Below are 54,889 nucleotides of genomic sequence, written 5' to 3'. Positions count from 1 at the left end.
CACGGCGGCGGCCCCCAGATCAACGCCCAGCTCGACAAGCAGGGCCTGGTCAGCGAGTTCAAGGCCGGCCTGCGCGTGACGACCCCCGAGGCCATGGACGTCGTACGGATGGTCCTGGCGGGGCAGGTCCAGCGCGAGCTGGTCGGGCTGCTCAACGAGCACGGGCCGCTCGCCGTCGGCATGACCGGCGAGGACGCCCACACCATCACCGCGACCCGGCACACCCCGGAGATCGGTGGCGAGCTCGTCGACATCGGCCGGGTCGGCGAGATCACCGCCATCGACACGGGCGCGATCGAGGCGCTGCTGGCGGACGGCCGGATCCCGGTCATCTCCTCCATCGCGCGCAGCGCCGACGACCACCACGTGTACAACGTGAACGCCGACACGGCGGCCGCGGCGCTCGCCGCCGCGCTGGGCGCCGAGACGCTGATGGTGCTCACCGACGTCGAGGGCCTCTACGCGGACTGGCCCAACAGCGACGAGGTCATCAGCCGGCTCACGGTCAGCGAGTTGGAGAAGCTGCTGCCCGAGCTGTCCAGCGGCATGGTGCCCAAGATGGAGGGCTGCCTGCACGCCGTCCGCGGCGGCGTGAGCACGGCCCGGGTCATCGACGGGCGGGTGCCCCACTCGATCCTGCTCGAGATCTTCACCGACGAGGGAATCGGCACGATGGTCGTGCCCGACGCACAGGGAGGGCTGCGCACATGACGGGCCATCAGGAGACCGGCAACGAGCGCTACGGCGCCCGCTGGCAGGACACGCTGACCAACAACTACGGCACCCCCGCGCTGGCCCTCGTACGCGGCGACGGCGCCCAGGTCTGGGACGCGGACGGCAGGCAGTACACCGACTTCGTCGGCGGAATCGCGGTCAACGCCCTCGGCCACGCCCACCCGGCGATCGTCGAAGCCGTGACCCGGCAGATCTCGACCCTCGGCCACGTCTCCAACCTCTACGCCTCCGAGCCGGTCCTCGCGCTCGGCGAGCGGCTGCTCCAGCTGTTCGGGCGTCCGGGCCGGATTTTCTTCTGCAACTCCGGAGCCGAGGCCGTCGAGGCCGCGTTCAAGATCGGCCGGCTGACCGGGCGGACCCACATGGTCGCCACCGACGGCGGCTTCCACGGCCGGACCATGGGCGCCCTCGCGCTCACCGGCCAGCCGAAGAAGCAGGAGCCCTTCCTGCCGCTGCCCGGTGACGTCACCCACGTCCCGTACGGCGACGTGGAGGCCCTGCGGGCCGCCGTCACCGAGGAGACGGCGTTCGTCGTCATCGAGCCGATCCAGGGCGAGAACGGCGTCGTCGTGCCCCCGGCCGGCTACCTGACGGCCGCCCGGGAGATCACCCGGGCCACCGGCACGCTGCTCGTCCTCGACGAGGTGCAGACCGGCATCGGGCGCTGCGGGCACTGGTTCGAGCACCAGGCCCACGAGGGCGTCGAGCCCGATCTCGTCACGCTCGCGAAGGGGCTCGGCGGCGGTCTGCCGATCGGCGCCGTCGCCGCGTTCGGGCCCGCAGCGGACCTGCTCCAGCCCGGCCAGCACGGCACCACCTTCGGCGGGAACCCCGTCGCGTGCGCCGCCGGCCTCGCCGTCATCGACACCATCGCCGCCGACGGCCTGCTCGACCGGGTCAAGGCGCGCGGGGAGCGGCTGCGCTCCGGAATCGAGGCTGCCGGGCACCCGCTGGTCTCCCATGTCCGTGGTGAGGGCCTTCTCCTGGGTATCGTGCTGACCGGACCGCTCGCACCGCAGGTGCAGCAGGCGGCCCAAGATGCCGGCTTCCTGGTCAACGCGCCCGCCCCCGACGTCGTACGGCTCATGCCGCCGTACGTACTCTCCGAGGCCGAGGCGGACGCGTTCGTCCGGGCCCTGCCCGGCATCCTCGACGCAGCCAACGGGGACGGACACACCGGGGAATGAGACGACGATGAGCCAGGCGCAGGAACACGAGCAGAACGGCCCGTCCGTCCCGCAGACCCGCACCGCCCGCCACCGCCGGATCGTGGACATCCTCAACCGGCAGCCGGTCCGCTCCCAGAGCCAACTGGCCAAGCTGCTCGCCGACGACGGGCTGAGCGTCACCCAGGCGACGCTCTCCCGCGACCTCGACGAGCTGGGCGCGGTGAAGATCCGCAACACCGGCGGCGAGCTGATCTACGCGGTACCCAGCGAGGGCGGCTTCCGCACCCCGCAGGCCCCGCTCGGCGAGTCGGCGAAGGAGGAGCGCATGCGGCGCCTCTCCGGGGAGCTGCTGATCTCGGCGGAGGCCTCCGCGAACCTCGTGGTCCTGCGCACCCCGCCGGGTGCGGCCCAGTTCCTCGCCTCCGCGATCGACCAGGCCGAACTCCGCGAGATCCTGGGCACGATCGCCGGCGACGACACGTTGATGCTGATCAGCCGCGACCCCGCCGGCGGCCAGGCCCTCGCGGACCACCTGCTGAGGCTGGCCCAGAAGGAGGGCTGAGCCGGGACGCCCGGGGCGCCGGAAATCCGGTGCCGGACCCGGCTGCGCCGACATAGCCTCGGGGCGTGCTTCGACTCGTCCTCGCCCTGTCGGTGTCCCTCGTGACCGCCGCCGTGTACGGGCCCCTCGGCCTGCGGTGGCGGCGCCGGGCGCGGATCCGGGGCGAGATCCTCCGGCTCGTCGCCGCCCTCGAACTCGAGCCGTACCACGCCGCCCTGCTCCGGAACGAGGCGACCGGGGCGGCGGCCGCCGAACTCGTCCTCGACGGATGTCTCCGCATCGACGGGGAAGGCGCCGCGTTCTTGACCGAGGAGGGCCGCGACCCCGCCCGGACGCCCGCCCACCCGCTGCCCGCCGCCCTGCTGGAGGCCGTACGCCGGCACGATCCCGAGCCCGTTTCGATCGGCTGGATCGACCGGTACGACGAGGGGTACGTGGTGCGGCGCGGCGCGTACGGGAACGAACGGGCCGCCCGGCTGCCCGATCTCCCGCGCATGCCGGACGGCGAGGGGAACCGGCTGCTGGCCTGCTGCGGCTGCGTCGGCATCGTCCTGGTGATGTTCTTCTGGGTCCTGGCGGGCGTGCTGCTGCTGGCCGAGCGGCCGCACGGGCTGCGGGAATGGGCCTGCGCCGCGGTGGCCGCGCTCGGCCTGGTGGCGCTGGCGTTCGCCGAAAGAGCCGGCAGGGAGGTCCGGACCCGGACGGAGTGCGGCGACCCGCTGGGGGACCTGGCCCGCGCCGAGCCGCATCCGGCCTTCGCGGCGCTGGACGAACAGCAGCGCTTCCACCTCCTGCGGAGCATCGCTGACCGCGACAGGTGGCGCGGCGCCGACGCGGTCGTCGTCGAGGACGAGGACGTCGAGGACGCCGAGGACGACGAGTGGCTGGACGACAAGGTCTGGTGGGAGGACGCGTACGAGTACCGGGCCGCCGACGAGGACGAGGACGAGCCCGACGGCGGTGCAGCACCCCCTAGGGGGCGTCTTGCCGATCAGGCCGGGCTCGCGGCGTCCGGCAACGCGCGCTCGCCGCGTTCTCGTCACTCGCCGACGCTCCGCGTCGACTCCCTCCTCGGCCTTGCGATCGCACGCACCGGACGCCGCTCCCTGATCCGGCCTGATCGGCAAGACACCCCCTAGTAGCGGGTGACGGCCAGCCGCCCTTCCTGCGTGCCGATGGCGATGTGCGGGCGGCGGCGGGGATCGGCCCAGCGCAGGATCGCGCGCATCGCCCGCTCCGGCACGGAGACGCAACCGGCCGTCGCCCCCTTGCCGTTGACGTGCAGGAAGATGCCCGCGCCCCGGCCGTGCACCGGCCGGTCGTAGTTGAAGGCGATGACCAGCGCGTGCGCGTACTGCTTCTCGTACGTGACCAGGTGCTCCGCCTCGCCCGGCGCGCAGTCCGCGGGCAGCGGCTCCACCCAGCGGTTGTAGCTGCCCGAGGCGTTGTCCTGGCACCACCAGGAGTCCGCGGTCACCTTCCGGTAGCGGAACTCCGTCCCGGCGGGCGCGTGCCGGATCCCGAACGCGTACGGGAGCTCGTACAGGCCCGTCGGCGTGGTGTTCGTGCCCTGGGCGCGGGTCTCACCCTCCGTCAGGCCGTTCGCGCCGAAGCGGGCCTCGGCGCTGCCCGCCTCGTACCAGCGCCCCGCCCGCCGGTCCCACCAGGTCAGACGGCCGGTCGTGGATCCGGGCGCGGGCGCGACGGCGGTGATCAGCTGGCTGCCGCCGCCCGTACGGGCGAGACGGGCCGGCAGTGGCGCGGGCCCGTAGGGGCCCTGCGTGAGCAGGCTGGTGACGATCAGTGAGCCGGTGACGAGAGCGGTACGCAGCACACGTCAGACGGTACGGGGCGGAAGGGGCACAGGCAGTGCAGGCAGGCCGTCGAGACTCACTGCGACCTTCTTTTCGCAGTACTCGCCGAACTCCTCGTCCGTCTTGCGGCCGAAGTACTCCGCGTGGAGCGTGCGCTCGCCCTGGTACTCCATGAAGGGGACGGCGTACCCGCACACATCGGCGATCCGGCGGGCGTGCACGACGATGACCGCCCGTGCGGAGGGCCCGTCGGCCTCCCCGAACAGGCCGATCAGCTCGCCCCAGCGGGGGTCGTCGCGGAAGACCGCCTCGCCCTCGCCGTGGATGCGCACGATGTTGGGCGGGCCGCTGAACGCGCACCACATCAGCGTGATCCGGCCGTTCTCGCGGACGTGGGCGATGGTCTCGGCGCCGCTGCCGCCGAAGTCGAGGTAGGCGAGGGTCTGCTCGTCGATGACGACGAGCGTTCCCGCACGACCCTTGGGGGACAGGTTGACGTGGCCGTCACCGGCGAGCGGTGCGGTGGCCGTGAAGAAGACCGGCTGGTCCTCGATGAACTTGCGCAGCCGGCCGTCGATGCGTTCGTGGAGTTTTCCCATGATCCGATTATCGGTCGGGATGGCCGGTTCAGGTCGGGGAATTTCAGTCCCACAGCGTTCGGCGGGCGCGCCACAGCCGCCGGCCCTCGTCGTGCGACGACCGCGTGAGCAGCGCGTCCAGTGCTGCGCAGTCGTTCTCCTGCAGACCCAGGCGGGTGCGCCACCACCGCAGCCGGTGGACGGGGAGCACAGGCGCCGACGCCGCCAGCAGCGCGCCGAGCTCCGCGCGCTCCGCCTGTCTCTCCTGCAGGGCGTGGAGCCAGTTCCACCCTTCCACCGCGTCCGCCGCGAGCCGGCGCAGGCCGGGGTCGGGGTCCGCCGACAGGGCCACCGCGGCGCGCAGTGCGGCGATTCCCCCCTGCGCGTGCAACAGGCGGAACGCGGCGCGCCGGATGTGCAGACGCCGGTCGGGGGCGGTCCGGGCGGTCAGTGCTTCGGCGTCCAGCTGCCGGGCCGCGGGACGCAGGCAGAGCGCGGCCTCGCGGGCCACCGACGCCGACCCGTCGTCCAGCAGAGGGAGCAGTGCCGCGGCGTCGGGGGTGGCGTCCATCCGGCGCAGCCCGGCCAGGGCTGCGGCCCGTACCGTACCGACGGGATGGTCCAGCAGCTCGCTCAGCAGCGGGGCGTCGGCGCGCGGCGCGCACTCGGAGAAGCCGGTGACCGCATGACGGCTCACCTGCTCCGGCTCCACGAGGAGCTCGAGGTGGTGCGCGTAAGGGTCGCCGCCGTCCTGGCGCAGCAGCCAGCGCGCGCAGGCCCGTACGAGAGCGGAGCGGTCGGCGAGGTGCCGGGAGGCCTCCGCCGCCCGGCCGGCCCGGCGTAGGGCGGTGACCCCGGCGGCCCGGACCATCGGGACGCGCCCGCCGAGCAGGGTGTCGACCGCCTCGTCGACCGCCTCGTCGACCGCCTCGCCGTCCGGCCCGTCGGCGGCCATCGCCGCCAGGGCGGCGTCGGTCCACGTCCGGCACGTCGGCGCGTCGTGCTCCGAGGCGGCCCGCCGGGCGAGCTCGCGTACGCCGAGCCGCCCGTCGGCGACGGTGAGGCGGGCGGCGAACCGCCGGGTCGGCAGGTCCGCCGTCCTGCCCAGGTGGTCCAGGATGCGGGCGCGCTGCTCTGCGGTAAGCGAGCTCCAGCTCCACGTGGTGGAGGGCCGCCCGGGGCGCCACCACGCGGCGAGGAGGGAGTACCGGCCGCTCAGGGCCGCCTCCAGCTGCTCCACCGCCCAGGCGCCGTGCTCGCGCCGACCCAGTCGCAGGGCGAGCGGCACGAGGGTGATGAGCATGTTCTCGGGGTCTACGGCCACGATCCTGCCGAGCACCCGCCGGGCGCGCTCCCGTACGGCCGGGGCCCAGTCGGCGCACCGGATCAGGACGAGCAGGAGCGGCGGGTTCCGCCACGCTGCGAGCGCGGACGCGCGGATCCGCCCGTCGGGGTCGCACAGCCGTGCCTCCAGCCCGTTGCTGCGCAGGGGCTCGTACGGGCGGGAGGCCAGCCGCCGCGCCTCCTCGTCGAAGGCGATCCAGGCGTCCGGCCGGTGCCAGAGGAGCCTGTCGGTGGACACGTAGGTGACCGGGCGCCGCAGCAGCACCCGCGCCGCGTCGGAACCGTCGGCGTCCGGCCGCCGCAGCAGCGCGAGCGCCGCGTCGTGCCCCTGTGCGACGTCCTGCCGTATGAGCCGCATGTGCCCTCCCCCGAATCGACGTGCCCGCTGATCGTAGGGGGCCGTCCACGGATCCCGCGCCTGATATCCGGGCTGGTCAGGGGTGCGACGACGGACTCGATTGACGAAACATACGGAGTACTGCATAGTTATGCCTACGAGGATGCACCGTGTAAGGAGAAACCCGTGACCGAGCGCGTCGTACTCGCCTACTCAGGCGGTCTGGACACCTCCGTCGCCATCGGCTGGATCGCCGAGGAGACGGGCGCAGAGGTCATCGCCGTCGCCGTGGACGTCGGCCAGGGCGGCGAGGACCTGGACGTCATCCGCAAGCGCGCGCTCGCCTGCGGTGCCGTCGAGGCCGAGGTCGCGGACGCCAAGGACGAATTCGCCGAGGAGTACTGCCTCCCGGCGATCAAGGCCAACGCCCTCTACATGGACCGCTACCCGCTGGTCTCGGCGCTCTCCCGGCCGGCCATCGTCAAGCACCTGGTCGCCGCCGCCCGCAAGCACGGCGCCTCGACCGTCGCCCACGGCTGCACCGGCAAGGGCAACGACCAGGTCCGCTTCGAAGCCGGCATCGCCGCCCTGGGCCCGGACCTGACGTGCATGGCCCCGGTCCGTGACTACGCCATGACGCGGGACAGGGCCATCGCCTTCTGCGAGGCGAAGGACCTCCCGATCGCGACCACCCGGAAGTCCCCGTACTCCATCGACCAGAACGTCTTCGGGCGCGCCGTCGAGACCGGCTTCCTCGAGGACATCTGGAACGCACCGATCGAGGACGTCTACGCGTACACGGCCGACCCGGCCGAGCCGCGCGAAGCCGACGAGGTCGTCATCTCCTTCGAGGCGGGCGTCCCGGTCGCCGTCGACGGCAGGCCCGTCACCGTGCTCCAGGCGATCCGGCAGCTCAACGAGCGGGCCGGCGCCCAGGGCATCGGCCGGATCGACATCGTCGAGGACCGCCTCGTGGGCATCAAGTCCCGTGAGGTGTACGAGGCTCCCGGCGCGATCGCGCTGATCACGGCGCACCAGGAGCTGGAGAACGTCACCGTCGAGCGCGAACTGGCCCGCTACAAGCGGCAGGTCGAGCAGCGCTGGGGCGAGCTGGTCTACGACGGCCTGTGGTTCTCTCCGCTCAAGCGGGCCCTGGACGGCTTCATCGACGAGGCCAACCAGCACGTCACCGGTGACATCCGGATGACCCTGCACGGCGGCCGAGCCGTCGTCACCGGCCGCAAGTCGGACGAGTCGCTGTACGACTTCAACCTCGCGACCTACGACTCGGGCGACACCTTCGACCAGTCCAAGGCGCAGGGGTTCATCGAGATCTTCGGCCTCTCGTCGAAGATCGCGGCGCGCCGCGACCTCGCCTGACGGCACAGCAGCACGAGCAGTACCCGGCTGCCTCCCCGTTTCCTCCGCGGCGGGGAGGCAGTTTCACATCCGAAGCCATGTGCGCATCCAAAGCCATGCAAATGCAGTCTTGAGGAGCAGTAGCTGTGAGCAGCAACAACGGTGGTGACGTCCGGCTCTGGGGCGGCCGGTTCGCCGACGGCCCGGCCGAGGCCCTCGCCAAGCTGTCCGCGTCGGTCCACTTCGACTGGCGCCTCGCGCCGTACGACATCGCCGGATCCCGCGCCCACGCCCGGGTCCTAGCCAAGGCGGGCCTGCTCACGGCGGACGAGCTCGACCGCATGATCGCGGGCCTCGACGATCTCGAAGCCGACGTCGCCGACGGCTCCTTCACCGGCACCATCGCCGACGAGGACGTGCACACCGCCCTGGAGCGGGGCCTGCTGGAGCGGCTCGGCGCCGACCTCGGCGGCAAGCTCCGCGCCGGCCGGTCCCGCAACGACCAGGTGGCCACCCTCTTCCGGATGTACCTGCGCGACCACGCCCGGATCGTCGGCGGCCTGATCGCGGACCTCCAGGACGCGCTGGTCGGCCTCGCCGAGACGCACCACGACGTGGCCATGCCCGGCCGGACCCACCTCCAGCACGCGCAGCCGGTGCTCTTCGCGCACCACGTACTGGCCCACGTGCAGTCGCTGTCCCGGGACGCGGAGCGGCTGCGGCAGTGGGACACCCGGACCGCGGTCTCCCCGTACGGCTCGGGCGCCCTGGCCGGCTCCTCGCTGGGGCTGGACCCGGAGGCGGTCGCCGCCGACCTGGGCTTCGAGCGCGGCTCGGTCGGCAACTCGATCGACGGCACGGCCTCCCGCGACTTCGTCGCCGAGTTCGCCTTCATCACCGCGATGATCGGGATCAACCTGTCCCGGATCGCGGAGGAGATCATCATCTGGAACACGAAGGAGTTCTCCTTCGTGACCCTGCACGACGCCTTCTCGACCGGGTCGTCGATCATGCCGCAGAAGAAGAACCCCGACATCGCGGAGCTGGCGCGCGGCAAGTCGGGCCGGCTCATCGGCAACCTGACGGGCCTGCTGGCCACCCTCAAGGCGCTGCCGCTCGCGTACAACCGCGACCTCCAGGAGGACAAGGAGCCGGTCTTCGACTCCTGCGACACCCTCGAGGTCCTGCTCCCGGCCTTCACCGGGATGATGGCCACCCTCACGGTCAACCGGGAGCGGATGGAGGAGCTCGCCCCGGCCGGGTTCTCGCTCGCCACGGACATCGCGGAGTGGCTGGTCAAGCAGGGCGTGCCGTTCCGGGTGGCGCACGAGGTGGCCGGCGAGTGCGTGAAGGAGTGCGAGGCGCTCGGGATCGAGCTGGACGAGCTCACCGACGAGCAGTTCGCGAAGATCTCCGAGCACCTGACCCCGGAGGTCCGTACGGTCCTCAACGTGCCCGGCGCCCTCGCCTCCCGCAACGGCCGCGGCGGCACCGCCCCCTCGGCGGTCGCCAAGCAGCTCGCGGAGCTGAAGGCCGACCTGGTCATCCAGCACGCCTGGGCGACCCACAAGCAGTAGCCGAACGGCACTGCCCCCTTGCCCCCGCGGCCATGCGGCCCGCACGCCCGAAGGCCCCCGGCCCGAAGGCCTGTACGTCCGCACGCCGCGGGATGCCCGGAGGGGCGGTCGGAGCCCTGTGCCCCGACCGCCCCTCCGTCGTGTCCGACGCCGCACGCCCGCGCCTTCAGCGCACCGGGTGCTCCGGCTCGTAGTTGGTCAGGACACAGCCCTCGACCTGGGACTTCTCCAACCGGTACCCGGAAGGGGCGGAGAAGCCGGGCACGCAGTTCAAGTACAGGAACTGCAGCTGGTACAGGCCGAACCGGGACGACGGGTTGTTGGTCTCGACCGCGATGTTCTCCCCGACGAGCAGCATGCTCACGGTCGCCTTCAGCTCGCCGTCGTCCTTCAGATCGGCCTGCTGGGCGGCCTTCGCCTTGGTCTGGAGCTTCTTCATGTCCCCGACGGTGTCGAGCCAGCTCAGGTTGACGGCGCGCTGCGCCCCCGCGGGCTGACCGCACAGCGCGCGGCCGGTGATCCCCCAGTCCAGCGCGTTCCCCTTCACCGCGGGCTGGTAGTCGATGGACTGGACGGCGACCGCGTCGGGGTCCGTGGAGAAGTGCTTCTCGCAGTCCAGGCTGTTGCCCACGAGCTTGCGCAGTTCGGCGATGCTGCCGGCGCGGGCGAGCCCGAGGCTGCCGGTCTTCGGCTGGCCGAGCTTCTCGCCGCCACCGCCCGCCGGGTCCTGGGGGGTCTCGAAGTTCGGGCTGCCCGTGCCGTCCTCGGTGGCGAAGAAGTCGGTGAGGCCACAGCCCTCCACCAGGGGCTTCTCATGCTTGTACCCCTCGGGCGCGCGGCCGCCGGGGTTGCAGACCAGGACGCGCATGTTCCCCTTGAGCAGGGCCATGGCGCTCTTCGGCTTGGTGGGGAAGGCGACGAAGCCCTTGCCGATCAGGACGTTGCTGAAGAGCCCGTAGGCCCCGTCACCCCCGGCGATCTTGTCCATGACGTACTGCTGGTAGCCCGCCTGGAACGCCTTCATGTCCTTGGGGACGGCGATGGCGATGTTGCCCTGCTCGCGCCCGTCGCGGCAGACGCCGACCTCGGTGACCGACCACTGCCCGACCTTGGGGAAGTCGCCGCTCGGCAGCCTCGGGTCGTCGGGCTCCGTGCCCAGGTCCTCGCAGCCGGTGAACTGGCGCATGTACTGCTGCGCCCCGGCGAGCGAGCCCGCGGCGGCGGCGCCGGCAGCCGCGGAGGAGGCGGGCGCGCCGGGTGGGGACGCCTGGCCGTCCGCCTTGCAGGCGGGGAGGGCGGCGAGACAGGTGAGGGCGGCGGTCGTGGCGAGGATCCGCTTGATGCGCATGGGTCGCTTTCGTCGGAAGGCAAGATCGCGGGGGGTGGCATGCGCATGCTAGATCGGGCGAGTGAGCGTGATCAAAACCGCGGCCCGGCCCCGGTCCGCCCCCGGCCCTTCACGCCGCCCATTCGGCGAGCCGCTCGAAGTCCCCCCGGACCAGGCCGATCCGCTCGTCGATGCGCATCAGCAGCGCCCGCGCCGGGTGGCGCTGCTCCACGAACTCCCGGTCCATGGCCGTGATGTCGTCGTCGATCCACGCGAACTCCCGCCCGCCCGCGTACTCCAGGACGTACTGCGTCTTCCAGAAGGTGCCGTGCGGAGCCCGGCCGTGCATCTGCGGCCAGTCGATGGAGGGGAGTCGGGGCAGGCCCAGGGGCGGGCCTATCCAGTCGTTCGCCTCGTCCTTCCAGGTGGTGGCCCAGACCAGCTCGTACGAACGCGCCAGCGCGAGCAGCTCCGCGCCGTGGGCGTGGTTCAGCCAGACCCGCAGGGGCCGGCGGCTCTCCGCCTCGGTCCAGCCGGTCGGGCGCATCCGGTGGGTGGAATACCCCTCCGGGCGGCGCTGGGCCTGGGCCGCGTAGGGGTTCAGGGGGCCGTCCACGTCGATCAGCAGCAAGGGCTTGGGTGTCATGCCGGCAGCCTTCCGGTCGGGGTGGCCCGGGGCACCCCATTTATGAATGAGACGTGAACGTCTCATTCGGGGTATGCTTGTCTCATGGCCATGGACCGTGACCAGGTGCTCCGCGACGCCGCAGCCCTGCTCTCCCGCAAATCGACCGCCACGATGGACGAGGTCGCCCGCGCCGCAGGCATCGGGCGCGCGACCCTCCACCGGCACTTCGCCGGGCGCGACGCCCTCGTACGGGCCCTCGAGGAACTCGGCATCCGCCAGTTCGAGACGGCCTTCGACAACGCCCGCCTGAACGAGGGCACGGCGGTCGAGGCGCTGCGCCGGCTGGTCGCCGAGGCCGAGCGCGACGCCCAGCTGCTGGCCTTCCTCGTCACCGAGAACCAGCTCTTCGAGGGCGACCAGGTCAACGAGGGATGGGCCCGGCTCGACGCCCGCGTCAGCGCGCTCTTCCGGCGCGGCCAGGAGGAGGGCGACATCCGGATCGACCTGAGCCCCGCCTGGCTCACCGAGGCCCTCTACGGCCTCATCGGCACCTGCGCCTGGGCCGTCATGGACGGCCGGGTCGCCGCGAAGGACTTCCAGTACATGATCATCGAGCTGCTGCTCGGTGGCGCACGACGGAGTGTGGAGAAATGAGCCGCATGGAACAGCTGACCCAGGAGAAGGGGACGGAGGCGATCACGGGCCGGGGGAGCAGGGGGCGCTGGCTGGCGCTCTCCGTGCTCGTCCTGGCCGTTCTGCTGGTCGCGGTGGACGCCACCGTACTCGGTCTCGCCACGCCCTCCCTCAGCGAGGACCTCAAGCCGTCCGGCACCCAGCTGCTGTGGATCGGCGACATCTACTCGTTCGTCATCGCCGGCCTGCTCGTCTCCATGGGCTCCCTCGGCGACCGCATAGGCCGCAAGAAGCTGCTCCTGGTCGGCGCGACCGCCTTCGGCGCCGTGTCCGTCCTCAACGCCTACGCCACCAGCCCCGAGATGATGATCGTCGCCCGGGCCCTGCTCGGCGTGGCCGGCGCGACGCTGATGCCGTCCACCCTCGCGCTGATCCGGAACATCTTCCACGACCCCAAGGAGCGCAGCCTCGCCATCGGCATCTGGGGCGCCACCGCCTCGGCCGGCGCGGCCATCGGGCCCGTCGTCGGCGGAGCCCTGCTCCAGCACTTCTGGTGGGGCTCGGTCTTCCTCATCAACCTGCCCGTGATGATCGCCCTGGTCCTCGTCGGCATCAAGCTGCTGCCCGAGTCCAAGAACCCGGTCGCCGGACCCTGGGACCTGGTCAGCGTCGCCCTCTCGCTGGTCGGCGTCATCGGTGTCGTCTACGCCGTCAAGGAAGTCGCCACCCACGGAGTCACCTGGGCCGTCGGGGCCGCCGCCGCCATCGGCGCCGCATGCCTGTACGCCTTCGTCCGCCGCCAGTTCAGCCTGCCGTCGCCGCTCCTCGACATGCGGCTCTTCAGGCACCGCGGCTTCTCCGGTGCGGTCCTGGCCGACCTGCTGACCGTCTTCGGCCTCTCCGGCCTCGTCTTCTTCCTCTCCCAGTTCCTCCAGCTCGTCCAGGGCCGCGACCCCCTGGAGGCGGGCCTGGCCGAACTGCCCGCCGCCATCGGCGCGGTGGTCACCGGCCTGATCGCCGGCCGGTATGCCCGCCGCTACTCGGTACGGTCGATCGTGACCGGCGGCCTCGCCGCCATCGGACTCGCGCTCGGCGCGCTGACGCTGGTCCACAAGGAGAGCGGCTACCCGCTGCTCGGCGCGGCCCTGCTGGTCGTCGGCCTCGGCGCCGGCTTCTCCTTCACCGTCACCGCCGACGTGATCCTCTCCAGCGTCCCCAAGGAGCAGGCGGGTTCGGCCTCCGCCGTCTCCGAGACCGCGTACGAACTCGGCGCGGCCCTCGGCATCGCCCTGCTCGGCTCCATCGTCACGGGCGTCTACCAGGGCTTCACCGCCCCGGCCTCGGTCTCCGGACCGGTCGCCGACGCCGCGCACGAATCGCTGGGCGGCGCGGTCGAGGCGGCCAAGGCCGTGGACCCCGCGACCGCGCAGACCATGGTCACCGCGGCCCAAGAGGCCTTCGTGGACGGCCTGCGGCTCGCCTCCGGCGTGGGCGCGGCCGTGCTGCTGGCCACCGCGGTGGCGGCCTGGTTCCTGCTCAAGGGGCAGAAACTCCAGGACGGCATCGCGCACTGACCGCCCCAAGGGCTGGTGTCCTGCACAGAGTTGACACTCCGTTGACGCGCAGGACACCATCCCCGCGATGGAGATCAACGAGCTGACCCCGGCGGAACGCCGCGTATGGGACGCCTTTCCGCACGGCGAGGGCGTCGATTTCCGGGAAGAGCCCGGCGACAGTTCCGTCGACGGGGCCGGCTGGGGACCGGAGCGCACCGTCCGCGCCGAAGTGCTCCGCGCCCTCCTGCTCGGCGCGGGCCGGGCGGAGGAAGGGCACGTCGCCGGGATCAAGCTCAAAGGGGCCAGGATCGTCGGCAAACTCGACCTCAGGTACGCCGTCGTCGACCACGCCATCCGGCTGCGGGACTGCTGGTTCGAGCGCAAACCCCTCCTGTACGGCGCCCAGCTGAAGGCGCTCGTCCTCGGCTACTCGACGCTGCCCGGCATGACCGCCGCCAACTTGCGCGTGGATTTGGTCCTGCGGCTCTCCTGCTGCCGGATCACCGGCCCCGTACGCCTCCAGGGCGCACGGATCTCCGGCGGGCTCTTCCTCCAGGGAGCCGTGATCGGGCCGGTCCCCGACGAGGAGGCGGGCGAAGCCGCGCTCCAGCTCAACCACGCCGAGATCGGCACCGACATCATCGCCAACGACCTGACAGTGCACGGCCAACTGCGGCTCAACGGCGCCACCGTGGGCGGACAGGTCCAGCTCGACGGCGCCCGCCTGCTCGCCCCCGGCGGCATCGCCCTGCACGCCGAGACGCTGAGCGTGGGCACCGACCTGCGCGCGCACCGGCTGCACGCCCGCGGCATGGTCAACCTCACCGGCTCCCGCATACCCGGCCAGGCCAACCTCACCCGTGCCGACCTCGGCAACCCCGGCAGGACCGCCCTGCGCGCCTCCAGCTGCGCCATAGGCGAGATGTGGCTGCGCAGGTGCCCCCCGGTCCAGGGCGAGGTGAACCTGCGGCGCTCCACCTTCGAACTCCTGCACATCGATCCGGACGTCTGGCCCGAGCGGATCGCGATCGACGGCCTGACCTACCGCACCCTCGCCCCCCACCTGTCGGCTGAGGAGCGGCTGCCCGCGCTGGAGCGGGAGGAGTCCGGGTACCTCCCTTACGCGTACGAGCAGCTCGCCGCCGCCTACCGCACGGCCGGCGACGAGGCCGCCGCCCGGACCGTACAGCTCGCCAAGCTGCGCCGGCACCGCCGCACCCTGCCCCGGCACGCCAGGCTCTGGGGGCTGCTCCAGGACGCCACCGTCGGCTACGGCTTCCGGCCGCTGCGCGCCGCGGGCTGGCTGCTGGCGCTGCTGCTTGTGGGCTCGATCGCATACAGCCTGCACGCGCCCCGGCCGCTGAAGGCGGGGGAGGCGCCGGACTTCAACGCCGTGTTCTACACGATCGACCTGATGCTGCCGATCATCGGCTTCGGCCAGGAGTCCGCGTACGCGCCGGCCGGCTGGTATCAGTGGCTGTCGTACGTGCTGATCGTGACCGGCTGGGTCCTCGCCACGACGACCGCGGCGGGCGTCAGCCGGTCACTGCAGCGGCAGTAGCCGGACGGCCGTCAGGCCGCCTTCGCCTTGGTGGCGTACATGTCCACGTACTCCTGGCCCGAGAGCCGCATGACCTCCGCCATCACCGAGTCGGTGACGGCGCGCAGCACGTAGCGGTCGCGGTCCATGCCCTCGTAGCGGGAGAACTCCATCGGCTCGCCGAAGCGGACGGTGACCCGGCCCGGGCGCGGCATGCCCGCGCCGCCCGGCTGGAGCTTGTCGGTGCCGATCATCGCGAAGGGGATCACGGGGGCGCCGGTCATCAGGGTCAGGCGGGCGATGCCGGTGCGGCCGCGGTAGAGGCGGCCGTCGGGGGAGCGGGTGCCCTCCGGGTAGATCCCGAAGATCTTGCCCTCCTCGAGGATCCGGCGGCCGGTCATCAGGGCGGCGACGCCGCCGTTCGCACCGTCACGGTCGACCGGGATCATGCCGGCGCCGGTGAAGAACCAGGCCATGGCGCGGCCCTTGATGCCCTTGCCCGTCACGTACTCGTCCTTGCCGATGAAGTGGACCGTACGGTCGCACAACAGCGGAAGGATCATGGAGTCGATGAAGGTGAGGTGGTTGCCCGCCAGGATCACCGGCCCGGTGCCCGGGATGTTCTCGATGCCCTCCACACGGGTGCGGAACATCATGCGCATGACCGGTCCGACAGTGGCTTTGATGAGCGATGTACGGAACAACGTGAGCCCTCCGGCATCGAAAAGCGGTTTCGCACCACACGGCGGTAGTGCAGGTGAGGACGATACTCGTGGGTCAGCTCCGAGTGCACATCGGGTTCACGAGGTGGATACGCAGTGTTGACGCACGTTTCCGCCATGTTCCCCGCGGGCCCACCCCCGCGCCACCGGCAGCTGCCTACGATCGCCACGCCGAATCGGGCCGCAGGAACCCGCAGACCCCGGGTGCCGCCGGCCTTCCATACGACGGGAGTGGCACACATGACGCAGGGTGGGGCAGCACGGCGCACGGTCCTGGGGGCGGCCGTCCTGGCGGCGGGCGGCGGCATGGCCGGACTCTCGGCGGGATCCGCCGCGGCGGCGCAGACGGCACGGACGGCACGGAGCGCTCAGGCGGCGGACACGGCCGAGACGGCCCTCGCGGCCGACGCGCGGCACGGCGGCGGCTACCGGGACCTCCCCGTCCCGCTGGTCATCGGCCACCGCGGCGCCTGCGGCTACCGGCCCGAGCACACCCTCGGGTCGTACCAGCTCGCCCTCGACCTGGGCGCGGACGTCGTCGAGCAGGACCTGGTGCCCACCAAGGACGGCCACCTGGTGTGCCGCCACGAGAACGAGATCGACGGCACCACCGATGTCGCCGACCACCCCGAGTTCGCATCCCGCCGTACGACCAAGTCGATCGACGGGGTCGCGGTCACGGGCTGGTTCACCGAGGACTTCACCCTCGCCGAGCTGAAGACCCTGCGGGCGAAGGAACGTATCCCCGCCGTCCGCCAGCGCAACACGCTCTACGACGGCCGGTGGGACGTGCCCACGTTCGAAGAGGTGCTGCGCTGGGCGGACCGCGAGGGCAAGCGGCGCGGCAAGCGCGTGTGGCTGCACGTCGAAACCAAGCACCCCACGTACTTCCGGTCCCTGGGCCTGGGCCTCGAGGAGCCGCTCGCCACGCTGCTGCGCCGATACGGCCGCGACGGCCGGAACGCTCCCCTCTTCCTCCAGTCCTTCGAGCCCTCCAGCATCCAGCGGCTCTCCAAGCTGGTTTCCGCGCCGCGCGTGGTCCTGCTGTCCGCTGCGGGAACCCGGCCGTGGGACTTCGAGCAGGCCAAGGACCCGCGGACGGTGACGGACCTGGTCAAGCCCGAGGGCCTGCAGTGGATCGCCGGATTCGCCCAGGGCATCGGCCCCACCATGGACCTGATCGTCCCGCGCGACGCCGCGGGGAAGCTGGGCACCCCGACCACGCTGGTCAAGGACGCCCACGCCCGCGGGCTGGTGCTGCACCCCTACACCGCGCGCAACGAGAACAGCTTCCTGCCGGCCGAGTACCGCAAGGGCACCGACCCGGCCGCCTACGGGGATGCCTTCGGCGCCTTCAAGACGTACTTCGAGCAGGGCATCGACGGGATCTTCACGGACAACGCGGACACCGGACTGCTCGCGGCGGAGGCCTTCCGCCCGGGCCGCGGCCGCTAGGGGGTGTCGTCAAAGTCCCGTCTGGCCGGCGGGGCCCGGCACGCGCGCTCGCCGCGTTGTCGTCGGTCGACGACGCGAGCGTCGCCTCCCTCCTCCGCCTTGCGATCACACGCACCAGACCCCGCCGGCCCCGCCCTCACGGGCGGACGACGCTACTTAGACGACACCCCCTAGAGGCGCCTTCCGGCGGCTTTCGGACAACGCCGGGCCGCCGCGCGTCAACAGATAAGCGGAACATCACGTACGGGTGGGCTGTGCCGGGCGGGGAAACCGCCGGGCACGGCCCGTGCGTCCCGGCCGGCATGGACCTGCTGAAGGACTCCGACCTCCTGAAGGAACTGGGCCCGCTGCTCTCCGCCGAGGCGGCCGCGGAAGCCCCGGGCACCGGCGTGGAAGCGGCCGATCTGGAACAAGCCGTCTGGGTCAGGCTGCTGGAACACGACCCCGCCCCCGCCGAGCCGGCCCGCTGGCTGCGCCGGGCGGTGCGCGCCGAAGCCCGTCTCGCCCGGCGCCGCGCCCGCCGCGAGATCCCGTACGGCGGCCGGCCGGGGAGCGCGGGCGCCGAACCCGAAGACGCCCTGCTGCACGGGGAGGAGAACCGCGCCCTCCGATCGGCGGTCGCCCGATTGCCCGGACGGTGTCCGGAGCTCATGAGGGCACTTCTTTCGCCCAGAGACCTCACCTACCGTGAAATCGCAGGAGAGTTGGGTATCTCACAAGGAAGTTTGGGACCCGTCCGTTCCCGATGCCTGGGATGTCTGCGCAGAATGCTCGCGTCAGAGGTTGCGGCCCCTCGCCTTCGGGGAAGGGAGCGGTAGACCAACGGGCTACCAGGTGAGCGGGAGGCATGCGCACATGGGCATGAGCGTGACCATTTCGGCGGCAGCTGCCGAGGACACTGAGCAGATCCTCAAACTGCAGTACCTGGCGTTCCAGCGCGAGGCCGAGCTGTACGGCAACTACCGCATCCAGCCGCTCACCCAGACCCTGGACTCCCTCAAGGCGGAGCTGGAGTCGGACACGGTACTGGTGGCCCGGCTCGGCGAAGAAGTGGTCGGCACGGTGCGCGGCAAGGTCGACGAGGACGGCACCGGCAAGATCGCCAAGCTGTGCGTCCACCCGCGCCTGCAGGGCCACGGCCTCGGCGCCCGGCTGCTGCGCGCCGTCGAGGAGGCCCTCGCGGGCCACGGCGACACCACCCGCTTCCGCCTGCACACCGGCCACAAGAGCGAGTCCAACCTGCGCCTCTACCGCAAGGCCGGTTACGTACAGGTCGGCGGCCGTACGGCTTCCGACGGCGTACGCCTGGTGATCCTGGAGAAGGAGGCCACCGACGCGGCCGACTTCGCGGTCAGCGCCTGACGCTCGGCCCCGAGCTCAGTGCTCAGCGCTTGGCGCGCAGCCAGAGCATCCCGGTGATCGGCAGGATCACCGGGATGAACAGGTAGCCCATCCCGAACTGCGACCACACCGTCGAGTCGGGGAAGGACTCGGGCCGCACCAGGGTCCAGGTGCCCACCACGAGGACCCCGGCCAGCTCGGCGGCGCAGCACGCGCGCGCCGCCCTGCGGGCCGTCTCCCCGCCGCGCACCAGCGAGTACGTGATGAAGCAGTAGACGAGTGCGGCCAGGCCGGTCAGCGTGTAGGGCAGCGGGGCCCGGTCGAACTCGGTGGAGATCTGGTAGACGGAGCGCGAGACCGCGCCGACCGTGATCACCCCGTAGAGCCAGACCAGCAGCAGCCCGGGCCCGGAGACCAGCCGCTCGCGCTCGGCGGGGGTGGCGGCCGTGTCGTCCATCTGCGTGTCAGGCACCGGGGGTTCCCCAAATGTCATAGAGGCGTACTTCGAGCACGGCGAGGACGAGCGCGCCCGCGGCCACCGTCACCGAACCCCACTTGGTCCGCTCGCTCAGCGAGAGCAGCCCGGCGGCCGGGACCGCGGCGAAGGCGCCCACCAGGTAGGCCACGAAGATCACCGTGCCCTCGTCGGGCTCGCCGCCCTGCACCAGCTTGACCACGCCGACCACCAGCTGGGCCAGGGCCAGCAGGGTCACCACGCCCATGCCGATGAAGTGCCAGTCCTTGGTCGGCTGGTCCCGCAAGGCGGCGTATCCGCACCAGGCGGCGAGGGCGAGTGCGGCCGCGCCGAGGGCGACGGTCAGGGCGTCGAGCATGCAGCGAGGGTATTACGGGCCGCCGGCCCGGCCGCGCGCACCCCTGCGGGCGGGGGCCTGCGCGGAACCCGTGGGTCGTGGCCTTGGCCACAGCGGAAGCTCCCGGCCGGCCAGTGGGCGCCACTGCGGGTGGGCTCCCGGGGCCGTGTCCGCCCAGGTCAGCCCAGCGACAGGGCCTTCGTCGCGGATGACCGGCCCTGACCGGTGCCGTCCGGAATGCGACCGGATTGCGTCCGCTATGCGGACACCGTTGATCGGTGAAGGGAGAGGTCTGCTTTACTGGGGCCCATGACCACGACGAGCAGCCGCACCCTTGCGACCGAGGCGACGATGACGCCCGGTGCTCGTTGTATGTGTCGAATGTGCGCCTTCTGAGGGCCCCTCTCCTTGCAGTCTCGCGCCCCGAAGCGAGACCGGCCGAGCCCTTCCGTACTGCCTCGCTGCAGCACCGGATCGCTCCTGCCCCGCGCACGCGTCGTCAGCGTCGTTTTCCGATGATCTGACCCGTATCGCGTCCCCAGTTCTTGCCCCGTGCCCGGCACCCGCTTGCGCCGCGCACTCGACAGCGACGGAATTCCTGTGATCACCACATCGGGCCTCACGAAGGTCTACCAGTCCCGTGGCCGCGAGGTCACCGCCCTGGACGGCGTCGATCTGCACGTCCGCGAGGGCGAGGTCTACGGAGTCATCGGCCAGAGCGGCGCCGGCAAGTCCTCCCTGATCCGCTGCGTGAACCTGCTCGAGCGCCCCACCACCGGAACCGTGACCGTCGACGGCGTCGACCTCACGGCCCTGGCCGGCCGCGGCCGCCGCGCCGGCAAGGAGCTCCGCGAGGCCCGCAGCCGCATCGGCATGGTCTTCCAGCACTTCAACCTGCTGTCCTCGCGCACCGTGCAGGGCAACATCGAACTGCCCCTGGAGATCCTCGGCGTCTCCGGCCGCGAGCGCTCCCGCAAGGCCCTCGAACTCCTCGACCTCGTCGGCCTCGCCGACAAGGCCAAGGCCTACCCCGGCCAGCTCTCCGGGGGCCAGAAGCAGCGCGTCGGCATCGCCCGCGCCCTGGCCGGCGACCCCAAGGTGCTGCTCTCCGACGAGGCCACCAGCGCCCTGGACCCCGAGACCACGCGCTCGATCCTCCAGCTGCTGCGCGACCTCAACCAGCAGCTCGGCCTGACCGTCCTGCTCATCACGCACGAGATGGACGTCGTCAAGACCGTCTGCGACTCGGCCGCCCTGATGAAGCGGGGCCGGATCATCGAGTCCGGCACCGTCGCCGAACTGCTCGCCACCCCCGGCTCCGAGCTCGCCGGCGAACTCTTCCCCGTCAGCGGCGCCGCCACCGGCCCCGACCGCACGGTCGTCGACGTCACCTTCCACGGCGACGCCGCCACCCAGCCGGTCATCTCCCAGCTGGCGCGGACGTACAACATCGACATCTCGATCCTCGGCGCCGCGATGGACACCGTCGCGGGCCGCCAGATCGGCCGCATGCGCATCGAGCTGCCCGGCCGCTACGAGGACAACGTCGTGCCCGTCGGCTTCCTGCGCGAGCAGGGCCTGCAGGTCGAGGTCGTCACCGACGACGTCGAAAACACAGAAGACGCCGACGCCGAGCTCGCCCAGCTCGTCAAGGATGGTGCCCAGTGACCTGGTCCGAGATGCAGCCCCTGCTCACCCAGGGCACGTACGACACCCTCTACATGGTGCTCTGGTCCACCCTGGTGACCGTCCTCGGCGGACTGCCCGTCGGCATCCTGCTCGTCCTCACCGACAAGGGCGGCCTCCTGCAGAACCGGCCGCTCAACAAGGTCCTCGGCGTGATCGTGAACATAAGCCGCTCGCTGCCGTTCATCATCCTGCTGATCGCCCTGATCCCGGTCACCACCGCAGTCGTCGGCACCTTCATCGGCCCCACCGCCATGATCGTCCCGCTCGCCATCGGCGCCATCCCCTTCTTCGCCCGCCTCGTCGAGACGGCCGTCCGCGAGGTGGACCACGGCCTGATCGAGGCCGTCGAATCCATGGGCGGCGGCGTCCCCACCCTCGTCGGCAAGGTGCTCCTCCCGCAGGCCCTGCCCTCGCTGGTGGCCGCCGTCACCACCACCCTGATCACCCTGATCGGCTACTCCGCCATGGCCGGCGCGGTCGGCGGCGAAGGACTCGGCTCCAAGGCCATCACCTACGGCTTCCAGCGCTTCGAGACCGGCTTCATGCTCGCCACCGTCGTGGTCCTGGTCGCCATCGTCACGGTGATCCAGCTGATCGGCGACGGCGCGGTCCGCCTCCTCGCCCGCCGCGGCCGAACGGCCTGAACGGCGCGGGCCACCACAGACTTCTCCACCCCAGAAAGCCCGCACTTGTCGTGCTCGGGCCGCCACCACCCGCAAGAACCGCGCACGACCTGCGCACTTGCACCGCAATGAAAGGCACTCTTCGTGCGTAAGAACATCAAGGTCACCGCCCTCACCGCCGCCTCCGCCGCGCTCGCCCTCGGCCTCACCGCCTGCGGCAGCTCCTCGGACCCGTCCTCCACCAAGGCCGACGGCGGCAAGGTCGACGAGAGCAAGCCGCTCGTCATCGCGGCCTCCCCGAGCCCGCACGCCGACATCCTGAACTTCGTCAAGGACAAGCTCGCGGCGAAGGAGGGCCTCAAGCTGGAGGTGAAGGAGTTCACGGACTACGTGCTCCCCAACACCGCCACCGAGCAGGGCCAGGTCGACGGCAACTACTTCCAGCACAAGCCGTACCTCGACGACTTCAACAAGAAGAACGGCACCCACATCGTGCCCGTCGTGAACGTGCACCTGGAGCCCCTCGGCCTCTACTCCAAGAAGGTCAAGGCCCTCGCCGACATCAAGGCCGGCCAGACCATCGCCGTCCCCAACGACACCACCAACGAGGGCCGCGCGCTCCAGCTGCTCGCCGCGAACAACCTGATCACCCTCAAGGAAGGCGTCGGCACCAGCGCCAAGCTGTCCGACATCACCGACAAGAAGGGCCTGGAGTTCAAGGAGCTGGAGGCCGCCACGGTCCCGCGCGCCCTGAACGACGTGGACGCCGCGGTCGTCAACGGCAACTACGCCCTCGAGGCCAAGCTCTCGCCCGCCAAGGACGCGCTGGTCCTGGAGAAGGCCGAGGGCAACCCGTACGCCAACTTCCTCGCGGTGAAGGCCGGCAACGAGAAGGACCCGCGGATCGAGAAGCTCGCGAAGCTCCTCAACTCCGACGAGGTCAAGAAGTTCATCGAGGACAAGTACCAGGGCTCGGTCGTCCCCGCCTTCGGCGCCCCGAAGGCCTGATCGTCCCCGCCGTCCGGCCCCGTACGCCCCCGGTGGGTGTGCGGGGCCGAGCGCTGCCCGTTTCCGGGCAACCCGGCCGCCACATCCCGCTGTCGATGCTGCATGCTGTGCCTACGACCCGCACAAACGGTCCAGCAACGGCATGGAGCTGCGCATGACTACCACCTTCCCGGACGTCACCATCAGCACGGACCGGCTGGTGCTGCGCCCCTTCGACGGGGAGGACGTCACGGCGCTCGCCGAGATGATGAACGACGAGCACGTCACCGCCTGGACGTCCGTACCGCACCCCTACACCCACGCCGATGCAGACGCCTGGGCCACCCGGGAGTCCCACGCGGAGCGCACCGAGGGCAGGGGCATCGTCTTCGCCGTCGCCGAGTTCCTCACCCAGCGCCTCGTCGGCATCGTGCACCTGCAGAACACCAACTGGCGCACCCGCAGCGCCGAGGTCGGCTACGTCACCGCCCCCTGGGCCCGCGGCGAGGGCTACGCCAGCGAGTCCGTACTCGCCGTCGCCCAGTGGCTCTTCCGCGACCAGGGCTTCGAGCGCCTCGAACTGCGCACCGCCGCCGACAACACCGCCTCGCAGCAGGTCGCCCAGAAGATCGGCTGCATCAGCGAAGGCGTCCTGCGCAACGCATGGATAGTGCGCACCCAGAACCCCGACGGCTCCTGGGCCGACACCCGCACCGACCTCATCGTCTGGAGCCTGCTCCCCGAGGACATCGAGGACATCGCGGACCCGGACGGTTACCAGGGCTACAACAGCCACGACGACTACGGATACGGCCGCGGCGCACAGGCGGGCGCGAGCGGCTACTCCGTCGGCGCCGACTGGAGCTGACCCGATGACCGGGTAGTCTCACCGTGCCCGCCCCTGCCGGCGAAACCTCCCCCGCCCCCACCCCAGGAGACTGACGACGATGGCCGACCGGGTCACGGTGATCGGCTGGGACGGCTCGCCCCTGACCGCGGCCGCCCGGTCCGCGCTCTCCGCAGCCACCCTCGTGGCCGGCGCCGCGCACCACCTCGCACTCCCCGAGGTCCCGCCCACCGCCGAACGCATCCGCCTGGGCAGCCTCGGCCTCGCCGCCCGCCGCATCGCCGGCCACCGCGGCACCGCCGTCGTCTTCGCCGACGGGGACCCCGGCTTCTTCGGTGCCGTACGCACCCTGCGCGCCCCGGAGCACGGCCTCGAGGTCGAGGTCGTCCCCGCCGTGTCCTCCGTCGCCGCCGCCTTCGCCCGCGCCGGCATGCCGTGGGACGACGCCCAGGTCGTCGTCGCCCACCCGCGGACCCTGCGCCGCGCCGTCAACGTCTGCCGCGCCCACGCCAAGGTCGCCGTCCTCACCTCGCCCGGCGCAGGTCCCGCCGAACTCGCCCTCCTGCTCGGCGGGGTCCACCGCACCTTCGTCATCTGCGAGGAGCTCGGCACCTCCAAGGAACAGGTGACCGTCCTGACCTCCGACCGGGCCGCCGACCACAGCTGGCGCGACCCCAACGTCGTCATCGTCATCGGCGGACAGGCCTCCTCCCCTTCCTCCTCCGCCACCGCCGAACCGGCATGGCTGCTCGGCCAGAGCGCCGCGCAGACCGGCGCCCGGGGCTGGGCCCGCCCCCTGGCCGGCGCCGGGGAAGGCGAGTCGGCCCAGCTGCGCGCCGCCCAGCTCGCCCGCCTCGGCCCGCGCACCGGGGACCTCGTCTGGGACATCGGCACCGGCTCCGGCGCCTTCGCCGTGGAGGCCGCCGCGTTCGGCGCCGCAGTCATCGCGGTGGACGCCGACCCGCGCGCCTGCGAACGCGCAACTGCCGCCGCCCGCAAGCGGGGAGTGCAGCTCCACGTCGTCGCCGGCCGCGCGCCGCACGTACTGGAAGACCTCCCCGAACCCGACGTCGTCCGCATCGGCGGCGGGGGAGCCGAGGCCGCCCGGGCCGTCGCCGACCGCCGCCCCGAACGGATCGTCAGCCACGCCTCCACCCGCGACGAGGCGGAGGCGATCGGCCGCGCGCTCACCGAGGGCGGCTACGCCGTCGAGTGCGCCCTCCTCCAGTCCGTGGGCCTGGACACGCGTACGTGGGGTGAACAGGACCGTTCCGTCGTGTTCCTCCTGGCAGCCGAACGCCCCGCGAACCGTTAGGAGGTGTCCGGGGGACCCCGGCCGGGCCCGGCCCCGATCCCCCGGACACCCCCTGGCCCACTGCCCGCGGTAGGCTGGCCGATCGTCGTACCGCCCTGCTGTGTCCGGGGGTGACGGCACCGCCCGATGCGCGACGTGGCGCAGTCCACAGCGGACCATGGCAGTTATGGCTGCCGTGGTGGCTAACGGGCGCGACAATGCTTACTGGTTGTCGCGCAGGGCGTGCGAGACGGAACGCATCGCACGGCAACCCCGCACGGCAACGCCGCCCGGCGGCCTCGTGGGCGACCGGGCGATCGAAGAGGCACAATCGATGGGCGAGGGGTACGCATGACTGACACCGGCCAGGTACCGGGCGAGGGTCTCCCGGACAACGCGGGCATGGTGGATCAGCAGGGCATTCCCGCTCCGGTCCAGAACCCGGGCCCCGTCCCCGCTCCCGTCCAGGGCGGCTACGCCTTCCAGGACCTCGTGGACAACCCGGCCGAGCCGGAGGACGAGGAACTGCTGCTGATGCCGAGCGGCCAGGGTGCGTGGAGCGACCCGCAGGTCGTCCCCCCGGCGCCGGCCTTCCCCGTCGAAACCTCGTACGGCGACGCGCCCTACGCCGAGTACCCCGAAGCGCCGGCCGCGTACGCGGAGCCCGCCTTCCCCGCACAGCCCGCGTTCCCGGACCCCGCCTACGGCGACCCCTCGTACGGCGAGGTCTCGTACAGCGCGGGTGCGCACGAGGCCGGCGGCCGTGACTCCGGCGCGCTCGACCTCGGCGGCCTCGTGGTCCCGCCGCAGGCAGCCGCCCCGGTGGCCCCTGCCGCGCCCGTGGCCCAGGCCATGCCCGCCCGTCGGCCGCTGCACATGGGTCCGCCCGTGCCCGAGGCCACCGGCGGAGTCGTACGCTCGCTCGCCGACCGGGGGCCCGCGGCGGCTCCCGTGGCTGCCGCGGCGCCCGTCGCGCCCGTCGCGCCCGTCGCCGCTGCCGTGAGTGCCCCCGCGGCGCCGATTCCGGTGCAGGTGGCCGGTCCGCCGACCATCGGCCCCGAGTACCTGGACGTCCCGCGTCCCGAGGCCGCCGCCGTACCGGCCGCGCCGCAGCCGGGCGAGACCCCGCCGCAGGCCGGTGAGCCGTGGACGGCGGAGCCGGCGCCCGTGGCGGCTCCGGAGCCTGTTCTGGCCGCCGAGCCCGTTCTGGCTGCCGAGCCCGCGGTGGCGCCGGCGCCCGTGGTGGCCGCCGAGCCGGTCGTGGCCCCTGAGCCCGTCGTGGCGCCCGAGCCGGTCGTGGCGCCGGAGCCCCTCGTGGCACCCGTGGCCGCCGAAGTACCCGAGGCCCCGGAAGCCCCTCAGCCGGAGCCGGTCGCCGTTCCGGAGCCCGCACCGGTCGTCGAGGCCGCGCCGGAGCCCGTCGCCGAGACGCCGGTGCCCGCCGGCGCGGAGCCCGTCGAGGCCCCGGTGGCGCCCGCCGCCGCGCCGGAGCCGGCGCCGGTCGCGGCCGAGGCCGCGCCCGTGGACGTACCCGTGGCGGACGCAGCCGCGGTCGAGCCGCCGGCCGCCGCGCCGGAGCCCGAGGCCCTGCCTGCAGAAACGGTTCAGGCACCCGAGGCCGTCGAGCCCGCCGCCGAGGAGCCCGCCGCCGAGGAGCCCGTCGCCGTGGAGCCGGCCGCTCCCGAGGCGCTTGCGGCCCCCGTCGCGCCGGAAGCCGTACCGGAGCTCGCTCCCGAGGCCGTCGCGCCGGTGGAGCCCGAAGCCGCACCCGAGCCGGCCCCCCAGCCGGTCGCCGAGCCGGAGGCCGAGGCAGCCGCCGAGCCCGTGGCCGAGGCCGAGCCCGAGCCCGTCGTGGAGCCGTCCGCCGGCGAAGCGGCCCCCGCGTACACCGACGCCGAGCGCGAGGCCGTCCTGCGCGTCATGCGCGAACGCCGCGACATCCGCAACGGCTTCCGCACCGACCCGATCCCGCACGAGGTGCTGCTGCGCGTCCTGGAGGCCGCGCACCACGCGCCCAGTGTGGGCCACTCCCAGCCCTGGGACTTCGTCGTCATCCGCTCGGCCGAGACCCGCCGCTCGATGCACGAGCTCGCCCAGCGCCAGCGCGAGGCCTACGCGAAGTCGCTGCCCAAGGGCCGGGCGAAGCAGTTCAAGCAACTCAAGATCGAGGCCATCCTCGACACCCCCGTGAACATCGTCGTCACCGCCGACCCCACCCGCGGCGGCCGCCACACCCTCGGCCGGCACACCCAGCCGCAGATGGCCCCCTACTCCTCGGCCCTCGCCGTCGAGAACCTCTGGCTCGCCGCGCGCGCCGAGGGCCTCGGCGTCGGCTGGGTCAGCTTCTTCGACGAGCGCGAAATGGTCCGCGAACTCGGCCTGCCGGAGCACCTCGAGGTCGTCGCGTACCTGTGCGTCGGCTACGTCGACGAGTTCCCGGAGGAGCCCGAGCTGGCGCAGGCCGGCTGGTCGCAGCGCCGGCCGCTGGCCTGGGTCGTGCACGAGGAGACGTACGGCCGCCGCGCGCTGCCCGGCGCGGAGCCGCACGACCTGCTCTCGGAGACGGTCGCCAGCATCCGCCCGCTCGACGCGAAGGCGCTGGGCGAGGCCTGGGAGCGGCAGAAGCGCATGACCAAGCCCGCCGGGGCCCTGGGCATGCTCGAGATCATCTCCGCCCAGCTGTCCGGCCTTTCCCGGGTCTGCCCGCCGCCGATCCCGGAGCCGGCCGCGGTCGCGATCTTCGCGGGCGACCACGGGGTCCACGCCCAGGGCGTCACCCCGTGGCCCCAGGAGGTCACCACGCAGATGGTCGCCAACTTCCTGGGCGGCGGCGCGGTCTGCAACGCGTTCGCGAACCAGGTGGGCGCCGAGGTCTGCGTCATCGACGTCGGTGTCGCGGGCGACCTCCCCGCCACCCCGGGCCTGCTCCCGCGCAAGGTCCGCCCGGGTACGGCCGACCTCTCCACGGGCCCCGCGATGACCCGCGAGGAGGCCGTCGCGGCCATCGAGGTGGGCATCGAGACGGCCCGCGACCTCGTCGCCGCAGGCAACAAGGCCCTGCTGACGGGCGAGATGGGCATCGCGAACACGACGGTGTCGGCGGCCCTGATCTCGGTCTTCACCGGCGTCGACCCGGCGGAGGTCACCGGCCGCGGCACGGGCATCAACGACGAGACGCACGCCCGCAAGGTCGAGGTCGTCCGCCGCGCACTGGAACTCCACCAGCCGGACCCGGCGGACCCGATCGGCGTCCTGGCGGCCATCGGCGGCCTGGAGCACGCGGCGATCGTCGGCCTGCTCCTCGGCGGGGCGTCCCTGCGCACTCCCGTCATCCTGGACGGCGTGAGCGCGGGCGCGGCAGCCCTGGTGGCCCGGGCCATCGCCCCCGAGTCCCTCTCGGCCTGCATCGCGGGCCACCGCAGCGCGGAGCCGGGGCACGTGGCGGCCCTGAACAAGCTCGGCCTGCGCCCCCTGGTGGACCTGGACCTCCGCCTCGGCGAGGGCACGGGCGCCCTGCTGGCCCTCCCGCTGGTCCAGAGCGCGGCCCGCGCGATGCACGAGGTGGCCACCTTCGACTCGGCGGGCGTCACCGAGAAGTAACCGGGAGAGTCCCGCCGTCCCGCACCGGCTCGTACGGGGTTTGTCCCCCGCGGTGCGGTGCGGGGGCAAGCCCGGCCCTTCGACGGGTGGCAGCCCTCCCGCGGCCGCGCACGCCGGATGTCCGGGGCCTGCGGACCGTCGCAGGGGACAGCCGAACCCCGGGCAGCGTCCGGTCGCCCCGGGACCTGCGCCGACTGCTGCGACACGCCGGCCCCCTGCCGGCCCCGGACCCCGCCGGCCGGGGATCCGTCCACGGGGACGGGGACTACGGCCTGGCGCAGGAGGACCCCCGGGACGCACGCGTCGCCGTCGGCCCGCCGACCGCGCGGTAGCCGGCAGGCCCCGGACGACCCGGCCTCGAGCCGCCCCGACGCGGACGGACCAGGTCGACTCCCCGCAGGCGGGGCGGGCCGCCGGGGGCCGCTGCGGACCCGGGGCGTGCTGCCGCGCAGGTGGGGACGTATCTTGGACCCTCAGTACCGCACCACAGCTCAGCAATCCGCCGCTCCACTGCCGTAGCGGCTCGCCTCCCCGTCGCCCTCAGGAGCAGCCCCCGCCATGGCCGACAGCCCCGCCTACCCCGTAGGACTCCGCCTCGCCGGCCGCCGTGTCGTCGTCATCGGCGGCGGACAGGTCGCGCAGCGCCGGCTGCCCGCGCTCGTCGCGGCCGGCGCCGACGTCCTGCTGATCTCCCCCTCCGCCACCCCCTCCGTGGACGCCATGGCGGAGACCGGCGAGATCCGTTGGGAGCGCCGCCGCTACCAGGACGGCGACCTCGACGGCGCCTGGTACGCGCTGATCGCGACCCGGGACCGCACCGCCAACGACGCGGCCTCCGACGAGGCCGAACGCCGCCGGGTCTGGTGCGTGCGCGCCGACGACGCCGAGGCGGCCACCGCGTGGACCCCGGCCACCGGCCGCGTCGAGGGGGTGACCGTCGCCGTCCTGAGCGGCAACGACCCCCGCCGCTCCGCCGCCGTCCGCGACGCCGTCGTCGAGGGGCTGCGCGACGGCTCCCTCGCCACGGCCCGCACCCGCACCCCCGGCGTCTCCCTCGTCGGCGGCGGCCCCGGCGACCCCGACCTGATCACCGTGCGCGGGCGCCGCCTGCTCGCCGAGGCCGACGTGGTCATCGCCGACCGGCTCGGCCCCCGCGACCTGCTCGACGAACTCCCGCCGCACGTCGAGGTCATCGACGCCGCGAAGATCCCGTACGGCCGCTACATGGCCCAGGAGGCCATCAACAACGCCCTGATCGAGCACGCCCGGGCCGGCAAGGCCGTGGTCCGGCTCAAGGGCGGCGACCCGTACGTCTTCGGCCGCGGCATGGAGGAGCTCCAGGCCCTCGCCGAGGCCGGCATCGCCTGCACCGTCGTCCCCGGCATCTCCAGCTCCATCTCGGTGCCGGGCGCCGTCGGCATCCCGGTCACCCACCGCGGCGTGGCGCACGAGTTCACCGTGGTCAGCGGCCACGTCGGCCCCGACGACCCGCGTTCCCTGGTGGACTGGGCCTCCCTCGCCAAGCTCACCGGCACCCTGGTGATCCTCATGGGCGTCGACAAGATCGGCCTCATCGCCGAGGCCCTGGTCCGGCACGGCCGCTCCGCCGACACCCCGGTCGCGGTCGTCCAGGAGGGCACCACCGCCACCCAGCGCCGCGTCGACGCCACCCTCGCCACCGTCGGCGAGACCGTACGGGCGGAGGGGATCCGTCCGCCCGCGGTCATCGTGATCGGCGAGGTCGTCAACGTCGGTACGCCCACCGCCTAGCGGTTGTCGGCCGAGTCCCGTCCGACGGGCGGGGCCCGGCACACGGCCCCGCCCTCACGGGCGGCCGACGTACTTCGACGAACCCCCCGGCGCCCGGCAGGGCGTTGGCACCACACCCCGGACAAGGCAGTATCACCCTGTGGCTGATCTCATCACCGTCGAAGACCCCGACGACCCGCGCCTGCGCGACTACACGGGCCTGACCGACGTCGAACTGCGGCGCCGGCGCGAGCCCGAAGAAGGCCTGTTCATCGCCGAGGGCGAGAAGGTCATCAGACGCGCCAAGGACGCCGGGTACGAGATGCGCTCGATGCTGCTCTCCGCGAAGTGGGTCGACGTCATGCGCGACGTCATCGACGAGCTCCCGGCGCCGGTCTACGCCGTCACCCCGGAGCTCGCCGAACGCGTCACCGGCTACCACGTGCACCGCGGCGCCCTCGCCTCGATGCAGCGCAAGCCGCTCCCGACCGCCGACGAGCTGCTCGCGGGGGAGGGGGCGAGCAGCCGGATCGCCGTCTTCGAGGGCTTCGTCGACCACGCCAACCTGGGAGCCGCGTTCCGCAGCGCCGCCGCCCTCGGCATCAGCGCGATACTGCTCTCCCCGGACTGCGCGGACCCGCTCTACCGGCGCGCCATCAAGGTCTCGATGGGGTCCGTGTTCTCGGTGCCGTACGGGCGCCTCGACAAGTGGCCCGCCGACCTCGAGAAGGTCCGCGAGGCGGGCTACCGGATCCTGGCCATGACGCCCAGCCCGAAGGCCACGCCGCTGGACCAGGTCCCGCCGGAGCGCTTCGAGCGCTCCGCGATCATGCTCGGGTCCGAGGGGCACGGCCTGTCCACGTACGCGCTGCGCGCCGCCGACGAGTGGGTCCGGATCCCGATGGCGGAGGGGATCGACTCGCTGAACGTGGCCGCGGCCTCGGCGGTCGCCTTCTACGCGACCCGCCCGCCCCAGTCGCCCGCGCCCACCCCGCCGGAGCTCTAGAGCTCTAGAACCTCAGAACTCCAGCACGTCAGAACTTCTGGGCCGCGGCGATGCCCAGCGCGACGATCAGCGTCACGACGACGAACACGATCAGCCGCTGGCGCATCAGTCTGGGGTCCGGCCGCGACGGCCGCCGCCCCGTGCCGGTCGTGCGCGGGGCCGGTCGGCCGCCCGTACGCCCCGCCGTCGGCCGGGAGGACGGGCCGCCCGGGTTCCGTGAGGACGAGGGCCGCGAGGACGAAGGCCGTGCGCCGGAGGGCCGGGAGTGCGGGCCGCTGTCCGGGCCCCGGCCCTGTCCCTGGCCCTGGTTCGGCGCCTGGGGCACGGGCGTGCCGCCCGTACGGCGCTCCGTGCGCTGGTCGGCGTACGCATCGGCCCGCTCCGCCGTCCGTCCGGTGGGCCGCTCGGTCCGTGCGCGCTGCACCGGCGGGCGCACGTCGGACAGCCCCTGCGCCTCGCGGGCCGCGATCTCCTTCAGCCGCATCGACAGCTGCAGCGTGCTGGGCCGCTCCTCGGGATCCTTGGCCAGGCAGGCCTGTACGAGGGGCGCGAGCGCGTCCGGGACCCCGACCAGATGCGGCTCCTCGTGTACCACGCGGTACAGCATGACCTCGGAACTGCCGTGCCCGAAGGGCGAGTCGGCGGTCGACGCGTAGGCGAGGGTGGCGCCCAGCGCGAAGACGTCGGTGGCCGGGGTGACGGCCGCCCCGCGTACTTGTTCGGGCGCGAGGAAGCCGGGAGAGCCGACGGCCGTGCCCACATGGGTGAGGGTGCTCGCACCGGTGGCCCAGGCGATCCCGAAGTCGATGATCCGGGGGCCCTTGGGGGACAGAAGAATGTTCGAAGGCTTGAGATCGCGGTGGACGACCCCCGCCTCGTGCACGGCGACCAGTCCCTCGGAGAGCGCGGCGCCGATCGCGGCGATCTGCGCTGCCGTGAGCGGACCCTCCTCGGCCACCTTGTCGTGCAGCGACGGGCCGGGCACGTACTGGGTGGCGAACCACGGCCGCTCCGCCTCCAGGTCCGCGGCCACCAGGCGCGCGGTGCACCCGCCGCGGATCCGCCGGGCGGCGGACACCTCGCGCGCGAAGCGCGAGCGGAACTCCTGGTCCTCGGCCAGGTCCGGCCGGATCACCTTGAGCGCGACACGCTGGCCGCGCCGGTCGGATCCCAGGTAGACCACGCCCATACCGCCGGCACCGAGCCGTCGGTGCAGTCTGAATGAGCCGACGACACGCGGGTCCTCGCGCCGGAGCCGCATCATCGCCATGTCCACCCCGCTGACCGGTCGTCCTGTTGACGTGCCACAGCTTACGGACCATCCGCCACGAGCGCTCAGAGGCCGCGCCCTCGCCCGGGGATTCGATTGTCAGTGCGGCACAGCCCACTTGAGGGTTCCTCACCCGCACGGACCCCTGTCCGCAAGGCACTTGCCGGTTCGGCCAAACGGCCCTGGCGTCAAGGGGATTGAGGCACCCGCACGGGTGGTGCGCCGGGCGCACGGGGGGCGGGGGGCGCGTACGCGGGGGCGGCGGACAAGGGGATCTTGTGCGTACCCCGTCGGCGGACACGCATGCGCGGGGAGTGACGGAAGTGAGCGAAGTCACTACCCTCCGGTCATCCCCTCCGGGAAGACCCCCAGTACGGGGGAGCGGTCTCCACCCAGGGGAGTACACGCGGGGTGGCCCCGTCATCCTCCTGGAGGCCTGTCAAAGGGTACGAGGGCAGGAGGCCAGGGGCCGTGCGCCCGCCTAGTGTTGAAGACAAGCGGCGGGTGGCGCACTCGTCCCCCGAGGTCACGAACCCGCCGCTGCAACCGACAGGGAGAGGACCATGGCGGACATCGCACGGCACGGACGCAAGGCATTCGCGTTCAACGGCCATGAGTCCGGCACGCGCCATCCACTGGTGGCCGCGGCCATGGTGCTCCCCCTGGCCGCCCTCCTGCTCTTCCTCTTCGGAGGATTCGACCAGCTGGCGGTACAGGCGTCGTCCGTGGGCGTGATGCTGGGGCGCTGAGCGGCGCCCCGGGTCCGGGAGAGCGGCCCGGACCGGGACATCGGCCTGTTGCACCCCGTGGGGACGGGGGCGCGACGGACGGCAGGAGAAGGGTGCGGCCCGTCCGACTGGGGAGTCGGACGGGCCGCACCCTTTTTCATGCCGTCCCGCAGTTCCGTAACCTGCTCCCGAGACGCCAGCGACGGGAGCCGTGGAGCCGCGATGAACCAGGAGCCACTGCCCGCCGCCCTCGCGGCGTACGCCGGCGCGGGGGAGCAGGACGCCCCGTACGAACTCCTCGCCGAGCGGGAGGACGGGACCGTCGTGCGCTGCGGCGAGATCGTGGCCAAGGCGCACGCCGGGGACAGCGACCGCGCAGGCCTCGCCGTGCGGATGCGGATCGCCGCGGACGAGGCGCTGGCCGGGGTGCTGCTCGCCCCGCTGCGCCCCGAGGTCGGCTACCTCGGGGGCCGGCCCGTGTCCCTGTGGCCGTACGGGGCACCGGTCGACCCGGAGCGCCCCGAGGACGCCCCCTGGGAGGCGGCCGCCCGGCTGCTGGCGGCCCTGCACCAGGTGCCCGTGCACCGGCTGCCGGGGCCGGTCCCGCCGATGCGCGGCCCGGCCAAACTCGCCCGGGCCCTGCGCCGCCTGGCGCGGGCGACGGCTCCCGGCCGGGCCGGCGGTGCGGCCGGCGTCGGTCCCGCAGGGACTGCCGGGCCCCTGGGCGCCCCCGCTGCCGCCGGTGGGGCGGGTTCCGCGGGCCCGGCCGGATCCCGTGCCGGCTCCGCCCTCGTGCCCAGCCCCGCCGAGGGCCGCCCCGCCGGAGACCTCGTACGGGCCGCCGCGCGGACCCTGCCCGCCTGGGTGCGGGGAGAGGCCCCGGCGCCCCGGGGCGGGGCGCTGTGCCACGGGGACCTGCACCTCGGGCAGTTGGTCCGGGGCCCCGGGCCCGACGGGGGCTGGCGGCTCATCGACGTCGACGACCTCGGGATCGGGACCCCCGCCTGGGACCTGGCCCGGCCCGCCGCCTGGTACGCCGCCGGGCTGCTCGACACCGGCACCTGGGTCCGGTTCCTCGACTCGTACCGTGCGGCCGGCGGCCCCGCCGCCGGGCCGGCCGGCTCCGACCCCTGGCCGGAACTGGACCTCGCCGCCCGGGCCCTGACCGTGCAGACCGCAGCCCTGGCCCTGGCCAAATCGGCCGAAAACCACCGCCGACTCGACGACGTGGAACGGCTGATGGTGGACTCCTGTGCCCGAGTCGCCACCCTCCCGCCCGACTTGGAGCCGCAGGCTCCGTCGTAGGGTGAGCTTCACGCCACCGGGCATGCATCCGGTGTCGAAGCAGACGGCGAGGAGTTGATCCGGTCATGCAGTGTCCGAAGTGTCACGCGATGATGCACACCTACAACCGCAACGGTGTCCAGATCGAGCAGTGCAGCAACTGCCGCGGCATCTTCCTCGACTACGGCGAGCTGGAGGCGCTGACCCGCCTGGAGTCCCAGTACACCGGCGGCCAGTACGGCCAGGTCCCGCCGCCCGCCGCACCCCCGGCCCCCTACCCGGCGGCGCACGCCCCCGCCCCCGCCTGGGGCGCCCCGCACCACGGCGGCCACGGCCACCACGGCCACCACAAGGGCGGCTTCGGCCGGATGCTCTTCTCCTCCTGAGCCGCCCCGGCAACGCGGAAGCCCCGGCCGTCGAAACGGCCGGGGCTTCCGGAGGTGGTGCGCGATACTGGGATTGAACCAGTGACCTCTTCCGTGTCAGGGAAGCGCTCTCCCGCTGAGCTAATCGCGCGGGACCGCGGTACGAAACCGCAGGTGGTGCGTGTACTGCGTGCGCGATACTGGGATTGAACCAGTGACCTCTTCCGTGTCAGGGAAGCGCTCTCCCGCTGAGCTAATCGCGCGGGGATCCTTGCGGACCAGTGGACGATACTGGGATTGAACCAGTGACCTCTTCCGTGTCAGGGAAGCGCTCTCCCGCTGAGCTAATCGTCCTTGGAGGTGGAGACGGGATTTGAACCCGTGTAGACGGCTTTGCAGGCCGTTGCCTCGCCTCTCGGCCACTCCACCTGGAGTTGCAGGGGTTCTCGGGAAGATCCCCCACTTCGAGCGGACGACGAGACTCGAACTCGCGACATCCACCTTGGCAAGGTGGTGCTCTACCAACTGAGCTACGTCCGCAGGTCACCGTGTTCACTCCGGGGTTTTCCCCCTTCGCTCCCTGGCGACGTGTTGAACTCTAGCGGATTCCCGGGCCAGCTCAAAAACGCGTTTCCGCAGCGTGCTGCCGCTCGATCACCACCGGTCACGCGGCAGTCACCTCACCGGCGCCGCGGCGTCACCGGTCATAGACTCGCAGCCGTGCACGACCTGCTCCCCCTGGCCCGCTTCGGCGGCCTCCTCGCGACCGACCTCCGAGACGTCACCAGCGACCCCTCCGCCCTCGACTCCACCGGCTTCTGGGCGGTGTCCGCGGACTTCGAGGGGCGTCTGGTCTGCGCCCGCTTCGGCGACGTACGCCCCGACCCGGTGCCGGCGCCCGTCGCGGGAGCCTGGCGCGGCCCCGCTGCCGACCGCTGGTCCTCCTCCCTGGACCGCGCGGCCTACACGGCCGGCGTACGCCGCATCCGCGAGTACATCGCCGCCGGGGAGGTCTACCAGGCCAACCTCTGCCGCGTGATGTCCGCGCCGCTGCCCGACCCGGACCGCGCCGACGTCGACGCCCTCACGGCGCTGCTCGCGCGCGGCAACCCGGCCCCGTATGCAGGAACGATTCGCCTCCCGGCCCACGGCGTCGAGATCGCCACCGCGTCCCCCGAGCTCTACCTGCGCCGGGCCGGCCGCCACGTGGAGTCCGGCCCCATCAAGGGCACCGGCCGCACCGCCGCGGACCTGCAGCCCAAGGACCACGCCGAGAACGTGATGATCGTGGACCTCGTACGCAACGACCTCGGCCGGGTCTGCGCCACCGGCTCCGTCGCCGTCCCCGAACTGTGCGCAGTCGAGGAGCACCCCGGCCTGGTCCACCTCGTCTCCACCGTCAGCGGCGAACTCGCCGACGGCGCCGGCTGGCCCGAGCTGCTCGCCGCCACCTTCCCGCCCGGCTCCGTCACCGGCGCCCCCAAGTCCTCGGCGCTGCGGATCATCGAGGCCCTCGAGACCGCCCCCCGCGGCCCCTACTGCGGCGGCATCGGCTGGGTCGACGCCGACCGCGGGACCGCCGAGCTCGCCGTCGGCATCCGCACCTTCTGGATCGATCGCCAGGGCCCGGGCGGCCCGCGGCTGCTCTTCGGCACCGGCGCCGGCATCACCTGGGGCTCCGACCCCGAGCGCGAATGGGCCGAGACCGAACTGAAGGCCGCCCGGCTCCTCCGGGTAGCGTCAGGGGCCCATGAGGTGACTGGTACCCCTGGGTGAGCGGAGGGATCGTACGGTGAGGATCTGGCTCGACGGCGCGCTGCGGGACGCCGACAGCGCACAGGTGTCCGTGTTCGACCACGGGCTGACCGTGGGCGACGGGGTGTTCGAGACGCTGAAGGCGGAGGAGGGCGCGGCCTTCGCGCTCACCCGGCATCTGGACCGGCTGACCCGCTCGGCCCGCGGTCTCGGACTGCCCGACCCCGACCTGGACGAGGTGCGCCGGGCCTGCGCGGCCGTCCTGGAGGCCAATCCGATGCCGCTCGGCCGGCTGCGCATCACGTACACCGGCGGCGTCTCCCCGCTCGGCTCCGACCGCGGGGAGTCCGGCCCCACCCTGGTCGTGGCCGTCGGCGAGACCGCCCGCCGCCCGGACACCACGGCCGTGATCACCGTGCCCTGGGTCCGCAACGAGCGCTCCGCCGTGACCGGCCTGAAGACCACCTCGTACGCGGAGAACGTCGTCGCGCTGGCCGCCGCCCACCGGGCAGGGGCCTCCGAGGCCCTGTTCGCGAACACCGTCGGGCGGCTCTGCGAGGGCACCGGATCCAACGTGTTCGTCGTACTCGACGGGGAGCTGCACACGCCGCCCGTCGCCTCCGGCTGCCTGGCCGGCATCACCCGCGCCCTCGTCGTGGAGTGGGCCGGGGCCAAGGAGACGGACCTGCCCTTCGAGGCGCTCGAGCGGGCCGAGGAGATCTTCCTGACCTCGACTCTGCGCGATGTGCAGGCCGTCCACCGGGTCGACGACCGTACGACGGCGGCGGCCGTGCCGGGGCCCGTCACGGCCGAGGCGATGCGGATCTTCGACGCGCGCGCCGGCGAGGACCTGGACCCGTGAGCCCCGTGAGCCCCGTGAGCCCCGTGCGCTGCCCGTGACGCCCTGAGGCGCAGCGCCCGGACTGTCTGTTCAAAGGCTGTCGCACGGGCCGCAGGGCGGGGTAGAACTCGACTGATGACCACCACCCTGCGGCCGAGCGGGCCGCTTCAGCAGAGCACCGGCGGCGCGCGGTCGCGCCCGTACGAGATCCGGGTCAACAGCAGGCGCGTCGGCGCGCTGCTGGTCGCCTGCGACACCCCCTTCGGGCCGACGGTCGGGGAGATCCGCGACCTCGTCGTCGACGAACCCGACCGGCGGCGCGGGCGGGCCACGGTCGGGGCGCTCGCCGCCGAGGAGGTGCTGCGCGGCTGGGGCTGCCGCCGCGTGCGGGTCTCCGTACCCGCCGCCTCGGCGGGCGGCCTGCGGATGGCACAGGCGCTCGGGTACGCCGAGTACAGCCGCATCATGGCCAAGGAGCTCCCCGCGGAGCCGCCCGAGCTCCGGGAGGGGGTCCTCGGCCGGTCCATGACGGAGGCCGAGTACGAGGTCTGGCTCGTCGACGCGATCGACGGCTACACCGCCGACTGGACCAGCCGGGGCATGCCGGAGGAGGCCGCGCGGGCGAAGTCGGTGGCCGACCACGAGCGCCAGCTGCCCCACGGACTGGCCACGGAGGGCACCAGCCTCAGCGTCCTGGACGCGGGGGGCACCCCGGTCGGCCACCTGTGGGTGGCGCCGGCCGGGGAGGGCGCGTACGTCTTCGACGTCGCGGTCGCCGAGGAGCACCGGGGCCGCGGATACGGCCGCGACCTGATGCTGCTCGCCGAACGCCAGGCCCTCGCCGCGGGCCACCGCACCCTCGGGCTCCAGGTCTTCGCCGGCAACACCCCGGCGCTGCGGCTCTACGAGTCCCTCGGCTACCGGACGACCGACGTCAACTACGCCAAGGACCTGCTCTAGGGGGTGTCGTCCGCGGCCAGCAGGCGGTCCGCGATCTCCTCGATGCGGGCGCGCAGGCCATCCTGGCTCTTGCCGCCGTCGAGGCGCTCGCCGCCGATCACGTACGTCGGGGTGCCGGTCACGCCGATCGCCTTGCCCTCGGCCTGGTCGGCGTCGACGATCAGGATGTGCCGGCCGTCGATCAGGGCGGTGTCGAACTCCTCGGCATCGAGGCCGAGTTCACGCGCCACGTCCAGCAGCACGGTCTCGCCGCGCTCGCCGAGCTCCGCGGTGCGCGCCAGTACGGCCTCCACGTACGGCCAGGCCCGGCCCTGCTCCGCGGCCTCCTCGGCGGCCTGCGCCGCGGCGAAGGCGTGCTTGTGCTTCTCCAGCGGGAAGTGGCGCAGCCGGATGTCCAGCCGGTCGCCGTAGCGGGCCCGCAGGGCGTGTACGTCGCCCAGGGCGCGGTGGCAGTCCGGGCACTGGAGTTCGCACCAGACGTCGAGGATCACGGAATCGGTCATGCGGACAGTCTCCCAGCCGCCGGGCGCCGCCACCGAAACGGACCTCCCGGCGCCGCCCTGAGGAGGAGGGGCGACCCCGAGATCTCCCTGAGATCGGCCCGGGATCCGCTCGGGACATGGCCGCTGCGGCGCTGCCCGGTGCAGGATGGAAGGGACAGTTCGCCCACCCATGGAGGACCGCATGCTTGCCGAGACCATATGTTCCGCGGTGTCCGCGGCGGGCCTGGGCCTCGCCGCGGTGACCGCGTACCGCAAGCGCTTCCTCGCCGCCACGCGCATCGCGGCGTACGCGCTGGTGCCGGTCGCCCTGGTGATGACGGGCTTCGTGGAGTGGGTGTCCGGGATGGTCTTCGATCCGACCGTCTGGGCGGGCTTCGGGCTGCTCGGGCTGTCCTGGGTGCTGTTCATGACCACGCGGGCCGTCGAGCGCCGCAGCCTCGGCGCCGGGGAGAAGCCGGCCAAGCCGGCCAAGGCCGCCAAGGGGCGCCCCGCGCAGGACGCCGTGGCCCCGGCCGCCTCCGCCCCCTCGCTCGGACAGGGCGCCCGTCCGCAGCCGGAGCCCCGCAGGGGGGCCGCCCCCGCCACTCCTGCGGATGACTTCTCCGACATCGAAGCGATTCTGAAGAAGCACGGCATCTGAGGTCCGCGCAGGGAAATGCCGCGAGCGTGACGAGAAGGGGTGAACTCCCGCGTGAACGCTGGCGTGTTGAGGGCCCGCTCGGGACACCTTGGGTCATCATCGCCCCGACATGCTCGACACATCGCAGGGTGAGCCGACGGTACCCGCGCCGGCCCCGGTCCCCGCCCCCGTTGCCGAGGAGCCGCGAGGCTGCCTCTTCGCGCTCTCCCAGCCGCCCCTGATGATCTTCCTAGGGGTGATCGGCACCCTACTGCTGCTGGCCGCCGTGCATGACCTCTTCCTGCTCTGACGCTCCCGCGTCGGCCTCCTTGCGCCGGGCCCGGTACGCCGCCACGTGCAGCCGGTTCCCGCAGGTCCGGCTGTCGCAGTAGCGGCGCGAGCGGTTCCGTGAGAGGTCGACGAAGGCGCGCCGGCAGTCGGGGGCCTCGCAGCGGCGCAGTCGTTCCTGCTCGCCGGAGACCACGATGAAGGCCAGCGCCATGCCGCCGTCGGCCGCGAGGTGGTCGCCGAGCGAGGCGCCCGGCGCGAAGTAGTGGACGTGCCAGTCGTAGCCGTCGTGGTCGGTCAGCTGCGGGGTGGTCCCGGCGGTCGCCACCAGCTCGTTGATCAGTCCGGCGGCGGCCCGGGGATTGGCCGCCCCGAACACCTGGGCGAATTTGCCGCGGACGGTGCGCACCCCGGCGAGGTCGCGGGCGCCGAGCTCGCCGACGTCGCTGATCTCGTACTCGCGCACGAACTCGCGCAGCGAACCGACGTCCGCCAGCCCGTCGGGCTGGTCCGTCTCGGCCGTGGTGTTCACCAGCGCGACGACGACGTCGAGCGCGCGACGGGTGTCGTGGGGAATCTGCACGGTGGTCGCTCCCTGGAGGCCGGGCCTGCGGCGACGGACCAGTGCCGCCGCTGGTGGCCGACTCTAGTCGCCCCCGGGCGGCATCGGGAGGTGCCTCCGCTGCGACTGCGTCACGCAGACCGGCGCCGTCCTCACGGGTGGCTTCCGCAAGAACAGCGCCGGCACTGCCGTATGTGGTTTTTGTCCAGCCCGCACCGTCGCCCCGAGTCGGACGGTGCGGAGTGGCCCCCGGCGCATGCCGGGAGGTGCTCCCTGCAGGCCTGGTTCAGCTTTCGGCCAGGATGTGGGAGAGCTCTTTGTCGAGGTCGAAGTGCCGGTGTTCGGTCCCGGGTGGAACCGCGGCGTCCGTCCGCTTGAGGAACGACTCGAGTGCGCGGGCGGGTGCTTCGAGCAGTGCTTCTCCCTCCGGTGAGCTCAGGGCGATGCAGACGACGCCCTGACCGTGGCTGCGGGACGGCCAGACGCGGACGTCTCCGGTTCCGGTGGGCCGGTGGAGGCCCTCAGCGAGGAGGTCTCGGGCGAATACCCACTCGACCGTCTCCTCGGCGCCGGTGTGGAAGGTGGCGTGCACGGCGTAGGGATCGGCCGTGTCATACCGCAGGCCCGCCGGGACAGGCAGTGAGGACTCGCTCGACACAACGAGGCGCAGGTGCAGCTCGCAGCTGACCGTGGTGTTCATAAGCGCCAGGGCCTTTCGCTCAGTGTGCGCTCGGGGATTCGCACGTCGGCGAAATCGACATGCCACCTACGGTGCCGTTGTAAACCCCTCTGACCGTTTTGCGGACCTCTGGGTCCCTCGGACGGCGGATCCAAACCACCATTCACGTGTGCTTCCGGCTCCGGTAGATTCGGACCCATGAATACGGGGAGTGACCGCGGGACCGAAGCGTCCGCAGCCGACGACGCCAGCACTCAGCAGACCACGGAAGAGGCGCCGCACGTATCGAAGGCGCCCGCCTTCATCAAGTCGCGGCGCAGCCTGCACCTGAGCTGGCAGGTCGGCGTCTTCATCGTCGGCCTCGCCGTCATCGGTGCCGGTGTCGCCATGCTCGTCCTGCCCGGCCCCGGCTGGGTCGCGATCTTCGCGGGCCTCGCGATCTGGGCCACCGAGTTCGCCTGGGCCCACCTGGTGCTGCGCTGGACCAAGCGCAAGGTCACCGAGGCCGCGCAGAAGGCGCTCGACCCGAAGGTCCGCCGCCGCAACATCATCCTGACCAGCGTCGGGCTCGTGATCGCGGGCGCGCTGGTCGGCTTCTACCTGTGGAAGTACGGGCTCACGCTGCCCTGGAACCTCAAGGACCAGTGATGGTCGGGAACCACCGCTGACATGGGGTAATGTTTGCGGTGCGTCCGGGCGATTAGCTCAGTGGGAGAGCACTTCGTTCACACCGAAGGGGTCACTGGTTCGAACCCAGTATCGCCCACCCGGACCAAGGGCCCGGAGACTTTCACCGTCTCCGGGCCCTTGGCGTTTCCGCCCTCCCGGGCCGCCGTCACCCGAGCCTGCCGAGGGCCGCCCGCAGCTGGCGCGCGTCCCGCAGCCGCTTCTCGTACGTCGCCCCCACCACCAGGAGCAGCAGCCCCGCCAGCGCCGGCGGCAGCCAGCGCGGCAGAGCGTCCACCACCTGGACCACGTACGGGGCCAGCTCGTGCAGGGCCACCGCCGCAAGGGCGCCGCCGCCGAGCAGCAGCGGGGCCTGGAGCCGCCGGTGCGCGCCGAGCAGCGTCACCGCGAGCGACGCCAGGCCCAGCAGCAGCGGCCGCAGCCAGTTCGGGTCGCCCCAGGCCGCGACCAGGCTCGGCAACAGCGTCGCCCCCAGCCCCGGCCCGTACACCGTCCAGGACGAAGCCCGCGCGTCCCGGCGGCGGCGCACGAAGCCCACCGCGAGGGCGAGCACCGTCACCGGCAGCGTGTACGCCTCCGGCGCCGCCACCCCGGACGCCCAGAGCCGGATCCAGGTCGCCGCCACGAACAGGGCCCCAGCCGCCCAGCCGAGCCCGCGCCGGTCCGCCCGTACCGCCGCGCCCGCGCAGACCACCCCGGCCAGCGCGCACACCAGCGCCGACAGCGCCGGCTCCCGGACGGGCAGGAGCAGCGCCACCGCGCCGACCACGCCCGCCGTGATCTCCGCCGGGATCCGCACCCGGCCCAGGCGCGGGCCGAGCGCCGCCACCGCCGCCGGAACCGCCAGCAGGGGCAGTGCCCACCAGGACACCGCGAGCCCCCACAGCGCCCCCAGCGCCGCCACCGTGCCCGCCGCGTACCCGACGGCCAGCACCGCCCCGCCGGCCCGTGTGGGCAGCGCGGCGGGCCCGTACGCCGCCCCCGCCGCGCAACCCGCACCCAGCAGCCCGAACACCGCGAACGTGGCCGTACGGCCGTCCAGCGCGGCCACCGACAGGTTCAGGGCCCCCACCGCGGCACACACCGCAGCCGCGTACCCCGGGCCGCGGGCGAACCGCAGCGCACACACCCCGGCCGCCGCCGTCACCGCCAGCTGGGCCGCGAGCACCGCCGCCACCGGCAGCCCGTACGCCATCGGCGCCGTGAACAGCCCCGCCCACGCCAGCACCACCGCGACCACGCCCGGCTCCGCGCGGGGCGGCACCCGCGCCAGCCACCCGGCGGCCCCCGCCGCGACCAGCAGGGTCACCGCGGCCGCCGGGCCCGGCCCGTACGCATCCCGGGGCGGAGTCGTCGCCGCCCACACCTCACCCAGCACCCCGACCCGGAACACCAGCGAGCCCACCGCGGGCAGCAGCGCCGACACCGCGGCCAGCGCCGCCACCCCCGCCCCGGCCCGAACCAGGCCGCGCCGCACCGCCGCCGGGAGCACGGTCGCCCGTACCGCCGCCAGCAGCGGCAGGGCGAGCAGCAGGAAGACCACCACGGTCCACTCCCGCGACAGCCCGGGACGGGCCGGGCCCCCGAGCGCCGCCACCGCAGCCAGGCCGCCGGCGACCGCCGCCGCCATCGCCGAGGGCTCCCGCCACGCCACCCCGACGCCCAGCACCGCGCACGCCGCCAGCAGCAGCGCCGGACCGGTCGCCGCCGCGGCCGAGCCGGCCTGCGCCGACTCCGACAGCCCGGTCAACACGGCGCCCGCCGCGAGGACGGCCGCGCTCACCGCCGCCGGACCGAACACCGACGCCCGCGCGCGGACCCCCGGCGCCGACAGGACGAGCGCCGCGTCCAGCGCCGCCGTCGCCAGCAGCGCCCAGCCGATCCCCATGGGGCCCGCCGCCGCGGCCACCGCCGCCAGCGGCAGCGGGAGCTGCGCCGTGAGCACCGCCGCCGGCAGCGGGATCAGCAGCCCCGGCAGCGCCCGGGCGTACCCCGCCCACAGCGCCGCCAGCACCGCCGCCGCCCCCGCCGCGTACGCGGCGCCGTCCACCCCCGGGACCGCGACCGCGTACACCGCGTACGCGTCCAGCACCGTCAGCAGCAGCCCCACCGCCGCCACCGACTCGGCCGTCGAGCGCAGCCCGCGGCGCAGCAGCAGCGCCGGCGCGCCCAGCGCGGCCGCCGTCACCACGGCCAGCACCGCACTGCGCCCGGCGATCCCCATGGACCCCCAACTGACCAGCGTGAACGCCAGCGCAGCCACCGCCAGCAGCACCGCGCCCAAGGTCAGCAGCACGTTCTGCGCACTCGGGGCCGAGGCCTCCGCCGGCCGGGCGGGGACTCCCGGCGCCGTCCACCCGCCCGGCGCCGGAAGCCGCAGCAGCCAGTCCCGGCGGGCCAGCAGATAACTGCGGCGGGCGTCGAGTTGGACCAGTTCACGATCGATGAGCACGAGCTCCCGGTCGGGCGGGAGGGGGGTGCCGGGTGGTGGAGTCGCCATGTTCCGGAGTGTGGTGCCCGTCACGCCGTCAGGACATGGGCGTGCGTACTCAGATCCGCCCTGAGTACCCACGGAAGGAGTGCATCTGCAAGAGCGGGGCCCGTACGGGGGCCCGCCGGTCCAGACTGGCGCCATGGACCACAGCCGCGCAGGGAACACGGACCGCCGCCACCGGGACCGCTGGAACCACTACCGCTTCCGCAGCGTGTGGGACCTCGACGCCCCGCCCGCCCGGGTCTACGCCGTACTCGAACAGACCGGGGACTACCCGCGCTGGTGGCCCCAGGTCCGCGCCGTCGAGCAGATCGACGGACACAGCGGCACCCTGCACATCCGCTCCGTCCTCCCGTACGAGATCCGCACGACCGCCACCGAACTCCTCCGCGACCCCGGCCGGGGCCTCCTGGAGGCCGCTTTGCACGGCGACATCGAGGGCTGGGCGCGGTGGACCGTACGCGCCCGCCGAGGCGCCGGCGGACACGGGACACGGGCCCTGTACGAGCAGGAGGTCGAGGTGCGCAGCCCCCTGCTGCGGCGCCTCGCGGTCCCCGCGCGGCCCGCGTTCCGGCTCAACCACGCCCTGATGATGCGGGCCGGCCGGCGCGCCCTCGCCGCCCGTCTGGCGGCCACACCGGAAGCGGTTTGAACCAGACCCCGTGCCTCTTGTATGGTTCAACTCGTTCCCGGGCGATTAGCTCAGCGGGAGAGCACTTCGTTCACACCGAAGGGGTCACTGGTTCGATCCCAGTATCGCCCACCGGGTCAGGCCGGTCCGTCACACGACGGACCGGCCTTCCGCACATCCGGGGGCCGTTGGCCCTCGGTCGTCGACCTACGCCGCCGCAGGCAGCTCCGGCCGCAGCGGCCAGTGCGGATCCACCGACTCCGGCGTCCCCTGACGCGCGAACCACGCCTGCAGCCCCCGCGCCTGCGCCGCATGCCACACCGCCTGCAGCGTGTGCAGCTCCGCCGGCGTCAGCCGCTCCAGCCGCGCCGCGAACCGGCGCCCCACCGCCCGTACGACCTCCAGCGAGGCCAACGCGTCCACCGCCGCGTCGTGCGCCCCCTCCAGCTCTATCCCGTAGTGCGCGCACAGATCCGTCAGCGTGCGACGGCCCTTGCGGTACCGGTCCAGATGCTTGTCCAGCACCCGCGGATCCAGCACCGTCAGCGGCCGGTTGTCCAGATAGCGCGCCAGCGTCGACGCCCGGTGCCGGCGCAACTCCCGGTCCAGCAGCGTCAGATCGAACGGCGCGTTCATCACCACCACCGGCCGGCCCGCGACCTGCTGCTCCCCGAGCGCACGGGCTATCTCTTCCACGACCGGCGCGGGCCACCGCCCGTTGCGCTGGAGGTGGTCATCCGTCAGACCGTGCACTTCCGTGGCGCCCGGGGGCACCGGAATGCCGGGATTGACCAGCCAGCGGGTGGAGCGGACCCGGCCGCCCGCACACTCCTGCACGACGAGAGCGGCGGACACGATCCGGTCCTGCTCCACGTCCACCCCGGTCGTCTCCGTGTCGAATGCGGCCAGCGGGCCCTCGTACCAGCGCGTCATGGCGAACTCCTCGTTCCCGATCGGCAGTTGGGGGCACCCGGGCGCCGCCGCCTCGGAACGTGCCACCCCCGCCCGCATCGGTGATACCCGGCCTGTTTGCGCCGTACGCCGTTTGCGGGCCCTCTGGTACGGAGACAACTTCCCTGGGGGACCGCACACCTGACCGGTCATCACCCCGTCCACCCTCATTCGGCAGAGCCCGGAAGGCATGGGGAGCCGGCCATGGCGCTCGCGCAGCCCGAACCGGGCGGGATGCTGCAGGGGCGGACCGATCCGCGCAGCGACGCGCGGACCGGACCGCTGCGCGGCACGCTCGCCACCACCGCCTGCATGGAGACCCTCCAGGTGGGATACCTGCACGCCGTCGCCGCCGCGGCCGGCTGCTCGCTCTCCCAGCCCTTTCCGGACAACGGCATCGACTGGCAGGTCAACCACGGCGCGGCCGAGCACGTCGTCGACGACGAGGTCACCATCAAGGTGCAGCTGAAGGCGACCTACCAGGTACCGCCCAGACCGGCCGGACCCACCTTCGCGTTCACCCTCGACAACGAGCACCTGGTGAAGCTGGCCCGCACGCCGGTCGCCGTCCACAAGATCCTCGTCGTGATGCTCGTCCCGCGAGACCGCGACCAGTGGCTCGCCGCCGGCCACGACCGGCTCGACCTGCGGCACTGCTGCTACTGGACCAACCTCGCCGGGCACCCCGTGACCGGCCGGCGCCGGACCACCGTACGGATCCCCACCACGCGGATCTTCGACGACCGGGCGCTGTGCGAGATCATGACCCGGGTCGGGTCGGGAGGGACTCCTTGATGCACTGGCACTCACCGAACCTCGAACCGCTGACGTCCCCGTCCGAGTACGGGGACTTCTCCGACTCGGGGACGCCCGATCCCGCCCACGTCGACCCGGCCGTGCTGGGGGCCCTGCTGCACCGGCACGGCTGGCAGCGCCGGGGCGGGGCCGCCGGGCGGTACGGGCGCTGGACGCCGCCTGCCGTTCACGGGTCGGCCGGCGGGGGGAGCAGCCTCCTCGTCCCGGAGAGCCGCGCCTTCCCCGACTGCTCCGACCTGCTGGAGGAGGCCCTCACCGCGCTCGCGCGCAGTGCGCTGCCGTCCGCGCGGGAGGTGCTGTACGGACTGAGCGTGCCCAGCGACGAGATCCGCTGGGACCGGCGGATCCCGGAGGGCCCCGAAGGGCCGTACGGGCCCCAGGGCGCGGCGGCGTGGACCGTGCAGGAACAGCTCCGCTCGGCCGCCCGGCAGCTCCTGCTCGCCGGGGCCCTCGCGGACCGGGCCAGGGCCGGGTACTACGGCGCCCGCCACCGCGGACAGGCCGAACGCGCCCTGGACGGGGTCCTGGTGGGGCCGGCCCCCGGCGGGCGCAGGCTCACCGCGTACGTCCCGGTGGACGGCGGGCGGGGCACCATGACCCGGCTGCACCACGCCCTGCACGCGGCCCGGGAGGCCGTGGACTACCGGCGGGCCACCGGCGGCATGGAGGCCTTCGACGCGGCGGTCGAGGCCGGCGTCAGCCGGGAGCTCGCCGATGCGCTGATCGCGCTGGTGCGGGGGTCGGAGGGGGCCCGCATCGCCCTGGCCTGGGCGCCGGCGGCCGGGGTCCCGGCGGGGTGCGCGGCCCGGCCGGAGCCGGTGGAGTTCTCGCCGGGGGACCTGCCGGTGCTCCGGGAGGCGGCGGCGCGCTACACCCGGGACGAACCGGCGGTTCCCGTGCGGCTGGCGGGCGCGGTGGTCCGGATGCGGCGCTCGGCGCCGGGCGGCGGGGGCACGATCCGGCTGCGGGTCCTCGCGGGGGCGGAGATCCCGTACGTACGGGCCGTCCTGGACGAGGAGGCGTACCGGGTGGCGGGGCATGCGCATCTGGTGGGCGTGCCGATCCGGGTGACCGGGCGGTTGCAGCGCCGGGGCGGGTTCCGGCGGTTGACCGATGCCGCGGATGTCACGCCGGTGCCGCTGGACGAGGTCGAGCGGGACCGGCTGATGAAGTCGCTGGACGAAGCGCTCGATCCGGGGGACGTCCTCCCGTCCGACGAGTAGGCCCCGTTCGTCGGCCCGGCCGATCAGACCCGGCCGATCAGACCCGGCCGATCAGACCCGGCCCCTCAGACCCGGTCCGTCTCCTTCGGAGCGCAGGGGCCGGCGGCCGGCAGGGCCTGCGCCGTCCGCCGGACCAGGGGGGTCCGGTAGGCCGCCGCCACCCGTTCCAGCCATGCCACCTCGGCGTCCAGATCGCCGTCCGCCGCCGGCCCGGCCCCGCCCGCCGGGTCGCCCGGGCCCGTCGCGCGGCCGGGTCCGCGGACCGCACAGCGCAGGGCCACCGCCTCCGCCGCGGCCTCCAGGGCCGGCCCCGACAGGCCCGCGGCGACCAGCGCCGCCCGCGCCTCCTCCCGTACCGGCCGGAGGGCCAGCGCAGCGTCCCGGATCTCGATGACCCGCCGGTACAACAGCACGTCGGGGTCGCGTTCCAGCGCGGGGGGCAACGGCAGCATCACCTCCGGAGCCACTTCCCGCAGCGCCAGCCACAGCGGCCGGATCCGCCTCAGCCGACGACGCACCCGCCGGACCCGGAACCGCTCGGCCAGACTCGGCCAGGCCACCCCGAGGATGAGCAGGGGCAGCGCACAGGCCATCAGCACCTGGGTCGTGGCGACCGCTGCGGCATTGCCGAACCACCCGGGCACGATCGCGTGCACCACCAGGTACGCCACCCGGTGGGTCACGTAAAGCAGCCCGCAGACACTGCCCGCACCGATCAGGCGCAGCGAGGTCCGCAGCGAACCCGGCGCGGCCTGACGTCCGTAGCGAAAGCACATCGAGGTGGAGAGCGCGAGACCCCAGCCGAGGTAGAGCATCACGATCCCCCAGTAGGTGAGGGACCAGCCGGTCGTCTCCTGGGTCAGCAGGTCCTCCTCCCCGTCCGGGCGGGGCATCGCGGCGAACACGGCCACCAGCGCCGGCCCGGCCACGGCGAGCCCCCGGACGGGAGCCGACAGCCTGCGCCCCTCACTCGTCGTCCGGTGAACGAACTCGATCAGACAGGACGCGGACCCCAGCGTGAGCAGATGGACGATCAGGTTGGTGACGCTGGCGACCCCCAACAGGCCGTCGATGCAGCGCCGGATGCCGGGGACCCCGGCGGTGATCGCCGCCGCCTGGAACAACAGGGCGATCCACAGGGCCTTTTCCCGCCGCCCGCCGGCCAGTGCGCCCCGGCCCATCCAGACCGAACCGAGCACCACCGGACCCAGGACCGCCACATCGACGGCGCGGACCGCGCTCATGCCCGCCGCCCGAGGCCGAGCGTCTCGCCCAGCCGGCCGAGCACCCCGGCGGCCCGGGGCGAGGCACTCCGCTCGGCCACCGGACTGTTCGCGGCGTGGCTGCTGATCAGCGTCGCCAGCAGCTCGGCCTGCCGTTCCTCGACGGCCGAGTAGTCGGTCCGGCCGCGGGCGAGCATGCGGTTCACCATGGCCGGGTCGAGATCGGGGAAGAGGCCGGCCGGAACGGGCAGGTCGCCGTCACCCAGCCGTCCGTGGTCGAGCAGCATGTGCGCCAGCTCGTGCAGGACGATGTGTGTCTGGTGCACCCGGCTGGTCGCGGCCTCGTAGAACACGACGTCCGCGTCGCCCAGACTCAGCCAGAGACCGCACACACCCGCGTCGGCACCGGCCGCCTCCGGCAGCGGGAGCAGATGGAGGGGGCGTCCGCGGCGCTCCGAGAGGGAAGTGCACAGACGTTCCACGTCCAGCGGACGGGTGATGTCCAGCTCCTTCAGGATGCCGGCGAACCGGGCATCGAGCGCAGACCAGTTGTCGCGCCGCATCGGCCCCCCTGCGTACCACGCGCACCCGCCCTCCCCGGCGGAACGCGACTTTCGGGGGGAGTCTATGCACCCGTCACGGGAAGACCGTCATCCCGACCGGTCGGCGCCGTCCGTGCCGTTCGTGCCGTCGGCCACGCGCCGGGCCCGTTCCACGAGCGTGCGCACCACGTCGATGCCGTGTGCGGAGGAGGTCGCCACCGCGGCGGCGCGGAGCGCCACGGCCTGGACGTCGTTGGCCCGGATGGCATTGAGGAGGCCCAGCTGCGCCATGGTCTGGGCGGCGACGTCGTCGTCGACGAAGTAGGCGGTCGGCACGCCGAAGAAACGGGCCAGGGAGCGGAGCGTCCCGATGGTCGGGTTGGGGACCTTGCCGTTCACCAGCATGGAGAGCCGGCCGACGGAGAGCGTCGTGTCGCCGGCGCCGCCGTCCTCGCGGATCCCGTCGACCACTTCTTGCAGCGTGTGGCGGCGGCGCAGCGGCTGCACATGGGAGAAGAGGTACTCCAGCCGGTCGGCCAGGCGCAGCGCCTCGGCCGGAGGCTCGTCCGGCGGCGCATCGTTGTCGGCTGCCTGGTCGCCGTCGTCCACCGCGGGTCACCTCTCACCGGGATCTCTCGTCGGAAGTATTCCGCACGGATGTGGGCGGGCGCAGCCCGGTGGGGCGGGCGACCGGGAAAGCCCGAAGCGGGCGGTGGGAAGGGGTGTCCCCTTGCCCGCCGCCCGCACCCCCGTTCTCGGGCCGCGGTCTAGCCACGCACCGCGAGCTTGATGGCCTCCATCGGTCGGTTCTCACCGGTCGTGCCGATCTCGAGGCTGCTGACGTAGCCGCTCCAGCCCGTCCAGCCGTAGTTGCGCAGGTGGGCGTCGGCGGAGACCTGGCCATGGCTGAGGGAGATCTCGAGGGCCTCGATCGCCCGGTTCTTGCCGCTGCTGCCCACGGTCACGGTGTAGCCGTCCTGGGCGCTGCACGTCGGAACCGGGTCCCAGCCCTGGTCCTGGATGTGGGCCCGTACACAGATCCGGCCGACGCCCCCGGCGCTGATCATCAGCCCCTCCATGGTGCGCACCTCGCCCTCGGTACCGACCTTGCCGCCGTCGCAGTTCTGGTACTCCTGCCAGCCCTTGTTCTGGAGGTAGGCCCGGTAGCAGATGGAGGTGCCGGAGGAAGCGGAGGTGACGCCGACGTCGCCGGCCGTGGCCGCGCCGGCCGGAGCGGCGCCGACCACGGTGCCGGCGACCGTGAGCGCGACGGTGGTGAGGATGGCGGAGACTGACGTACGCATGGGAACCCCCGGGTCGTGCCAACGGCCGGAGCCGCTCTGGCGATCACATAGTTGTCAGGTCATGGCCGACTAGGCAATTTTTAATGAAACGCGGAGTTGTCGGTTCGACCGGATTGGGTGCGGTCTCCTGCGATATGTGGGGCGTTTTCCAGTCACCCCACCATCATGATCGGCGTGTTTCTGTCCTCCGGGTTTCACTAAATACTCATCAACGGGGTCGGGTGGGCGAAGTCGGGGCGACCCCGAACGTGGGGGAGCGGGGCTCGGCCCGGAAAGAAGCGCAGGTCGAGGCAGGGGAACGCGTAACCGTTTCGCGGCGGAGGCGGTCGGCTCGGTACGATTCAGGCGCGCAGCGTTCGCTCGCGCATCCCCTGAGTCAGGAGAGACCGGTGTCAGACGTCCGTGTGATCATCCAACGCGATTCCGAGCGGGACGAGCGCGTGGTGGCCACGGGCACTACGGCGGCCGAGCTGTTCGCGGGCGAGCGCACCATCGTCGCCGCGCGCGTGGCGGGCGAGCTCAAGGACCTTGCGTACGCCGTCCAGGACGGCGAGATCGTCGAGCCGGTCGAGATCTCGTCCGAGGACGGACTCGACATCCTGCGCCACTCGACCGCGCACGTCATGGCGCAGGCCGTGCAGGAGCTCTTCCCCGAGGCCAAGCTGGGCATCGGCCCGCCGGTCCAGAACGGCTTCTACTACGACTTCGACGTGGCCCGGCCCTTCACCCCGGAGGACCTGAAGGCCATCGAGAAGAAGATGCAGGAGATCCAGAAGCGCGGCCAGCGCTTCTCCCGCCGCGTCGTCACCGACGAGGCGGCCCGCGAGGAGCTCGCCGACGAGCCGTACAAGCTCGAGCTCATCGGCATCAAGGGTTCGGCCTCGACCGACGACGGTGCGAACGTCGAGGTGGGCGGCGGCGAGCTGACCATCTACGACAACCTGGACGCCAAGACCGGCGAGCTGTGCTGGAAGGACCTCTGCCGCGGTCCCCACCTGCCCACCACCCGCAACATCCCGGCGTTCAAGCTGATGCGCAACGCGGCCGCGTACTGGCGCGGCAGCGAGAAGAACCCGATGCTCCAGCGCATCTACGGCACCGCCTGGCCGTCGAAGGAGGAGCTGAAGGCCCACCTCGACTTCCTCGCCGAGGCCGAGAAGCGCGACCACCGCAAGCTCGGCAACGAGCTGGACCTCTTCTCCATCCCGGACGAGATCGGCTCCGGCCTGGCCGTCTTCCACCCGCGCGGCGGCATCATCCGCCGGACCATGGAGGACTACTCGCGCCGCCGGCACGAGGAAGAGGGCTACGAGTTCGTCTACTCCCCGCACGCCACCAAGGGCGCGCTCTTCGAGAAGAGCGGCCACCTGGACTGGTACGCGGAGGGTATGTACCCCCCCATGCAGCTCGACGGTGGTACCGACTACTACCTCAAGCCCATGAACTGCCCGATGCACAACCTGATCTTCGACGCGCGCGGCCGCTCCTACCGCGAGCTCCCGCTGCGCCTGTTCGAGTTCGGCACCGTGTACCGGTACGAGAAGTCGGGCGTCGTGCACGGCCTGACCCGCGCCCGCGGCTTCACCCAGGACGACGCGCACATCTACTGCACCCGTGAGCAGATGGCGGAGGAGCTGGACCGGACCCTCACCTTCGTGCTGAACCTGCTGCGCGACTACGGTCTGACCGACTTCTACCTGGAGCTGTCGACCAAGGACCCGGAGAAGTTCGTCGGCTCGGACGAGGTCTGGGAGGAGGCCACCGCGGTCCTCCAGCAGGTGGCCGAGAAGCAGGGCCTCCCGCTGACCCCCGACCCGGGCGGCGCGGCCTTCTACGGCCCGAAGATCTCCGTGCAGGCGCGCGACGCCATCGGCCGTACCTGGCAGATGTCGACCGTCCAGCTCGACTTCAACCTCCCGGAGCGGTTCAACCTCGAGTACACCGCCCCGGACGGCTCCCGCCAGCGGCCGGTCATGATCCACCGCGCGCTGTTCGGCTCCATCGAGCGGTTCTTCGCCGTGCTGCTGGAGCACTACGCCGGCGCCATGCCGCCGTGGCTGGCCCCGGTCCAGGCGGTCGGCATCCCGATCGGTGACGGGCACGTGGAGTACCTGCAGGAGTTCGCCGCCGAGGCGAAGAAGAAGGGCCTGCGGGTGGAGGTGGACGCCTCTTCCGACCGTATGCAGAAGAAGATCCGCAACCACCAGAAGCTCAAGGTCCCGTTCATGATCATCGTCGGTGACGAGGACATGGCCGCGGGCACCGTCTCCTTCCGATACCGCGACGGTTCGCAGGAGAACGGCATCGCCAAGGACGAGGCCCTGGCCAAGTTGGCCAAGGTCGTCGAGGACCGCGTCCAGGTCTGACCTGCGGGGCGACGGCTCAGTGAGGGGCCCCCGGGGAACTTCCGTTCCCCGGGGGCCCCTCGTCTTCGTCCTCCCGGCGGAAGACCTGGATCAGCCAGGACGAGAAGGAACCCGTCACGGCGCCCAGCAGGCCCAGGCCGAAGGTCATCAGCCCGATCGCGATCAGCCGTCCCCTCGGAGTCACCGGGGCGACGTCGCCGTAGCCGACCGTCGTCAGCGTCTGGCACACGCACCACACGGAGTCCCAGAACGTCTGGATCGGGGACGCCGGATCCTGGTGCTCGACGTGGTACAGGCCGAGCGAGCCGGAGAAGCCGAGCAGCACCGACGAGAGACCGGCGTACGTGATCACGCGCGGGTAGAGGCTGCGGCGCGGGCGGTCGTGGTGTTTGGCCTGGATGGCGTCGTGGACCTTGACCATCCGCAGCGCCCGCAGCGTCGGCAGCAGGACGACCAGGGCGTCCAGCCAGTGCGTCCGGATGAACCGCCTCGGCCGCTGGCGGCTGAGGACCAGCCGCACCAGGAAGTCCACGATGAAGCAGAGCCAGGTCACCAGGACCAGGATGCTCGCGACGTCCCGCCAGAGGTGGTGGGCGTCGTTGGCCAGCACGCGGACCGCGTACCCGGCGAGGAACACCAGGGAGGCGTAGAACAGGGGGAGCTCCGTACGGCGCTCCCAGGCGGCGTCGCGGGTCTCGGCTTCTTCGCGCATGGGCCCAGCATCGCGGTCGAGCTGCCGGTCTTCGCCCCGACGACACGCCCGCCGGGGGCAAGGTCATATGCTGCATGTCATGACGATTGAGCCGGAGCAGCAGATCGGTGTGGGCACGCAGGACGCGTTCCAGCGTCTGTGGACGCCCCACCGGATGGCGTACATCCAGGGGGAGAACAAGCCGACCGGTCCGGAGGCCGGGGACGGCTGTCCCTTCTGCGGGATTCCGGAGATGTCCGACCAGGACGGCCTGGTCGTGGCCCGGGGCAAGCACGTCTACGCCGTGCTGAACCTGTACCCGTACAACGGCGGCCACCTGATGGTCGTCCCGTACCGGCACGTCGCCGATTACACGGAGCTCGACGCGGCGGAGACGGCCGAGCTGGCGGATCTCACCAAGCGGGCCATGATCGCGCTGCGCAAGGCGTCCGGGGCGCACGGGTTCAACATCGGCATGAACCAGGGCGCGGCGGCGGGGGCCGGCATCGCGGCGCACCTGCACCAGCACATCGTGCCCCGCTGGGGCGGGGACACGAACTTCATGCCGGTCGTCGGCCACACCAAGGTGCTGCCCCAACTCCTGGCGGACACCCGCCAGATGCTCGCCGGAGCCTGGCCCACCGACTAGGGCTTGTCCGGCCGATCATGTTCGGAGCCAGATGCTGAGGGCTGCGGCGGTTGCGGTGCCAAGGTAGACGTAGCGGCGTTTGATGCCCCTATGGATGTCAAGCAGCGACTCCGGCGGGTCTTGTCTGGTCAGCCGGAGTGGTGGCGGGGACGATGAGTCGGTAGATCTCTCGTG

General features: G+C 72.8%; 53 protein-coding genes and 7 tRNA genes (1 of these 60 cut by a window edge). 36 read left to right on the top strand and 24 right to left on the bottom strand.

Annotated features, from left to right (window positions below; genetic code table 11):
* The 4 genes from argB to ACZ49B_RS17220 form a co-directional block, all read left to right on the top strand.
* A protein-coding gene (gene argB, locus ACZ49B_RS17235; protein ID WP_468306302.1) for an acetylglutamate kinase crosses the window boundary here: on the top strand, nt 1-711 show its 3' portion. Its footprint begins 228 nt before the window's first position; the window shows 711 of its 939 coding nt (coding positions 229-939); its start codon lies beyond the left edge, outside the window; the stop codon is at nt 709-711.
* Nucleotides 708-1,922: an acetylornithine transaminase gene (locus tag ACZ49B_RS17230; protein ID WP_468306299.1), complete on the top strand. Its 1,215-nt coding sequence runs from the start codon at nt 708-710 to the stop codon at nt 1,920-1,922. Before argB ends, ACZ49B_RS17230 begins: the two co-directional genes overlap by 4 nt.
* Before the next feature lie 7 nt (nt 1,923-1,929).
* On the top strand, nt 1,930-2,466 hold the full coding sequence (locus ACZ49B_RS17225) for an arginine repressor (protein ID WP_030294431.1): 537 nt from the start codon (nt 1,930-1,932) through the stop codon (nt 2,464-2,466).
* A gap of 65 nt (nt 2,467-2,531) precedes the next feature.
* Nucleotides 2,532-3,605 carry a hypothetical protein gene (locus ACZ49B_RS17220; RefSeq protein WP_468306297.1) on the top strand — a complete coding sequence of 358 codons (1,074 nt, stop codon included), beginning with the start codon at nt 2,532-2,534 and terminating at the stop codon, nt 3,603-3,605.
* Here the strand turns inward: ACZ49B_RS17220 and ACZ49B_RS17215 are convergent.
* Genes ACZ49B_RS17215 through ACZ49B_RS17205 form a run of 3 tightly spaced genes read right to left on the bottom strand, consistent with a single transcriptional unit; the run spans nt 3,602 to nt 6,560 of the window.
* Nucleotides 3,602-4,297 carry a L,D-transpeptidase family protein gene (locus ACZ49B_RS17215; RefSeq protein WP_468306733.1) on the bottom strand — a complete coding sequence of 232 codons (696 nt, stop codon included), beginning with the start codon at nt 4,295-4,297 and terminating at the stop codon, nt 3,602-3,604. The genes ACZ49B_RS17220 and ACZ49B_RS17215 overlap by 4 nt on opposite strands.
* A gap of 6 nt (nt 4,298-4,303) precedes the next feature.
* A complete protein-coding gene (locus ACZ49B_RS17210; RefSeq protein ID WP_468306294.1) occupies nt 4,304-4,879 on the bottom strand; it encodes a pyridoxamine 5'-phosphate oxidase family protein in 576 nt (191 codons plus the stop codon).
* A 43-nt stretch (nt 4,880-4,922) separates the two neighbouring features.
* A complete protein-coding gene (locus ACZ49B_RS17205; protein ID WP_468306291.1) occupies nt 4,923-6,560 on the bottom strand; it encodes a hypothetical protein in 1,638 nt (545 codons plus the stop codon).
* 165 nt (nt 6,561-6,725) lie between these two features.
* On the opposite strand from ACZ49B_RS17205, the gene ACZ49B_RS17200 reads away from it, so the two are divergent.
* Complete coding sequence (locus ACZ49B_RS17200; RefSeq protein ID WP_468306289.1) at nt 6,726-7,919, top strand: argininosuccinate synthase; 1,194 nt, start codon at nt 6,726-6,728, stop codon at nt 7,917-7,919.
* A gap of 125 nt (nt 7,920-8,044) precedes the next feature.
* Nucleotides 8,045-9,475 carry an argininosuccinate lyase gene (gene argH / locus ACZ49B_RS17195; protein ID WP_468306287.1) on the top strand — a complete coding sequence of 477 codons (1,431 nt, stop codon included), beginning with the start codon at nt 8,045-8,047 and terminating at the stop codon, nt 9,473-9,475.
* Nucleotides 9,476-9,641: 166 nt separating this feature from the next.
* Here argH and ACZ49B_RS17190 read toward each other — a convergent pair whose 3' ends face one another.
* Both ACZ49B_RS17190 and ACZ49B_RS17185 read right to left on the bottom strand, forming a co-directional pair.
* A complete protein-coding gene (locus ACZ49B_RS17190; protein WP_468306284.1) occupies nt 9,642-10,823 on the bottom strand; it encodes a hypothetical protein in 1,182 nt (393 codons plus the stop codon).
* Between the two features lie 109 nt (nt 10,824-10,932).
* Complete coding sequence (locus tag ACZ49B_RS17185) at nt 10,933-11,448, bottom strand: HAD domain-containing protein (protein ID WP_468306281.1); 516 nt, start codon at nt 11,446-11,448, stop codon at nt 10,933-10,935.
* A gap of 84 nt (nt 11,449-11,532) precedes the next feature.
* On the opposite strand from ACZ49B_RS17185, the gene ACZ49B_RS17180 reads away from it, so the two are divergent.
* From ACZ49B_RS17180 to ACZ49B_RS17170, 3 genes are all read left to right on the top strand, one after another.
* A complete protein-coding gene (locus ACZ49B_RS17180) occupies nt 11,533-12,084 on the top strand; it encodes a TetR/AcrR family transcriptional regulator (protein ID WP_468306279.1) in 552 nt (183 codons plus the stop codon).
* A gap of 5 nt (nt 12,085-12,089) precedes the next feature.
* Entirely contained in the window at nt 12,090-13,637 is a 1,548-nt protein-coding gene (locus ACZ49B_RS17175) for an MFS transporter (protein ID WP_468306731.1), read from the top strand.
* A 67-nt stretch (nt 13,638-13,704) separates the two neighbouring features.
* Nucleotides 13,705-15,180, top strand: coding sequence for a membrane-associated oxidoreductase (locus tag ACZ49B_RS17170; protein WP_468306276.1), 1,476 nt, complete (start codon nt 13,705-13,707; stop codon nt 15,178-15,180).
* An 11-nt stretch (nt 15,181-15,191) separates the two neighbouring features.
* On the opposite strand, the gene ACZ49B_RS17165 is transcribed toward ACZ49B_RS17170, so the two are convergent.
* Nucleotides 15,192-15,821, bottom strand: coding sequence for a lysophospholipid acyltransferase family protein (locus tag ACZ49B_RS17165; RefSeq protein ID WP_266668739.1), 630 nt, complete (start codon nt 15,819-15,821; stop codon nt 15,192-15,194).
* Nucleotides 15,822-16,121: 300 nt separating this feature from the next.
* Here ACZ49B_RS17165 and ACZ49B_RS17160 point away from each other — a divergent pair, with 300 nt between their 5' ends.
* From ACZ49B_RS17160 to ACZ49B_RS17150, 3 genes are all read left to right on the top strand, one after another.
* Entirely contained in the window at nt 16,122-17,336 is a 1,215-nt protein-coding gene (locus ACZ49B_RS17160) for a glycerophosphodiester phosphodiesterase (RefSeq protein WP_468306273.1), read from the top strand.
* Nucleotides 17,337-17,638: 302 nt separating this feature from the next.
* Complete coding sequence (locus ACZ49B_RS17155) at nt 17,639-18,154, top strand: RNA polymerase sigma factor (RefSeq protein WP_468306270.1); 516 nt, start codon at nt 17,639-17,641, stop codon at nt 18,152-18,154.
* A gap of 37 nt (nt 18,155-18,191) precedes the next feature.
* On the top strand, nt 18,192-18,698 hold the full coding sequence (locus ACZ49B_RS17150) for a GNAT family N-acetyltransferase (RefSeq protein WP_468306267.1): 507 nt from the start codon (nt 18,192-18,194) through the stop codon (nt 18,696-18,698).
* Nucleotides 18,699-18,720: 22 nt separating this feature from the next.
* Here ACZ49B_RS17150 and ACZ49B_RS17145 read toward each other — a convergent pair whose 3' ends face one another.
* Entirely contained in the window at nt 18,721-19,134 is a 414-nt protein-coding gene (locus ACZ49B_RS17145; protein ID WP_468306729.1) for a hypothetical protein, read from the bottom strand.
* 7 nt (nt 19,135-19,141) lie between these two features.
* Entirely contained in the window at nt 19,142-19,510 is a 369-nt protein-coding gene (locus ACZ49B_RS17140) for a hypothetical protein (RefSeq protein WP_030294464.1), read from the bottom strand.
* 579 nt (nt 19,511-20,089) lie between these two features.
* Here ACZ49B_RS17140 and ACZ49B_RS17135 point away from each other — a divergent pair.
* The 8 genes from ACZ49B_RS17135 (at nt 20,090) to ACZ49B_RS17100 (ending at nt 31,284) form a co-directional block, all read left to right on the top strand.
* On the top strand, nt 20,090-21,157 hold the full coding sequence (locus ACZ49B_RS17135; protein WP_468306263.1) for a methionine ABC transporter ATP-binding protein: 1,068 nt from the start codon (nt 20,090-20,092) through the stop codon (nt 21,155-21,157).
* On the top strand, nt 21,154-21,822 hold the full coding sequence (locus tag ACZ49B_RS17130; RefSeq protein ID WP_468306260.1) for a methionine ABC transporter permease: 669 nt from the start codon (nt 21,154-21,156) through the stop codon (nt 21,820-21,822). The genes ACZ49B_RS17135 and ACZ49B_RS17130 overlap by 4 nt, the downstream gene beginning before the upstream one ends.
* 123 nt (nt 21,823-21,945) lie before the next feature.
* Entirely contained in the window at nt 21,946-22,809 is an 864-nt protein-coding gene (locus tag ACZ49B_RS17125) for a MetQ/NlpA family ABC transporter substrate-binding protein (RefSeq protein WP_468306258.1), read from the top strand.
* A gap of 154 nt (nt 22,810-22,963) precedes the next feature.
* Nucleotides 22,964-23,656: a GNAT family N-acetyltransferase gene (locus tag ACZ49B_RS17120; protein WP_468306255.1), complete on the top strand. Its 693-nt coding sequence runs from the start codon at nt 22,964-22,966 to the stop codon at nt 23,654-23,656.
* A gap of 79 nt (nt 23,657-23,735) precedes the next feature.
* Nucleotides 23,736-24,950, top strand: coding sequence for a precorrin-6y C5,15-methyltransferase (decarboxylating) subunit CbiE (gene cbiE, locus ACZ49B_RS17115; RefSeq protein ID WP_468306252.1), 1,215 nt, complete (start codon nt 23,736-23,738; stop codon nt 24,948-24,950).
* A gap of 330 nt (nt 24,951-25,280) precedes the next feature.
* Nucleotides 25,281-28,529 (top strand): nicotinate-nucleotide--dimethylbenzimidazole phosphoribosyltransferase, encoded by a 3,249-nt coding sequence (gene cobT / locus ACZ49B_RS17110; protein WP_468306250.1) that lies wholly within the window; start codon nt 25,281-25,283, stop codon nt 28,527-28,529.
* 558 nt (nt 28,530-29,087) lie between these two features.
* Nucleotides 29,088-30,299 (top strand): uroporphyrinogen-III C-methyltransferase, encoded by a 1,212-nt coding sequence (gene cobA, locus ACZ49B_RS17105; RefSeq protein ID WP_468306247.1) that lies wholly within the window; start codon nt 29,088-29,090, stop codon nt 30,297-30,299.
* Nucleotides 30,300-30,438: 139 nt separating this feature from the next.
* Nucleotides 30,439-31,284 (top strand): TrmH family RNA methyltransferase, encoded by an 846-nt coding sequence (locus ACZ49B_RS17100; protein ID WP_468306244.1) that lies wholly within the window; start codon nt 30,439-30,441, stop codon nt 31,282-31,284.
* 28 nt (nt 31,285-31,312) lie between these two features.
* Here ACZ49B_RS17100 and ACZ49B_RS17095 read toward each other — a convergent pair whose 3' ends face one another.
* The gene (locus ACZ49B_RS17095; RefSeq protein WP_468306241.1) at nt 31,313-32,560 is read right to left on the bottom strand and encodes a serine/threonine-protein kinase; all 1,248 of its coding nucleotides are present in this window, start codon (nt 32,558-32,560) and stop codon (nt 31,313-31,315) included.
* A 557-nt stretch (nt 32,561-33,117) separates the two neighbouring features.
* Here ACZ49B_RS17095 and ACZ49B_RS17090 point away from each other — a divergent pair.
* The 3 genes from ACZ49B_RS17090 (at nt 33,118) to ACZ49B_RS17080 (ending at nt 34,952) form a co-directional block, all read left to right on the top strand.
* The gene (locus tag ACZ49B_RS17090; RefSeq protein ID WP_468306238.1) at nt 33,118-33,303 is read left to right on the top strand and encodes a hypothetical protein; all 186 of its coding nucleotides are present in this window, start codon (nt 33,118-33,120) and stop codon (nt 33,301-33,303) included.
* A 201-nt stretch (nt 33,304-33,504) separates the two neighbouring features.
* Nucleotides 33,505-34,587 carry a phosphotransferase family protein gene (locus ACZ49B_RS17085; protein ID WP_468306235.1) on the top strand — a complete coding sequence of 361 codons (1,083 nt, stop codon included), beginning with the start codon at nt 33,505-33,507 and terminating at the stop codon, nt 34,585-34,587.
* Nucleotides 34,588-34,652: 65 nt separating this feature from the next.
* Nucleotides 34,653-34,952, top strand: coding sequence for a TFIIB-type zinc ribbon-containing protein (locus tag ACZ49B_RS17080; RefSeq protein WP_468306233.1), 300 nt, complete (start codon nt 34,653-34,655; stop codon nt 34,950-34,952).
* Nucleotides 34,953-35,007: 55 nt separating this feature from the next.
* On the opposite strand, the gene ACZ49B_RS17075 is transcribed toward ACZ49B_RS17080, so the two are convergent.
* The 5 genes from ACZ49B_RS17075 to ACZ49B_RS17055 form a co-directional block, all read right to left on the bottom strand.
* A tRNA-Val gene (locus ACZ49B_RS17075) sits at nt 35,008-35,082 on the bottom strand.
* Nucleotides 35,083-35,122: 40 nt separating this feature from the next.
* A tRNA-Val gene (locus ACZ49B_RS17070) sits at nt 35,123-35,194 on the bottom strand.
* Nucleotides 35,195-35,213: 19 nt separating this feature from the next.
* Nucleotides 35,214-35,285: transfer RNA gene (locus ACZ49B_RS17065), tRNA-Val, on the bottom strand.
* Between the two features lies 1 nt (nt 35,286).
* Nucleotides 35,287-35,360, bottom strand: a tRNA-Cys gene (locus ACZ49B_RS17060).
* A 38-nt stretch (nt 35,361-35,398) separates the two neighbouring features.
* A tRNA-Gly gene (locus ACZ49B_RS17055) sits at nt 35,399-35,471 on the bottom strand.
* Nucleotides 35,472-35,651: 180 nt separating this feature from the next.
* Here ACZ49B_RS17055 and ACZ49B_RS17050 point away from each other — a divergent pair.
* From ACZ49B_RS17050 to ACZ49B_RS17040, 3 genes are all read left to right on the top strand, one after another.
* Nucleotides 35,652-36,707, top strand: coding sequence for a chorismate-binding protein (locus tag ACZ49B_RS17050; protein WP_468306230.1), 1,056 nt, complete (start codon nt 35,652-35,654; stop codon nt 36,705-36,707).
* Nucleotides 36,708-36,723: 16 nt separating this feature from the next.
* The gene (locus tag ACZ49B_RS17045; protein ID WP_468306227.1) at nt 36,724-37,548 is read left to right on the top strand and encodes an aminotransferase class IV; all 825 of its coding nucleotides are present in this window, start codon (nt 36,724-36,726) and stop codon (nt 37,546-37,548) included.
* 114 nt (nt 37,549-37,662) lie between these two features.
* Nucleotides 37,663-38,487 (top strand): GNAT family N-acetyltransferase, encoded by an 825-nt coding sequence (locus ACZ49B_RS17040; RefSeq protein WP_468306224.1) that lies wholly within the window; start codon nt 37,663-37,665, stop codon nt 38,485-38,487.
* Here ACZ49B_RS17040 and ACZ49B_RS17035 read toward each other — a convergent pair.
* Nucleotides 38,484-38,990: a DsbA family protein gene (locus ACZ49B_RS17035; RefSeq protein WP_468306221.1), complete on the bottom strand. Its 507-nt coding sequence runs from the start codon at nt 38,988-38,990 to the stop codon at nt 38,484-38,486. The two genes, ACZ49B_RS17040 and ACZ49B_RS17035, sit on opposite strands and share 4 nt — an antisense overlap.
* A 181-nt stretch (nt 38,991-39,171) precedes the next feature.
* On the opposite strand from ACZ49B_RS17035, the gene ACZ49B_RS17030 reads away from it, so the two are divergent.
* Entirely contained in the window at nt 39,172-39,630 is a 459-nt protein-coding gene (locus tag ACZ49B_RS17030) for a hypothetical protein (RefSeq protein ID WP_468306219.1), read from the top strand.
* Nucleotides 39,631-39,739: 109 nt separating this feature from the next.
* On the top strand, nt 39,740-39,919 hold the full coding sequence (locus tag ACZ49B_RS17025) for a hypothetical protein (RefSeq protein ID WP_468306217.1): 180 nt from the start codon (nt 39,740-39,742) through the stop codon (nt 39,917-39,919).
* On the opposite strand, the gene ACZ49B_RS17020 is transcribed toward ACZ49B_RS17025, so the two are convergent.
* Both ACZ49B_RS17020 and ACZ49B_RS17015 read right to left on the bottom strand, forming a co-directional pair.
* On the bottom strand, nt 39,878-40,480 hold the full coding sequence (locus tag ACZ49B_RS17020) for a CGNR zinc finger domain-containing protein (protein ID WP_468306214.1): 603 nt from the start codon (nt 40,478-40,480) through the stop codon (nt 39,878-39,880). The two genes, ACZ49B_RS17025 and ACZ49B_RS17020, sit on opposite strands and share 42 nt — an antisense overlap.
* 265 nt (nt 40,481-40,745) lie before the next feature.
* On the bottom strand, nt 40,746-41,159 hold the full coding sequence (locus ACZ49B_RS17015; protein ID WP_030011909.1) for an SsgA family sporulation/cell division regulator: 414 nt from the start codon (nt 41,157-41,159) through the stop codon (nt 40,746-40,748).
* 177 nt (nt 41,160-41,336) lie between these two features.
* On the opposite strand from ACZ49B_RS17015, the gene ACZ49B_RS17010 reads away from it, so the two are divergent.
* On the top strand, nt 41,337-41,786 hold the full coding sequence (locus tag ACZ49B_RS17010) for a TIGR02611 family protein (protein ID WP_468306211.1): 450 nt from the start codon (nt 41,337-41,339) through the stop codon (nt 41,784-41,786).
* A gap of 46 nt (nt 41,787-41,832) precedes the next feature.
* Nucleotides 41,833-41,904 (top strand) — tRNA-Val (locus tag ACZ49B_RS17005).
* 69 nt (nt 41,905-41,973) lie between these two features.
* Here the strand turns inward: ACZ49B_RS17005 and ACZ49B_RS17000 are convergent.
* Entirely contained in the window at nt 41,974-44,325 is a 2,352-nt protein-coding gene (locus ACZ49B_RS17000; RefSeq protein WP_468306208.1) for an SCO7613 C-terminal domain-containing membrane protein, read from the bottom strand.
* 133 nt (nt 44,326-44,458) lie between these two features.
* Here ACZ49B_RS17000 and ACZ49B_RS16995 point away from each other — a divergent pair, with 133 nt between their 5' ends.
* Entirely contained in the window at nt 44,459-44,971 is a 513-nt protein-coding gene (locus tag ACZ49B_RS16995) for an SRPBCC family protein (RefSeq protein ID WP_468306206.1), read from the top strand.
* Nucleotides 44,972-45,010: 39 nt separating this feature from the next.
* A tRNA-Val gene (locus ACZ49B_RS16990) sits at nt 45,011-45,082 on the top strand.
* Nucleotides 45,083-45,157: 75 nt separating this feature from the next.
* Here the strand turns inward: ACZ49B_RS16990 and ACZ49B_RS16985 are convergent.
* Nucleotides 45,158-45,883: a 3'-5' exonuclease gene (locus tag ACZ49B_RS16985; RefSeq protein WP_053786035.1), complete on the bottom strand. Its 726-nt coding sequence runs from the start codon at nt 45,881-45,883 to the stop codon at nt 45,158-45,160.
* A gap of 222 nt (nt 45,884-46,105) precedes the next feature.
* Between ACZ49B_RS16985 and ACZ49B_RS16980 the strand changes: the two genes are divergently transcribed.
* Nucleotides 46,106-46,696, top strand: a complete 591-nt coding sequence (locus ACZ49B_RS16980; RefSeq protein ID WP_468306204.1) for a DUF4365 domain-containing protein — start codon at nt 46,106-46,108, stop codon at nt 46,694-46,696.
* A complete protein-coding gene (locus ACZ49B_RS16975; protein ID WP_468306201.1) occupies nt 46,696-47,940 on the top strand; it encodes a serine/threonine-protein kinase in 1,245 nt (414 codons plus the stop codon). The genes ACZ49B_RS16980 and ACZ49B_RS16975 overlap by 1 nt, the downstream gene beginning before the upstream one ends.
* 65 nt (nt 47,941-48,005) lie before the next feature.
* On the opposite strand, the gene ACZ49B_RS16970 is transcribed toward ACZ49B_RS16975, so the two are convergent.
* From ACZ49B_RS16970 to ACZ49B_RS16955, 4 genes are all read right to left on the bottom strand, one after another.
* Nucleotides 48,006-49,184 carry an MAB_1171c family putative transporter gene (locus tag ACZ49B_RS16970; protein ID WP_468306199.1) on the bottom strand — a complete coding sequence of 393 codons (1,179 nt, stop codon included), beginning with the start codon at nt 49,182-49,184 and terminating at the stop codon, nt 48,006-48,008.
* Entirely contained in the window at nt 49,181-49,726 is a 546-nt protein-coding gene (locus ACZ49B_RS16965) for a hypothetical protein (protein ID WP_468306196.1), read from the bottom strand. Before ACZ49B_RS16965 ends, ACZ49B_RS16970 begins: the two co-directional genes overlap by 4 nt.
* Nucleotides 49,727-49,813: 87 nt before the next feature.
* Nucleotides 49,814-50,314, bottom strand: coding sequence for a hypothetical protein (locus tag ACZ49B_RS16960; protein ID WP_468306193.1), 501 nt, complete (start codon nt 50,312-50,314; stop codon nt 49,814-49,816).
* Nucleotides 50,315-50,472: 158 nt separating this feature from the next.
* Nucleotides 50,473-51,009: a hypothetical protein gene (locus ACZ49B_RS16955; protein WP_468306190.1), complete on the bottom strand. Its 537-nt coding sequence runs from the start codon at nt 51,007-51,009 to the stop codon at nt 50,473-50,475.
* Between the two features lie 389 nt (nt 51,010-51,398).
* Between ACZ49B_RS16955 and thrS the strand changes: the two genes are divergently transcribed.
* Nucleotides 51,399-53,375 carry a threonine--tRNA ligase gene (gene thrS, locus ACZ49B_RS16950; RefSeq protein ID WP_468306188.1) on the top strand — a complete coding sequence of 659 codons (1,977 nt, stop codon included), beginning with the start codon at nt 51,399-51,401 and terminating at the stop codon, nt 53,373-53,375.
* A gap of 16 nt (nt 53,376-53,391) precedes the next feature.
* On the opposite strand, the gene ACZ49B_RS16945 is transcribed toward thrS, so the two are convergent.
* Nucleotides 53,392-54,087 carry a potassium channel family protein gene (locus ACZ49B_RS16945; RefSeq protein WP_468306185.1) on the bottom strand — a complete coding sequence of 232 codons (696 nt, stop codon included), beginning with the start codon at nt 54,085-54,087 and terminating at the stop codon, nt 53,392-53,394.
* Nucleotides 54,088-54,154: 67 nt separating this feature from the next.
* Between ACZ49B_RS16945 and ACZ49B_RS16940 the strand changes: the two genes are divergently transcribed.
* A complete protein-coding gene (locus ACZ49B_RS16940) occupies nt 54,155-54,715 on the top strand; it encodes an HIT family protein (protein ID WP_468306182.1) in 561 nt (186 codons plus the stop codon).
* The last annotated feature ends 174 nt before the right edge of the window (nt 54,716-54,889 follow it).

This window comes from Streptomyces sp. NPDC031132 (genome assembly GCF_055570595.1).
This window is presented reverse-complemented; position numbering and strand designations above follow the sequence as displayed.

Excerpts from the sequence above, each read along its gene's own strand:
- ACZ49B_RS17230 (WP_468306299.1), top strand. The coding sequence starts at position 708 with ATGACGGGCCATCAGGAGACCGGCAACGAGCGCTACGGCGCCCGCTGG.
- ACZ49B_RS17225 (WP_030294431.1), top strand. The coding sequence starts at position 1,930 with ATGAGCCAGGCGCAGGAACACGAGCAGAACGGCCCGTCCGTCCCGCAG.
- ACZ49B_RS17210 (WP_468306294.1), bottom strand. The coding sequence starts at position 4,879 with ATGGGAAAACTCCACGAACGCATCGACGGCCGGCTGCGCAAGTTCATC.
- ACZ49B_RS17205 (WP_468306291.1), bottom strand. The coding sequence starts at position 6,560 with ATGCGGCTCATACGGCAGGACGTCGCACAGGGGCACGACGCGGCGCTC.
- ACZ49B_RS17190 (WP_468306284.1), bottom strand. The coding sequence starts at position 10,823 with ATGCGCATCAAGCGGATCCTCGCCACGACCGCCGCCCTCACCTGTCTC.
- ACZ49B_RS17185 (WP_468306281.1), bottom strand. The coding sequence starts at position 11,448 with ATGACACCCAAGCCCTTGCTGCTGATCGACGTGGACGGCCCCCTGAAC.
- ACZ49B_RS17180 (WP_468306279.1), top strand. The coding sequence starts at position 11,533 with ATGGCCATGGACCGTGACCAGGTGCTCCGCGACGCCGCAGCCCTGCTC.
- ACZ49B_RS17175 (WP_468306731.1), top strand. The coding sequence starts at position 12,090 with ATGGAACAGCTGACCCAGGAGAAGGGGACGGAGGCGATCACGGGCCGG.
- ACZ49B_RS17170 (WP_468306276.1), top strand. The coding sequence starts at position 13,705 with ATGGAGATCAACGAGCTGACCCCGGCGGAACGCCGCGTATGGGACGCC.
- ACZ49B_RS17165 (WP_266668739.1), bottom strand. The coding sequence starts at position 15,821 with ATGCGCATGATGTTCCGCACCCGTGTGGAGGGCATCGAGAACATCCCG.
- ACZ49B_RS17160 (WP_468306273.1), top strand. The coding sequence starts at position 16,122 with ATGACGCAGGGTGGGGCAGCACGGCGCACGGTCCTGGGGGCGGCCGTC.
- ACZ49B_RS17155 (WP_468306270.1), top strand. The coding sequence starts at position 17,639 with ATGGACCTGCTGAAGGACTCCGACCTCCTGAAGGAACTGGGCCCGCTG.
- ACZ49B_RS17150 (WP_468306267.1), top strand. The coding sequence starts at position 18,192 with ATGGGCATGAGCGTGACCATTTCGGCGGCAGCTGCCGAGGACACTGAG.
- ACZ49B_RS17145 (WP_468306729.1), bottom strand. The coding sequence starts at position 19,134 with ATGGACGACACGGCCGCCACCCCCGCCGAGCGCGAGCGGCTGGTCTCC.
- ACZ49B_RS17140 (WP_030294464.1), bottom strand. The coding sequence starts at position 19,510 with ATGCTCGACGCCCTGACCGTCGCCCTCGGCGCGGCCGCACTCGCCCTC.
- ACZ49B_RS17120 (WP_468306255.1), top strand. The coding sequence starts at position 22,964 with ATGACTACCACCTTCCCGGACGTCACCATCAGCACGGACCGGCTGGTG.
- cbiE (WP_468306252.1), top strand. The coding sequence starts at position 23,736 with ATGGCCGACCGGGTCACGGTGATCGGCTGGGACGGCTCGCCCCTGACC.
- cobT (WP_468306250.1), top strand. The coding sequence starts at position 25,281 with ATGACTGACACCGGCCAGGTACCGGGCGAGGGTCTCCCGGACAACGCG.
- cobA (WP_468306247.1), top strand. The coding sequence starts at position 29,088 with ATGGCCGACAGCCCCGCCTACCCCGTAGGACTCCGCCTCGCCGGCCGC.
- ACZ49B_RS17090 (WP_468306238.1), top strand. The coding sequence starts at position 33,118 with ATGGCGGACATCGCACGGCACGGACGCAAGGCATTCGCGTTCAACGGC.
- ACZ49B_RS17085 (WP_468306235.1), top strand. The coding sequence starts at position 33,505 with ATGAACCAGGAGCCACTGCCCGCCGCCCTCGCGGCGTACGCCGGCGCG.
- ACZ49B_RS17080 (WP_468306233.1), top strand. The coding sequence starts at position 34,653 with ATGCAGTGTCCGAAGTGTCACGCGATGATGCACACCTACAACCGCAAC.
- ACZ49B_RS17040 (WP_468306224.1), top strand. The coding sequence starts at position 37,663 with ATGACCACCACCCTGCGGCCGAGCGGGCCGCTTCAGCAGAGCACCGGC.
- ACZ49B_RS17035 (WP_468306221.1), bottom strand. The coding sequence starts at position 38,990 with ATGACCGATTCCGTGATCCTCGACGTCTGGTGCGAACTCCAGTGCCCG.
- ACZ49B_RS17030 (WP_468306219.1), top strand. The coding sequence starts at position 39,172 with ATGCTTGCCGAGACCATATGTTCCGCGGTGTCCGCGGCGGGCCTGGGC.
- ACZ49B_RS17025 (WP_468306217.1), top strand. The coding sequence starts at position 39,740 with ATGCTCGACACATCGCAGGGTGAGCCGACGGTACCCGCGCCGGCCCCG.
- ACZ49B_RS17015 (WP_030011909.1), bottom strand. The coding sequence starts at position 41,159 with ATGAACACCACGGTCAGCTGCGAGCTGCACCTGCGCCTCGTTGTGTCG.
- ACZ49B_RS17010 (WP_468306211.1), top strand. The coding sequence starts at position 41,337 with ATGAATACGGGGAGTGACCGCGGGACCGAAGCGTCCGCAGCCGACGAC.
- ACZ49B_RS17000 (WP_468306208.1), bottom strand. The coding sequence starts at position 44,325 with ATGGCGACTCCACCACCCGGCACCCCCCTCCCGCCCGACCGGGAGCTC.
- ACZ49B_RS16995 (WP_468306206.1), top strand. The coding sequence starts at position 44,459 with ATGGACCACAGCCGCGCAGGGAACACGGACCGCCGCCACCGGGACCGC.
- ACZ49B_RS16985 (WP_053786035.1), bottom strand. The coding sequence starts at position 45,883 with ATGACGCGCTGGTACGAGGGCCCGCTGGCCGCATTCGACACGGAGACG.
- ACZ49B_RS16980 (WP_468306204.1), top strand. The coding sequence starts at position 46,106 with ATGGCGCTCGCGCAGCCCGAACCGGGCGGGATGCTGCAGGGGCGGACC.
- ACZ49B_RS16975 (WP_468306201.1), top strand. The coding sequence starts at position 46,696 with ATGCACTGGCACTCACCGAACCTCGAACCGCTGACGTCCCCGTCCGAG.
- ACZ49B_RS16970 (WP_468306199.1), bottom strand. The coding sequence starts at position 49,184 with ATGAGCGCGGTCCGCGCCGTCGATGTGGCGGTCCTGGGTCCGGTGGTG.
- ACZ49B_RS16965 (WP_468306196.1), bottom strand. The coding sequence starts at position 49,726 with ATGCGGCGCGACAACTGGTCTGCGCTCGATGCCCGGTTCGCCGGCATC.
- ACZ49B_RS16955 (WP_468306190.1), bottom strand. The coding sequence starts at position 51,009 with ATGCGTACGTCAGTCTCCGCCATCCTCACCACCGTCGCGCTCACGGTC.
- ACZ49B_RS16945 (WP_468306185.1), bottom strand. The coding sequence starts at position 54,087 with ATGCGCGAAGAAGCCGAGACCCGCGACGCCGCCTGGGAGCGCCGTACG.
- ACZ49B_RS16940 (WP_468306182.1), top strand. The coding sequence starts at position 54,155 with ATGCTGCATGTCATGACGATTGAGCCGGAGCAGCAGATCGGTGTGGGC.